The organism is Euryarchaeota archaeon, from assembly GCA_016207515.1.
Taxonomy (GTDB): Archaea; Thermoplasmatota; SW-10-69-26; order JACQPN01; family JACQPN01; genus JACQPN01.
Map to the genome: position 1 here is coordinate 1 of JACQPN010000016.1, position 46,190 is coordinate 46,190.

47 protein-coding genes and 3 tRNA genes are annotated in these 46,190 nt (G+C 62.1%); 32 read left to right on the forward strand and 18 right to left on the reverse strand.

From position 1 onward, the window contains the following. Positions 1-167: 167 nt before the first annotated feature. Positions 168-704, reverse strand: coding sequence for a nucleotidyl transferase AbiEii/AbiGii toxin family protein (locus tag HY556_07175; protein MBI4393561.1), 537 nt, complete (start codon positions 702-704; stop codon positions 168-170). After that, positions 704-1,537 (reverse strand): transcriptional regulator, encoded by an 834-nt coding sequence (locus tag HY556_07180; protein MBI4393562.1) that lies wholly within the window; start codon positions 1,535-1,537, stop codon positions 704-706. The genes HY556_07175 and HY556_07180 overlap by 1 nt, the downstream gene beginning before the upstream one ends. Before the next feature lie 394 nt (positions 1,538-1,931). On the opposite strand from HY556_07180, the gene HY556_07185 reads away from it, so the two are divergent. Beyond that, the gene (locus tag HY556_07185; protein MBI4393563.1) at positions 1,932-2,246 is read left to right on the forward strand and encodes a hypothetical protein; all 315 of its coding nucleotides are present in this window, start codon (positions 1,932-1,934) and stop codon (positions 2,244-2,246) included. After that, positions 2,243-2,722 (forward strand): hypothetical protein, encoded by a 480-nt coding sequence (locus HY556_07190; protein MBI4393564.1) that lies wholly within the window; start codon positions 2,243-2,245, stop codon positions 2,720-2,722. The genes HY556_07185 and HY556_07190 overlap by 4 nt, the downstream gene beginning before the upstream one ends. 433 nt (positions 2,723-3,155) lie before the next feature. On the opposite strand, the gene HY556_07195 is transcribed toward HY556_07190, so the two are convergent. Both HY556_07195 and HY556_07200 read right to left on the reverse strand, forming a co-directional pair. Further along, positions 3,156-3,683, reverse strand: a complete 528-nt coding sequence (locus HY556_07195) for a hypothetical protein (protein ID MBI4393565.1) — start codon at positions 3,681-3,683, stop codon at positions 3,156-3,158. 218 nt (positions 3,684-3,901) lie between these two features. Then, entirely contained in the window at positions 3,902-4,333 is a 432-nt protein-coding gene (locus HY556_07200; protein ID MBI4393566.1) for a hypothetical protein, read from the reverse strand. Positions 4,334-4,450: 117 nt separating this feature from the next. On the opposite strand from HY556_07200, the gene HY556_07205 reads away from it, so the two are divergent. Next, positions 4,451-5,803, forward strand: a complete 1,353-nt coding sequence (locus tag HY556_07205) for an amino acid permease (protein ID MBI4393567.1) — start codon at positions 4,451-4,453, stop codon at positions 5,801-5,803. On the opposite strand, the gene HY556_07210 is transcribed toward HY556_07205, so the two are convergent. The 7 genes from HY556_07210 to HY556_07240 form a co-directional block, all read right to left on the reverse strand. Continuing rightward, on the reverse strand, positions 5,781-6,410 hold the full coding sequence (locus HY556_07210; GenBank protein ID MBI4393568.1) for a DUF998 domain-containing protein: 630 nt from the start codon (positions 6,408-6,410) through the stop codon (positions 5,781-5,783). The genes HY556_07205 and HY556_07210 overlap by 23 nt on opposite strands. A gap of 57 nt (positions 6,411-6,467) precedes the next feature. Next, positions 6,468-7,037, reverse strand: coding sequence for a LemA family protein (locus HY556_07215; GenBank protein ID MBI4393569.1), 570 nt, complete (start codon positions 7,035-7,037; stop codon positions 6,468-6,470). Positions 7,038-7,041: 4 nt separating this feature from the next. Next, on the reverse strand, positions 7,042-7,863 hold the full coding sequence (locus tag HY556_07220) for a hypothetical protein (protein MBI4393570.1): 822 nt from the start codon (positions 7,861-7,863) through the stop codon (positions 7,042-7,044). Between the two features lie 169 nt (positions 7,864-8,032). Further along, on the reverse strand, positions 8,033-9,565 hold the full coding sequence (locus HY556_07225; protein MBI4393571.1) for an ABC transporter permease subunit: 1,533 nt from the start codon (positions 9,563-9,565) through the stop codon (positions 8,033-8,035). After that, entirely contained in the window at positions 9,566-10,480 is a 915-nt protein-coding gene (locus tag HY556_07230) for an ABC transporter ATP-binding protein (GenBank protein ID MBI4393572.1), read from the reverse strand. Further along, the gene (locus HY556_07235) at positions 10,480-11,307 is read right to left on the reverse strand and encodes an ABC transporter permease subunit (protein ID MBI4393573.1); all 828 of its coding nucleotides are present in this window, start codon (positions 11,305-11,307) and stop codon (positions 10,480-10,482) included. The genes HY556_07230 and HY556_07235 overlap by 1 nt, the downstream gene beginning before the upstream one ends. Then, complete coding sequence (locus HY556_07240; GenBank protein ID MBI4393574.1) at positions 11,300-12,229, reverse strand: ABC transporter ATP-binding protein; 930 nt, start codon at positions 12,227-12,229, stop codon at positions 11,300-11,302. Before HY556_07240 ends, HY556_07235 begins: the two co-directional genes overlap by 8 nt. 260 nt (positions 12,230-12,489) lie before the next feature. Here HY556_07240 and HY556_07245 point away from each other — a divergent pair, with 260 nt between their 5' ends. The 14 genes from HY556_07245 (at position 12,490) to HY556_07310 (ending at position 22,251) form a co-directional block, all read left to right on the forward strand. Continuing rightward, positions 12,490-13,848 (forward strand): (2Fe-2S)-binding protein, encoded by a 1,359-nt coding sequence (locus HY556_07245; protein MBI4393575.1) that lies wholly within the window; start codon positions 12,490-12,492, stop codon positions 13,846-13,848. A 22-nt stretch (positions 13,849-13,870) separates the two neighbouring features. Continuing rightward, positions 13,871-14,149, forward strand: coding sequence for a (2Fe-2S)-binding protein (locus tag HY556_07250; protein MBI4393576.1), 279 nt, complete (start codon positions 13,871-13,873; stop codon positions 14,147-14,149). A 96-nt stretch (positions 14,150-14,245) separates the two neighbouring features. Then, entirely contained in the window at positions 14,246-15,391 is a 1,146-nt protein-coding gene (locus HY556_07255; GenBank protein ID MBI4393577.1) for an FAD-binding oxidoreductase, read from the forward strand. Positions 15,392-15,611: 220 nt separating this feature from the next. Beyond that, positions 15,612-15,992 (forward strand): ArsR family transcriptional regulator, encoded by a 381-nt coding sequence (locus HY556_07260; GenBank protein MBI4393578.1) that lies wholly within the window; start codon positions 15,612-15,614, stop codon positions 15,990-15,992. A gap of 107 nt (positions 15,993-16,099) precedes the next feature. Then, complete coding sequence (locus HY556_07265; protein MBI4393579.1) at positions 16,100-16,387, forward strand: hypothetical protein; 288 nt, start codon at positions 16,100-16,102, stop codon at positions 16,385-16,387. A gap of 106 nt (positions 16,388-16,493) precedes the next feature. Further along, a complete protein-coding gene (locus HY556_07270; GenBank protein MBI4393580.1) occupies positions 16,494-16,694 on the forward strand; it encodes a 30S ribosomal protein S17e in 201 nt (66 codons plus the stop codon). A 117-nt stretch (positions 16,695-16,811) separates the two neighbouring features. Next, positions 16,812-17,549: a 3,4-dihydroxy-2-butanone-4-phosphate synthase gene (gene ribB / locus HY556_07275; protein ID MBI4393581.1), complete on the forward strand. Its 738-nt coding sequence runs from the start codon at positions 16,812-16,814 to the stop codon at positions 17,547-17,549. Next, a complete protein-coding gene (locus HY556_07280) occupies positions 17,546-18,097 on the forward strand; it encodes an FAD synthase (GenBank protein MBI4393582.1) in 552 nt (183 codons plus the stop codon). The genes ribB and HY556_07280 overlap by 4 nt, the downstream gene beginning before the upstream one ends. After that, a complete protein-coding gene (locus tag HY556_07285; protein ID MBI4393583.1) occupies positions 18,094-18,630 on the forward strand; it encodes a riboflavin synthase in 537 nt (178 codons plus the stop codon). The genes HY556_07280 and HY556_07285 overlap by 4 nt, the downstream gene beginning before the upstream one ends. A 52-nt stretch (positions 18,631-18,682) precedes the next feature. Further along, the gene (ribH, locus tag HY556_07290) at positions 18,683-19,090 is read left to right on the forward strand and encodes a 6,7-dimethyl-8-ribityllumazine synthase (protein MBI4393584.1); all 408 of its coding nucleotides are present in this window, start codon (positions 18,683-18,685) and stop codon (positions 19,088-19,090) included. A 109-nt stretch (positions 19,091-19,199) separates the two neighbouring features. Beyond that, positions 19,200-20,306, forward strand: coding sequence for a coiled-coil protein (locus tag HY556_07295; GenBank protein ID MBI4393585.1), 1,107 nt, complete (start codon positions 19,200-19,202; stop codon positions 20,304-20,306). Between the two features lie 188 nt (positions 20,307-20,494). Next, positions 20,495-20,758 carry a hypothetical protein gene (locus HY556_07300; GenBank protein MBI4393586.1) on the forward strand — a complete coding sequence of 88 codons (264 nt, stop codon included), beginning with the start codon at positions 20,495-20,497 and terminating at the stop codon, positions 20,756-20,758. A 64-nt stretch (positions 20,759-20,822) separates the two neighbouring features. After that, on the forward strand, positions 20,823-21,341 hold the full coding sequence (locus tag HY556_07305) for a PaaI family thioesterase (GenBank protein ID MBI4393587.1): 519 nt from the start codon (positions 20,823-20,825) through the stop codon (positions 21,339-21,341). A 151-nt stretch (positions 21,342-21,492) separates the two neighbouring features. Continuing rightward, positions 21,493-22,251 (forward strand): tRNA (adenine-N1)-methyltransferase, encoded by a 759-nt coding sequence (locus tag HY556_07310; GenBank protein MBI4393588.1) that lies wholly within the window; start codon positions 21,493-21,495, stop codon positions 22,249-22,251. A gap of 116 nt (positions 22,252-22,367) precedes the next feature. Here HY556_07310 and sepF read toward each other — a convergent pair whose 3' ends face one another. Both sepF and HY556_07320 read right to left on the reverse strand, forming a co-directional pair. After that, a complete protein-coding gene (gene sepF / locus HY556_07315) occupies positions 22,368-22,745 on the reverse strand; it encodes a cell division protein SepF (GenBank protein ID MBI4393589.1) in 378 nt (125 codons plus the stop codon). 106 nt (positions 22,746-22,851) lie between these two features. Continuing rightward, positions 22,852-23,481, reverse strand: a complete 630-nt coding sequence (locus HY556_07320) for an RNA-binding protein (GenBank protein MBI4393590.1) — start codon at positions 23,479-23,481, stop codon at positions 22,852-22,854. 68 nt (positions 23,482-23,549) lie between these two features. Here HY556_07320 and HY556_07325 point away from each other — a divergent pair, with 68 nt between their 5' ends. Continuing rightward, positions 23,550-24,476 (forward strand): hypothetical protein, encoded by a 927-nt coding sequence (locus HY556_07325; GenBank protein MBI4393591.1) that lies wholly within the window; start codon positions 23,550-23,552, stop codon positions 24,474-24,476. A 61-nt stretch (positions 24,477-24,537) separates the two neighbouring features. On the opposite strand, the gene icd is transcribed toward HY556_07325, so the two are convergent. Beyond that, positions 24,538-25,779 carry an isocitrate dehydrogenase (NADP(+)) gene (icd, locus tag HY556_07330; GenBank protein MBI4393592.1) on the reverse strand — a complete coding sequence of 414 codons (1,242 nt, stop codon included), beginning with the start codon at positions 25,777-25,779 and terminating at the stop codon, positions 24,538-24,540. A gap of 74 nt (positions 25,780-25,853) precedes the next feature. Here icd and HY556_07335 point away from each other — a divergent pair, with 74 nt between their 5' ends. From HY556_07335 to HY556_07345, 3 genes are all read left to right on the forward strand, one after another. Then, positions 25,854-26,660 (forward strand): VIT1/CCC1 transporter family protein, encoded by an 807-nt coding sequence (locus tag HY556_07335; protein ID MBI4393593.1) that lies wholly within the window; start codon positions 25,854-25,856, stop codon positions 26,658-26,660. A gap of 66 nt (positions 26,661-26,726) precedes the next feature. Continuing rightward, positions 26,727-27,191 (forward strand): HEAT repeat domain-containing protein, encoded by a 465-nt coding sequence (locus HY556_07340; protein MBI4393594.1) that lies wholly within the window; start codon positions 26,727-26,729, stop codon positions 27,189-27,191. Between the two features lie 81 nt (positions 27,192-27,272). Then, positions 27,273-27,346 (forward strand) — tRNA-Val (locus HY556_07345). A 170-nt stretch (positions 27,347-27,516) separates the two neighbouring features. Here the strand turns inward: HY556_07345 and HY556_07350 are convergent. Beyond that, positions 27,517-27,726, reverse strand: a complete 210-nt coding sequence (locus HY556_07350; GenBank protein MBI4393595.1) for a hypothetical protein — start codon at positions 27,724-27,726, stop codon at positions 27,517-27,519. A 222-nt stretch (positions 27,727-27,948) separates the two neighbouring features. On the opposite strand from HY556_07350, the gene HY556_07355 reads away from it, so the two are divergent. Then, entirely contained in the window at positions 27,949-29,655 is a 1,707-nt protein-coding gene (locus HY556_07355) for a hypothetical protein (GenBank protein MBI4393596.1), read from the forward strand. Here HY556_07355 and HY556_07360 read toward each other — a convergent pair. Both HY556_07360 and leuS read right to left on the reverse strand, forming a co-directional pair. Further along, the gene (locus HY556_07360; GenBank protein ID MBI4393597.1) at positions 29,636-29,965 is read right to left on the reverse strand and encodes a helix-turn-helix transcriptional regulator; all 330 of its coding nucleotides are present in this window, start codon (positions 29,963-29,965) and stop codon (positions 29,636-29,638) included. The genes HY556_07355 and HY556_07360 overlap by 20 nt on opposite strands. Positions 29,966-30,334: 369 nt before the next feature. Beyond that, positions 30,335-33,274 carry a leucine--tRNA ligase gene (leuS, locus tag HY556_07365; GenBank protein MBI4393598.1) on the reverse strand — a complete coding sequence of 980 codons (2,940 nt, stop codon included), beginning with the start codon at positions 33,272-33,274 and terminating at the stop codon, positions 30,335-30,337. Between the two features lie 404 nt (positions 33,275-33,678). Between leuS and HY556_07370 the strand changes: the two genes are divergently transcribed. The 9 genes from HY556_07370 to HY556_07410 all read left to right on the forward strand — a co-directional run bounded on the left by HY556_07370 (position 33,679) and on the right by HY556_07410 (position 43,496). Beyond that, positions 33,679-33,752: transfer RNA gene (locus HY556_07370), tRNA-Lys, on the forward strand. Between the two features lie 174 nt (positions 33,753-33,926). Further along, positions 33,927-34,169, forward strand: coding sequence for a DNA-directed RNA polymerase subunit H (locus HY556_07375; protein MBI4393599.1), 243 nt, complete (start codon positions 33,927-33,929; stop codon positions 34,167-34,169). Next, the gene (locus HY556_07380; GenBank protein MBI4393600.1) at positions 34,166-35,755 is read left to right on the forward strand and encodes a DNA-directed RNA polymerase subunit B''; all 1,590 of its coding nucleotides are present in this window, start codon (positions 34,166-34,168) and stop codon (positions 35,753-35,755) included. The genes HY556_07375 and HY556_07380 overlap by 4 nt, the downstream gene beginning before the upstream one ends. Positions 35,756-35,763: 8 nt before the next feature. Further along, positions 35,764-37,572, forward strand: coding sequence for a DNA-directed RNA polymerase subunit B (gene rpoB / locus HY556_07385; GenBank protein MBI4393601.1), 1,809 nt, complete (start codon positions 35,764-35,766; stop codon positions 37,570-37,572). 80 nt (positions 37,573-37,652) lie between these two features. Next, complete coding sequence (locus tag HY556_07390) at positions 37,653-40,481, forward strand: DNA-directed RNA polymerase subunit A' (GenBank protein ID MBI4393602.1); 2,829 nt, start codon at positions 37,653-37,655, stop codon at positions 40,479-40,481. A 1-nt stretch (position 40,482) separates the two neighbouring features. After that, positions 40,483-42,438, forward strand: coding sequence for a DNA-directed RNA polymerase subunit A'' (gene rpoA2, locus HY556_07395; protein ID MBI4393603.1), 1,956 nt, complete (start codon positions 40,483-40,485; stop codon positions 42,436-42,438). Next, positions 42,439-42,741, forward strand: coding sequence for a 50S ribosomal protein L30e (locus HY556_07400; GenBank protein MBI4393604.1), 303 nt, complete (start codon positions 42,439-42,441; stop codon positions 42,739-42,741). 94 nt (positions 42,742-42,835) lie between these two features. Continuing rightward, the gene (locus tag HY556_07405; protein MBI4393605.1) at positions 42,836-43,243 is read left to right on the forward strand and encodes a NusA-like transcription termination signal-binding factor; all 408 of its coding nucleotides are present in this window, start codon (positions 42,836-42,838) and stop codon (positions 43,241-43,243) included. A 179-nt stretch (positions 43,244-43,422) separates the two neighbouring features. Continuing rightward, positions 43,423-43,496, forward strand: a tRNA-Met gene (locus HY556_07410). Between the two features lie 215 nt (positions 43,497-43,711). Here the strand turns inward: HY556_07410 and HY556_07415 are convergent. Beyond that, the gene (locus HY556_07415) at positions 43,712-43,939 is read right to left on the reverse strand and encodes a hypothetical protein (GenBank protein ID MBI4393606.1); all 228 of its coding nucleotides are present in this window, start codon (positions 43,937-43,939) and stop codon (positions 43,712-43,714) included. 594 nt (positions 43,940-44,533) lie between these two features. On the opposite strand from HY556_07415, the gene HY556_07420 reads away from it, so the two are divergent. Further along, a complete protein-coding gene (locus HY556_07420) occupies positions 44,534-45,958 on the forward strand; it encodes an NAD-binding protein (protein ID MBI4393607.1) in 1,425 nt (474 codons plus the stop codon). The last annotated feature ends 232 nt before the right edge of the window (positions 45,959-46,190 follow it).

Genomic DNA, 46,190 nt, shown 5'->3' on the forward strand with positions numbered 1-46,190 from the left:
TACAAGGTGGGTCTTCGCTTGATCGGGCGGCGGGTCGAAGTCCTGCGCAAGGGTGCGGAAGTCCGAGTGTATCTTCCCGGGAATCGGGAGAAGGTTTTCAAGGTCCGGCGTCGATACGGTCGCCGCCGGCCAGGGGGGTCGGTTTTAGAGTTACAAGGCGGGTCGGATTAGCGAGTTACACGACACATGATGCTCCTCAACTTCTCGACCAGAATCTCGTTTGACGTGTAGACGAGGGCCGTGAAGCTTGGGACGTCGTCGTAAGCCGGTTTTACCGTGACGTTCGCAGGTGGTTCCACGAGCTTCTCCGTGAGGGAGATGTCGAGTTTGATCGTGTTCTTGTGGCGCAGCGGACCGAGGAACTGGATGCGCGCCTGAATGTAGTAGGGCTTGGAGTGGAATTGGACGAACTCGAGCTTCAGGCCGCTCTGGTCGCTGAGGCGGGCGAATATCTTTTCGAAGCCTTTGCGCACCGTAGTTGATTTGACACTCTTGACTATGGTAAAGTCGAGGTCTTCCGAGAGGCGCCATTCGGGGGCGTAGATTTTCCGGATGGCTGTGCCGCCCTTGAATATGAGGACGTCGGCCAGCGGAGGGCCCGCGTAGATGCCTTGGATGAGCCATGTGAGCGCGTAGTCCTTTTCGAGCGCAGAGACGTCGAAACCTGTCCGTCCCGCCAGCCTGCGCAGCGCGTCCGCGTCCATCAGGTTCCTCTCCAAGAGAGCAGTTCGGTTCGGGTGCGGTTCAGTATGAGTCCGTACTTTTTCGAGTAGGCCAGTCGCTTGGTCGGACCCTTGGGGTCGAGCCACATGTAGTCGTTGAACTTCGTGCTCGCGATTTTCTTGCGGACGGTCTTTGCGAGATCGAGGACTTCGAGAATGTAGCCGAGCCGACGTATCAGTGCGCTTACGCCGTTGCGCTTGGCGTAGTTCAGGAGTTTGGCGAAGTCCAGCTCGTCGCGTCCTTCCCAGAGCGCCTTGATTGTTTCGCTCATGCCGCCGGCGTAGTCGGGGAGGTCGAGGCAGTCGATGATCGTCTTCTCGCGGTCGGAGACCTTGAATGATCCGCCTGCCATCTGCGTCTCGGTCCATCCGAAGAACTTCTTCTTGGAGAGCGTGACGAACTTGAATGTGGTCGCGCCGTAAGTTACCTCTGTCTTGCGCTTTGTCGTGGCCACGAAGATGGTGCGGGGAACCTGTTCTGTCAGGCCCCAATAGTTGAGAGCCGTCCAGAACCCCACGTAGTAGGCATCGACGAGCGTGGGTACTAGCAGGTAGGGCACCTCTGACCAGGATCCTTCCACGCCGGCCCGAGCAGGAATGAGGACGTACTTGCCCTTCTCGAGTTCTTCGATTCGGCCCTTCTTCTTGAGACGCTTCAGGACGCTCTTGATCGAGTCGTTGGTTGAGCCGAGGATCCTGCGTGCGTCCGCGAACCGGAAATTCTCAATGCCCTCCTTTTCGAGTGTGAAGAGGAGCTTGAGCTCCCGTGGGCCAAGTGTTAATTTTCGTGTAGGCATAGTGTCGCCTGACGACACTTCAATGGCACGAGTATTAAAAGGTTTTCCGTCGGGTGTCGCCCACGACGGGATTCGTATTCGCGTCGTCCCTTGGACGCCCAGAATATGAGCTGGGTACGAGAACCGTGCCGCGAGGGTCGCCAGGCGTCACACCATGATCCCATTCATCTTGAGGAGTTCACGGCTCTTCGGGCATCCTCACCCATGGCGTTGGAGCGCGCCAGTATAAGCTTTGTACGAACGCCGTTCCGCGAGGACCAGTAGTACGCGTGGCAGCGTGCGGCGCAACTGATGCGCGCGTCGGCCACGGTCCAACCTTCCGGGACAAACGCCTTGCCGTAGTTCGTCCAATCGTCACTATTGGCATCTACGCACATTCTACGTAGAAATACCTAAATAGTGCTGATGACAGATGGGTACGCGTGTATTCCGAAACATGCGCGAGCTTCGCGCCAAGGTGCGTCGTGTTTGTGAGGCCGACCGCGTTGTCCTGTCGCTCCACGCCCGCCGCACGCATCCAGAACTGCTTCAACGCGACAAGATCGATGTGGTCCGGTATGGCGAGCGCGACAGACCGGCGGCAAACAGGCCTCCGGATTCAGGAGTCTACGTCTGTTGGACGCGCCTACGACGGCATGGTCTTTGCCGGGGCGTGTATGCGATTGTCCGGTCGGGGCACGAGGAGTTTGTCCTCGTCATCACGGCGTTTCCGGAGGGACACCGATGAACGATGAGATTCCCCCCGACGCCGGCGAAGTGCATGAAGTCACCCCGGAAGAAAGCGAGGATACGCGACGCAGGATCCTCGCCGCCAAGGGAAAACCCCTCCACCGCACGGGCACCGTGACGGAATGCCCCATGTGCGGCGGCCGCATGCTCACGACCAACAACCTGAGCCACACCATCCCCACGCCACGCGGCCTCCTCACACTCACGCGGCTTTCCGGCGCCGAGTGCCTCGACTGCGACGAGAAGGAATACGACATGGCAGCCATTGCAGTCATGACGGAACACGAGAACGATGAGATCGTCGCAGACTACGAGACGCGGGTCACGACGACCGGGGGAAAGACATTGGGGACCTATTTCAAGGAGGACCTCCGGAGGGTTCTCGGGCTCAAGGGGAAGGAGAAACTAAGCTGGAAAGTGATGGACGCGGATCACGCGTACGTCACCGTCGATCGCGCCGCACGGCGTAAGTGACGCAACTAAGGCCCGCGGGGACGGGAACGTCCGTTGCTGGCCTCCGAAACTCGCCGAAAACCTACTTCCCGCGCCCGTACTTGTAGATAGGGCGCCCAGGCGCCGCTGGCGTGTCTACCGGGTTTTTCGGAGGCGGCTTCAACGTCTCGGCCACGGCCTTCATTTGGGCCCCCACGCCATAAGTATTGCGGCGTCGTGGAGAGAAGGGCAACGACGACGGACGCTAGCGACGACTTGCAGAGAGGGCCACCACGGCGCCGGGAAACGCATGTAAGATTCGACTATTCTGCTGCCGCGCGGGCAAAAGAAGCACGCCCTCACCCGGCCCTCGGTCGCCCGCCCTTGACAATTGGTCGCCCAGGCGCGGCTGGCGCATCCCTGGGGTCCGGCGGTGGGGGTCTCACTTTATCGCTCACGAGTCTCATTTGGTTTCTCACCTTAAGAATATTACGACGCCGTACAGGAAAAGGCTCACGAATAGGGCGACGAGCCCCAGGCGACGCAGCGACCCTACGCGCACCAATTCCCCCTGATTCTCGGTCGCACGGTCCTTCAGCCCTTTGATCGTGGAGAACTGGATGTGGGCCATCGTCCACCGAGGCTCCAGGGCGACCTCCGCAAGCCATGCCGGGTCGGCGCCCGGTCCGATCTGTGGGGCGCGCGCGGGGAGAATCCCGACGTAGGCGTCAAGGAAAAGAGACGCTGAAATGAGATTGACCACCAAACTGAGAACCAGTAATGCGGCGGACGGCGTCAAAATCGGGTCGCCTCCCACCAGGGCAGTAGGTTGCGAGAGAAGAAGGGCCAAGCCGCCGCCAAAGGAAGCTACCGCCAGGGCAAGGAGCTGTTCGATCTTGTCGTCCAACTCCTCGGCGACCGTTATCTGATGATCCACGTAGCGCTCCATCTGGCGTATCACCTCTCCCAACCGTCGTTCGTCAAGCGACTCCACGCCAGCCATTCTCCGAGTGCCTCACGTTGTCAGACGCACGGCTTATCATTTTTCCCGGAATCGTCGAACACGCCAGACCGTCGGAGGCGCGCAAACTTCGAAAGCAAGACGTCTGCATCACCCGCACTTCGTAAACGGAAGCAACACCGTGAGGGGAGCGTCGGGTGGGTCGATTCTCAATGCGGAGTTGATGTAAGCGAAGAAACCACTTTGGCGGCTCGCGCGCCTCAGCAGGCCGCAACGATCATCCCAAGCAACACCACGTTCACCGCCTGCCCGAAGAAACAAAGCGCGCAGAACACCTTCAGACGATACCTCAACGACCACCACAGAAAAACGCTCACCCAGACCGTTACGATGGAGACGGCGGTCATTTCAAGGCAATAGGGCAATGCACCCGTGACCAGCCCAATGACTGCGGCCCCGCCCGCGAGCAAGTACCATCCCATCCCGTAGACCGAATTCGGCAACCCGAAGAGCCGCGCGTACCTGGAATCAACGACGCTCGCGCACGTCCTTCCGTCCATCCTGCAGAACTTCGGCACGATTCGCGAATCGGGGGCGATGCGGCGGTAGGTCACGAGCGTGAAGTAGAGCGCGTTGAGGAAGCCGAGGCTTGCGAGGACGATTAGCGCGTAAAAGGTCCCTTCGGGTGCCACAAGCGGGAAACACTATAGTGGTAGATGAGCGGAACGCAAATCGCCAGGCCTCCTTTTCCGACGGCCACGGCTCCGCAAACTCCCAAGTTTCTTTATCCCATCGGTGGCTTCAGAATCGTGTCGGGCCTCAGGCGCGAGCTTGGCCTCTTCGAGGCGACCACGATAACGGTGGGGAGCATGATCGGCTCCGGGATATTCTTCGTCCCCAATCTCGTTGCCCGCGAATTCCCGGACACGAACAGCATCCTCGCGATATGGATACTCGGCGGTCTGTTCTCACTCACCGGCGCCTTGACCGTCGCGGAGCTTTCCGCGATGTATCCGCGCTCCGGCGGTCCGTACCGTTTCGTCAAGGAGGCGTTCGGCGAAGGCCCCGCGTTCTTCGTGGGTTGGGGGTACTTTCTCCTTGCCAAGGCCGGCATCGGGGCGGCGGTCGCCTACGTCTTCGCCGTGTATCTCTCCTACTTCATTCCGTTGAGCGGCCTGGGGATCACCCTGATGGCCGCGTGGTCGCTCGCGGCGCTCACGTTCGTTAATTGGCTCGGTGTAAAACAATCCGGCGGCCTACAGAACGGTCTCACGGTCTTGAAGGCCGCATCGCTCGTAGCGCTGGTCGGGGCCGCGATCGTGATCGTCCCGACAGGCGCTCCTTCAACCGCGCAACTCGTTGCCGGCGGGAGTCTTTCCGCCGCCTTCATCGCCGTCCTCTTCTCCTACAACGCGTGGATCAACGCTACGTTCGTCGCTGAGGAGGTGAAGGACCCCGAGCGCACGCTGCCGAAAGCGTTAGCATTGGGCGTGGGCATCGTCACGGTCCTCTATGTGGCCGCGAACCTCGCGTACTTGAAAATCCTGGGCGCCGCGGGTGTGGCTTCGTCCCAACTCGTCGGGACAGACGCGGCAAGCAAGCTTCTTCCCCTCGGTGGCGCGTTCATCGCGGCCGCGGTCCTCGTCTCCACCTTCGGAAACCTCAACGGCGGCCTTCTCACCGGCGCCCGGTTGCCGATGGCTATGAGCCAGGACGGCTTGCTCCCACGCCGGTTGTCCTCCTTGTCACGCTCGGGAACGCCGGCGGCGGCACTCGGTCTCCAGATGCTAGCGTCCATCGCGCTGGTCCTCACCGGATCGTTCCAGGGGATCATCACGTTCTCGATCTTCGTCATCTGGGGAAGCCTCCTGCTCATCGCTCTTGCCATCTTCAAACTCCGGCGCGACAAGCCAGATGCGCCGCGACCGTACCGCGTCGTCGGCTATCCAGTGACGCCGGCGATCTTCGTGGCCGCCGCAGGATTCGTCATGGTCCAGACATTGATCGACCAACCGCTTTCGGCGGCGTATGGGATCGGGATAGTCCTGACAGGAGTGCCGGTCTACGTCTGGATGCGAAGGAAAAGGACGCGGGGAAACGGCCCAATGCCTGACGGCGAACCTGGGAGGCGCATCGTCCTCAGGCCGATCGACGAGGATTGAGGCGAAGAAGCCACCAGCCCGAAGCGAAAACGGCGATGGCGATGGCGGTCGCGGGAAACATCTCGGAGACGGCCTTGCCGACGTAGGCACCCCGGAGCACGTAGAAGGGAAGACCAAGGAAGGCGACGAACGCAAGCGCGAATGCACCTCTTGATAGCCATCGCGGCGATCGACCGCGAAAGGCAAGGCCCGAAGCGAAGAGGGCAATGGTCACGGAGAAGAAGAAGACGCGGGAAACGAGGCCATGTGCGTCGCCTAGCGTCTCGGGGAGAAGCCCGATCAGGGAAAGACTGGCCGCAGACATGTAGGCGAACGCGGCCGCGAGGCGCCCCGCGTCGCCTCCTTCCCGCAGGTGCGGCGCCATGCCGTGGGCCCAGAGAAGTGCTACGAGGCCGGCAAGAAGAAGACCCGCGTTGAAAAGGATCGAGGTGATGCCCCGCGATGCCCAGATGTCCCCCGAACCGGGAACGCCCCCTAGGTCGGAAAGGAAATTGTCCGTCCACGAGAACCACGGAGCCGTCGCAACGGCTGCGAAGATGCCTCCGAAGGCAAGAAGCGGAGCGAGTAGGCCGGCGTAACCCGCGAGGCGGTCATCGACGATGGGCACCGGGCCTCCCCACGGGCAGGCCATCGAAGCGCATTGCGGTGGCCATTTCGATCCCTCTCAAAACTGCACGGTGACGTCCGCCCTGTCGGTCTCGGCCACTTTGAAGAGGTCCTGCTTCGTGTAATGCAGCATGCTCGCGACGAACATGTCGGGGACGGATTGGATGCGGATATTGTACGTGTTCACGGAGTCGTTGTAGAACTCGCGTCTGTCGGCGATCTGGTCCTCCACCTCGCTTACCCGGTGCTGGAAATTGACGAACGATGTGTCGGCCTTCAACTGCGGATAGTTCTCGGCCACGGCAAAGAGGGTCTTCAAAGTCGACGTCATGATGTTGTCCGCGGCCGCTTTTTCCGGCACACTCTTCGCATTCATGAACGCGGTGCGCGCCTCGGTCACCTTGACCAGCACCTCTTTCTCGTAGTCCCGGTATCCCTTGACGGTCGCCAAGAGCTTCGTCAACTCGTCGTGGCGCTGTTTGAGGAGGACGTCGATGTTCGACCACGCCTTGTCGATGTTGTTCCGCAGCCGAACTAGGCTATTGTAGATCGAGAAGAAGAGCCCTACGAAGAGGACCACCATCAAGAGCAGTACGAGGCCGATGACCAGTTCCAATTCGCCCGCCATTTTCTCAACCCAGGGAAACCACGTTCACCGATATCAGCGCACCGATGACGACGATGATGGCGCCCCCCGCAAACCAGCCCAACGTCTCCCACTTCAGGCCCCTGACGAGGTCGGTCTCGCTTCGATCGGAGATCATGAAGGTCCGTTCGTTGTCGCCCTTCTTCACGGAGACACCTCCGGGTGCCTTCGGGTCGATCGAGGCCGTGCCGAGGACGAAGACGTTCTCGCCTGGTTCGATGAGGTATTCGAAGTACTTCCGGTCCCCCACGCTTGCGCCCCACGTCCGGTGGGCGCCCGGCTTCAATGGCGTGAGGGACCAACCGGACACGTCCATTTCGCGTTCCCGGCCCGAGTGCCACGCGTCGAGGAGTCCAAGGATCCTGGGAAACGCGGCCCCGACCCCCGAGCGTTGGAGGTAGACGCCCGACAGGGGCGTGTGCACCTCGGCTCCAGCCGGGTCGACGTACGCGCGGCCCGTGTCGTCCTTGGCGTAAAACGGCGTCGCGCGGTCGCCGGCGGCGATCGTGTCCCAACTGTAACTGGTCCTCACCTGGCCCTTGGGCCCGCGCGAGACGTGCTTGCGGTACTCTTGCACGTCGTACTTGTAGTAGACGCAGGGTTTACGCGAAAAGGGGGACGTGAGGAAGGACTCGGCCTCGGCCGAGCCTTGGATCTCCACGAGTCCCATCGCCATCGAGCGCACCTTCGAGCGCGGCGTGTCCTCGATGAGGCGCCACTTGCGCCACTTGTTGAATCCGAAGTAGAAGACCAAGGCGCCACCGGCTCCCATTACGAGGCCGATCACCATCTGCTCCATGGCGGCCATGGCGGGTCAGAGCCTCACGGCAATGAAGAACCTTGTGAAAGTCCCCTTTTCCATTTCAAGGAGGGCCGCCCGGAGGCCGCGTGTCGGGAGCGCCCACTGAACGGTGGAACGGCCCCCAGCGTCCCGTCCCGGCGGAGGAAACATGGAATCGCCCCGGCCTGGCGCGTCCTCAGAGGTCGAACTCTCGCCGCCGCATCGTCCACGCCGAGAGGGCGAGGAAGGCGACGCCGGCGAGTACGACGATCCGTAAGGCACCCATCGAAGGCTCGTCCGACGGGAGCCACTGCAACCCCTCATCCAGTTTCCAGCTCTTCGCCGCTTCCTGGATGTAATTGCCTATGGTGAGGGTCTTCACCCACGGGACGAAGAGCCCGGCGATCGTCTCCCAACCGAGGACGAAAGCGACGCCGAGCAAGTACGGTCGGTCGACGACGATGCCGAGGAGCGTGAAGAAGCCACCATATACGAAGAGCGTCACGAGGCTTGCAAACAACGGCGTCGTGAGGAAGCCGACGTTGCCCTCCGGTGTCCCGAAGAGGATGAGGAACGTAACGACTATCCCGACGCTCACGGCAGCGGCGGCGACGACGAAACCGGCGAGGAACTTCGCGATCGGTATGGCGGAGCGCGACAACGGCCTCGTGAGCAGGTACGGAAGCGTGCCCGCTTCCTTCTCGTCCGCGATCACACCGCCCGCGTAGAACAGGGCTATGAACGGGATCAATATCCGCAGGTGGAGAAGGCCGAGGATGCTCGCGTAGAAATCCTTTATAGTGAGCCGGTCGGGAGGCGTTGGCGGCTTGTCGCTAGTGGGCCTTGGATCGACGACGAGGGAGGCGACCTCCATGTTGTTCGTCCCATCGGGATCGCTCGCCGAATCGCCCGGGTCGACGTACGCTTGCGCCCAATACGGGCCTTCCGTGGCGTCGCGCCAGAGAAGTTGTATCTCCTTCGATTCGCCGGCGGCGAGATCAACTTGCGTGATGTTCTCACTGAACGCGGCGAGGGGCCCGCCAAACCCGCGCCCGACCCGGAGCGCTACGGTGACGTTCGTCACGGCCACGGCCCCCGTGTTGGTCACGGTGGAAACGAAGGTGAGGTTGTCGCCGCGCACGTGGCTACCGGGCGGTAGGCGAAGGCCGGTCATCGTGAGGTCGGCCGTGACGGGCGCCGAGTCGTTTCCTGTGAGATTGTTCGGTGGCGTCGGGGCGGTGAGCGCTGACGGAGGCCGATACCCGACGACCACGGGGACGAGTTTCTGGTTGTTGAACTCCTCCTTCTCGCCGACCGTGTCGGCCGAATCGGTGTCGGCGAGGATCCACCAACTGCCGGCCTTCGCGGTCCAATCGACGGTGACGAGCGCACTCGCTCCCGGCGCGAGGCCGCTCACGATATCCTCCTTCGTCGCGTCGGGGATCAATTGATTGCCCGACACGCGCCCGATCGAGAGCGATGCGTTGAAATTGCCTGCATTCGAGGTCCCGATGTTGCGCACCGCGACCGTGAGGACGACGGGGTCCCCCTCCTTGATGGAGGTGAGGGAAAGAGTGGGCTCGTCGGGCGAGATGTCCGCCTGGTGCGTCACCACCCACGCGCCGACGAGCACGACGGGAAGAAGCCCGGCCAAAGCGACGATCAGGAATCCCTTTGCGGAGGCCCAGCTTCGTAGGTGCGTCTTGAATAGGGTCATCGTCGCGCCCATCTAGCTCACCAGGTACTGGAAGATCGCTTCCACGTTGTCGTCAAGGGAGGTCACCGAGGTGAATGGAAGCCTCTTGGCCATGAGCAGGTTCTGGAGTTCCGCGTGGAATTCCTTCGGCCGCTTCGTCTTCACGACCACGGCCCCCTCTTCTCGTTGGAGGGAAAGCACTGTGTCCCAGCCCCAAAGGAGCGCGCCAAGCTCTACGGCGTTGGTCGTCGCGATGCGGACGGTCCGTGGATAGCGGTCGAGAAGGTCGCGCACTTCGTCGATACGACCGTGCGCCATCAACCGGCCGTGGTTCATGAGCATGATCCGATCCGTCATCGCCTCGACGTCGGGAAGCACGTGGGTCGAGACGATGACGCTTTTTCCGGATGAGGCCAGGCCTCTGATGAGTTGTATGAGGTCACGTCGAGCGAGGGGGTCGCTTCCAAGCAGCGGCTCGTCGAGGATCAGGAGTTCGGGTTCATTGAGTAGCGCCAACGCGAGTTTCAACTTCTGGCGCATCCCGCGGCTGTACGTCTCGACGCGCCTGTCGGCCACACCCGAGAGGCCTACTTGGCGCAAGGCCCTCTCCGCCGCCTCGCTTGCGGCGGCGCGCGACAGCCCTCCAAGCTCGCCCGAAAGGACCGCGACTTCCGTCCCCGTGCGTTCGCGCCACGGGGCGTCGCCCTCGGGGACGAAGCCTACGCGGGAAAGGAGCTTCGGGTTCGACCAGGGTCTCTCGCCGAGGACGAGCAGTTCGCCCTGCGACGGTTCGACAAGCCCCATCGCCATCTTCATGAGCGTTGATTTCCCGGCACCGTTCGGGCCAAGAAGCCCCGTGACACCGGGCAAGACGTCGAGCGTCACGTCGTTCACGGCGATGACGTCGCCGTACCATTTTGACACGGCCCTGGCCTCAAGCACCGCCACTACGTCTCACCTGCCAGGCGCGGGTGCTTCCATGCGACGAAGCCCCAACCGATGAGCACCAGCACCGAGAGTTCGATGAGCCCCCACCACGCAGGGACGGCGCCGGTGGGGGGGAGGGCGAATATCCATTCGACCTGGGCTGCCGCGGCGGAGAACGGGGACAGGAGCTGCATGTTCGGGTCCCGGGTGATGCCCTGAAGGAGGTTCGCGACGATCACGTCGGCCACGGCGAAGCCGCCGAAGAGGATCAACGTGGCGGCCCGGCTTGATTTCGCGACACACGATAGGCCGAGCCCCAAGCCGGAGACCACCAGGCCCCACATGAGGCCATAAACGAGGGCGCGTAACGGCATGAGGTTCCAATCCTGCGGCTGTACCGTGAAGAAGACGAATGACATTGCGAAGTAGAGAAGGGCGGGGATGAAGACGGCGAGTGTCGTGACCCCGACGATCGCGAGCACTTTTCCGGCAAGGTAATCGAGGCGCGTCACCGCCCTCGAAAGGTAGAGTTCCAAGGCCCCGCGGCGCGAATCCTCAAGAAGCGCCGGCCCCGCCATCGCCGCGCCGACGGCGAGTACACCCCATCTAAGGTTGTTCAGGAAGAAGAGGAAATTCTCCATCGTGTGGACGCCGTCGCCGCGCCCCCGGGAAAGCGTGTACATACTCCCAAGGTACACGATGGTGTAAGCAAGCACCAGTGTGAGCGCCGTGCGGGACCACGTGTTGTTGATCGCCTTCCTTATCTCCTCGGCCGCGACGACACCGACCGCTGGCCGGTTGTTGAGCACACCACCCCATCGCGGGTAACCCGTGACACCCTCAGGCACTCGTGGTCACCCCCACGGAGGTCGGGGCCACCGCTTGTTGGAACGCCTCTTCGAGCGTCAGTTCAAGGGGAGCGATGTGGCGTACCACTAGACCGCATTCGGAGGCGGCACGGAGTATCTGGTGCGGGTCGTCGGTGTTCACGCGGAGGTTCGGAAGCATCGGTTCGAACGTTATGCCTGCGGCGCCCAAGCGCTCCATCAAAGGCTCCATGGACCCCGTGGTGCGCACGAGGAACGCCTTCGTCGGTAACGACTTCAACTCCGAAAGGGGCCCTTGTGCGGCGGCCCGCCCCTCGTTGAGGACGACCGCGTACTCGGTGAGCTGTTCGACATCGTGGAGAAGATGCGAGGAGATGAGCGTCTTCAACCCGTGCTCTTTCTCGAGTTCGCGGATGAGCCCGAGGATGTGCGCGCGTCCCTCCGGGTCGACGCCTTCCGTGGGCTCGTCAAGTATCAGGAGTTCGGGGTCGTGCACGAGGGCCTGCGCGAGTTTGAGGCGCTGCCTCATTCCCGTGCTGTACTTCTCGACAAGACGGTACCGTTCTTCGCCCAGTTCGACGTAGTCAAGGACTTGATGCGCCCGTTGTAGGGCGTCGGCGCTTCCCATCCCGACGAGGCGCCCTGCGAGGCCGACGGCCTCGACACCGGTCAACGCTGGAAAATGCGCGTCACCTTCCGGCGCGTACCCGATGCGTCGGCGTAGGCTCGTGTTCTTCCGCGAAACGTCTTCCCCGAGCACCCGGACCGTGCCCGATGTCGGTGGGACCATCCCAAGTAGGAGACGGATAAGGGTGCTCTTGCCGGCGCCGTTCGGTCCCAAGAGGCCGACCGAGGTCGACGGAACGGTGAGCGTGAGGGGTCCGAGCGCCTGTTGCGCGCCGTAGAACTTGGAGACGTTTTCGAGTTCGACCAGGTTCGCCATTACACGCCTCGCGCCTTGAAGCGGACCACCCCTCTAAAGTCTTGCGGGATTCACATCATGCAAGGCCCCGAGGCGTACAGGGCTCTTCGCGGCGCGGCGGACGGATCGCTCGGGTGCCTTGCTCACGGGGCGGTCAGACCGTCGCCCTATGGCTAGACGCGACCTGGTCCGCACGCTGACCGCCCCATGAATCACACCAAAGCCACCCCATAACCCTAAAATAACGACCTATCGTTCATTGCGCTGGGAGAACAGGCTCGTTGAAGGATTCGAGTGGCGCAGGTTCAAAGCCCCCCGTGGGCGGACTGAGCTTCACGTACAACGGCCGCACCATCGAAGCCTCCGCCAAGGACACCATCGCCTCCGCACTGTACCGGCGCGGGATCCGGATCTTCTCACGTAGCGTCAAGTACCACCGCCCGCGCGGGTTGACTTGTGTCGCAGGCCATTGCACGGCGTGCATGGTCGAGGTGGACGGCGTCCCGGATGTTCGGGCTTGCACGGCCTTGGCAAGGCCTTGCAAAGTGCGTTCACAGAACGTTTTCCCGAGTGTCAAGTGGGACCTGTTCTCGATCACCGATTATGCGTTCCCGAAGAACTTCGAGTATCAGAGGCGTTTCTTGCGGCCAAAGTCGGTGAACCGTGCGTTCTACTGGCTGGTGCGGCGGATGGCCGGTGTCGGTCGGTTCAAGGGTGACGAGCGGCCGTCGACGGCGGCGGCCCTTGAAACCATGGAAACGGAAGTGTTGGTGATCGGCGGTGGTGTTGCGGGCATGGCCGCGGCAAAAGCATCCGCGGAAAAGGGCGCCCGCACTATGCTTGTCGCAAGCGGTCTTGAGCTCGGGGGCGCAGCTCTCCATGCGACGATGCGTGTCCGATCGGCGAAGGGCGTCATCGCGACACTGCCTTCTTCGGTCCTCGCTTGGACCGGTTCGACGGCGTTGGGCTACTACGACGGCATGGTCCTCGTCGAGCGGGGCGGCCGGCTGGTGGAGGTCCGACCCCGAAGCGTCGTCGTCGCGGTGGGCGGCCACGAGGCCACGCCCCTTTTCCCGAACTGCGACCTTCCGGGCGTCATCTCCGCTCGCGTGGTGCGCTACCTTTGGGGGCGCTTCGGCGTCCCACCTGGTAAACGGGCCATCGTCGACCTCGGTCCCAACGGCGACGAGGGCGTCGTCTCGGATATCGCAGCCGCCGGAACGCAGGTCGTCAAGGTGATCCGCACCGACGCGGAGACGACGCAGGGGGAACGGTCGATCGTGCGTGCTCACGGATTCACGACCCTCAAGGCGGTCACGGTCGACCAAGACGGAAGGCCCGAACGGATAAAGTGCGACCTCTACGTCTACGCGCACGGAGCAAGACCAGCACCCGAACTATTCCAACAGGCGGGCTGCAGGATGCGATACTCAGAGAACTTGGGCGCGTATGTCCCCGAAACGGACGCTGTCGGGACGACGTCGAACGAGCGCGTCTTCGCCGCCGGACTTTCCGCCGGCTACACGGACGTCGACGAGTGTCTTCGGTCGGGCGGACTCGCCGGCGCCAAGGCAGCGGACATGGCGAACATGGACGGGAGGATCGGCGCGGGGAAGGGTGCCGAGGTGCCGGCGAGATGACGCGGGCGAAGGTGCTTGAGTCATGACGACGCCGAAATGCGTCGTCTGCCCGTGCGAGGACATCACGACCACCGAGATCGAGGACGCGATCGAGGTGGGACTTTCCGACGTCGAGTCGATCAAGCGCTACACGGGGGTCGCAACGGGTGCTTGCCAGGGGAAGATCTGCCTACCTGCATTGCGGACGATCATCGTGAGCGTAACGGGAAAGACCGTCGATGAGGTAGGGACGATGGTCCACAGGCCGCCATTGAGACCCGTCCCGATAGGAGAGCTGGCAGGAGAGGCGCCCCGTGGATGAGAGGCAGGTCGGGGCTTGCGGCCCCGACAGGCGCATGGCCTGCGGTCCAGAGCTGACTCTAGCGGGTGTGACGGCGTTGGCGGGTGTTCTTGTCATTTGACCGACCCGCGTAAGATCGTGGTCGTCGGCGCCGGTGTCTTGGGACTGGGCCTTGCATACCAATTGTCGAAACGAGGTGTGCGCGACATCACCGTGGTCGACAAGGGGTACATCCTCTCCGGCGCCTCGGGGCGTAACGGAGGCGGAGTCCGCGCACAGTGGACGACGCGCGATAACATAATCATGGCGCGCGAATCCATCTCGATGTTCAAAGGTCTCAGCGAGGAGCTTGGGATAAACAACTGGTTCCGACAGGGCGGTTACCTGTTCCTCGCCTACGACGACGAGAAGCGACGTGCCCTTGAAAAAAGCGCGGCGTTCCAGCGGCAACACGGGGTGCCGACGCGGATGGTCGACGCCCGGGAGGCGCGGAAGATCGTTCCAGGCCTTGCCGTGGAAAAGGTCGTCGGGGCCTCATACAATCCAACGGACGGCATCATCTTCCCATGGCCGGTCGTCTGGGGTTATTGGCAGCGCTGCCGTGAGCGTGGCGTCAAGGTCATGACCGGGACGACGGTCACGGGCTTTGGAAAATCGTCTTCGTGGCTCTACTCGGTGAAGACCGACAAGGGCGAACTCGAGGCCGACCTCGTGGTCAACGCCGCCGGGGGTTGGGCCAAGGGGATCGCAGCGCTCGCCGACGTGAAACTGCCGAACACAGCGATGCGCCACGAAATACTCGTCACCGAGCCACTCAAGGCGTTCCTTGGACCGATGGTGGTCGACACGCGAAACGGCCTCTATTTCAACCAGGTGATGCGAGGCGAGATCGTCGCCGGCATCAGCAATCCGACCGAAAAGCCGGGCATCAATTCGGCGTCGAGCCTGGAATTCATGAAATCCATCTCCAAAGCGATGCTCGACGTTCTGCCGGGCCTTCGGAGCGTCAGCGTCGTCCGCCAGTGGGCGGGGCTTTACGACCTCACGCCGGACGGCCACCCGATCATCGGTTCGACGCCCGATCTCATGAACATGTACCAACTGAACGGGTTCAGCGGACACGGGTTCATGCTCTCACCGTTCGTCACGAACCTCGCCGCCGACGCGATCACGGGCAAAAGGACCGCGCTAGACATGAGCCGTTTCTCCTTGGAACGCTTCGCGAAAGGCGATGTCGAGAAGGAGACGATGGTGATCGGTTGATGAAAGCGATCGACGGCATCGAGAATCGCATGACTCTCGATCAATTGGCGCGCGGACAGATCTCCTGCGCCGAAACGGCCGACGTTTTCCTGCCGCGGCTGCGACGAAACACCCACGCGGCCACAAAATCTCGACACGAAACCACGCTTCACCTGTGTCCATTGGAGCTCTCGCAAATCTTTAATTATGGCTACCCCGCTATAGAAAAAAGGGTGGACTGTTGAAACGGAGAGATGCACCGACACTTGATGAAGCGGACCTTGAAGTCGTCACGCTTCTCACGAACCTGGGGATGGACCACAAACTCGCAAAGGTCATCACCTTCCTGTCGCAAGTGCCCGAGGGCAAGTCCACCGACATAGAGCGCGGGTGCAAGCTGCGCCAACCAGAAGTCTCCGTCGCCACGAAACTGCTTCGCGACCGAGGCTGGATCGTCACCGAAGAGCGAAAGAAAGGCGGAAAAGGACGGCCCGTCCACTACTACCGGCTCGAAACGCCGCTGCCGAAGATCGTAGACACGATCGAGCAGTCGAAGCGGCAGGAGATCGAGGGCGAACTCGAAAAGATCGGTCGCCTAAAGGGCATGGTAAACGGCAGCTGAAGTGCACAGGTGGACGTTGACCAATGTCCTGATCCGACTACGGATTCACGTGAAATCTTAATATCCGCCAGGATCGAGTCTCCCCTTGGAAAACGGGAGACCCCTTGATGTCCGCAGACCCTCCCAAACACAACGCTTCCCGCCGCCGACTCGTCTTCCTGCTCCTTATTGTCGCTGGCGCACTCGTTGCTTCAGGCGGCGCCGCAGCCCATACCGTCCACGGCGGCTGCGGTAAGTCGATTGCGCTCATGTACGACTACTTTGTCTACCTCATCGACGATCCGACGAACCCGGACCGTATCACGAGCGGTGTCGTCTATGTGGGAGGGCCGACATGCAGCGATTATTGGAGATGCGACGGCGACGGCTGTGCGCTCTTGCCGATCGGGGGTTGAGGAAACCACACACCATCTTGGCCTTGGAGCCACGCCTTCCCGGCCAAGAGCGAGGGGCCCCAATCTTCTTATAGGCCTTCCGCATTAGCGTGAATCCCGGTGCCAGATGGGAAACATCCGACCGACCTACATCAAGCGCGTCGCCGACGAACTGTTGGCCAAGTACCCGACCAGTTTCACCAGCGACTTCCAACTGAACAAGATGAAGGTCGGCGAGCTCACCGACGTGCAGGCCAAGGGCATGCGTAACCGCATCGCCGGCCTTGTCACGCGCCGTGTGCGAAGGCGCGACTCGACACCGCTTTGATCCACGCTCTACGGGGGACCGGGCGTCTCCAGAGCCTCTCTTGTTGCCCCAACGCACCGTTACCCCGATTAGAGTAGTTACCAATATTTTAAGGGCCGCCTGTCTCCATCCGCCATTGTGAAAAAGACGCCGTCCCCGACCGTCCTCGAAACCGCGTTCGATGCATTGCGCCGAGGAAAGCCGATTCTCGTCTACGACGGGGACGGACGCGAGGCGGAGACCGACATATTCTACGCGGCGCAATTCACCGACGCCGGACGCGTCGAGACGCTGCGCACCGTCGGCGGCGGACTGGTCTTTCTTGCGGTCGGCAACGAGATCGCACGGCGCATGGAGTTGCCGTTCCTCCAAGACCTCTACGCCGAGGACGCCAAACGCCACCCGGTACTTGCAAAACTCGCGGCAAACGACATACGCTACGACGCCCGCTCCAGCTTCAGCCTCACGTTGAACCACCGGAAGACATTCACCGGGATCACCGACGAAGACCGGGCTCTCACGATCCGGCGCTTCGCGACACTCGCAGAGGAGATCGTCCTGGACCCGCGGCTCGACGGGGCGAGCTCTCTCGGCGCGGAGTTCAGAAGCCCCGGCCACGTGCACCTTTGCATCGCTTCGGCAAGACCCTTCATCGAGAGGAAGGGCCACACCGAACTCGGGGTCGCGCTCCTCGAAATGAGCGGTCTTACGCCCGTGATGGCGGGTTGCGAGATGCTCGGCAAGGGACGGGCGCTCGCGAAGGCGGAGGCTGCCCTTTACGCGAGAAAAACCGGCGCGCCGTTCCTCGAAGGAGCGACGATCGCCGCCGCCTATGAGAAGTATAAGAAAGGGAACGGAGATTCCGCGCCGAAATGACGCCACGTCCCGAACCGGGAACGACCGGCCCCTCCACGAAAACGCCCCTGAAACGTGGGTCGAAAAAGAAACGGGTGCGTGTCATGGCCGTCGGCGTCTTCGACATCATCCACCTCGGCCACATCCACTACCTCGAAGCGGCCCGGGGCCTCGGCGACGAACTTGTCGTCGTCGTCTCCACCGACAAGATGGTGATGAAGAGGAAACACGTCCCCATAACGCCCCAGGAGATGCGGGTCCGTCTCGTCGGCGCCTTGAAACCCGTGGACAATGCGGTCTTGGGCCACACCGACGACCAACTGAAATCGGTCGAGGACGTCCGCCCCGACATCATCGCGCTCGGCTACGACGACTACCACAACGTCGATGAGTTGAAACGCAAGCTTGCCGAACGGGGGCTCCACCCGGAGATCGTCCGCGTGAACGCGTTCAGGCATGACCTCGACGGAACGAGGAAGATCATCCGCAAGATCTTCGACAGTGGCCTCTTCGAATCACCGGTCATAAGGGATCTGAAGCCCCAGAAGGAGGGGACCGAGGGCCAGTGACGCGGATCGGTGTGGCGGACACGACGTTCGCGCGAGTCGACATGGCCGCCGAGGCCATCGAGGTGCTCTTGGCGAAGGCGACCGGCATCGAGCTTGTGCGCTACACGGTCCCGGGCATCAAGGACCTCCCGGTCGCCTGCAAACGGTTGTTCGAGGTGAGCGGTTGCGAGCTCGTCATGGCGTTTGGGATGCCGGGCCCCGAGAGAATCGACAAGCAGTGCGCGCACGAGGCGTCGATGGGCCTTCAACAGGTCCAACTACTCACGAACAAGCATATCCTCGAGGTCTTCGTCCACATGGACGAGGTCGGATGCGACGCAGACCTCTACGAGTTGGCGCGTAATCGCGCCCGGGAACACGCCTTGAACGCCATCGCGCTCATCGAGGGGCCGACGGCGCTGACGCCGCTTGCCGGGACGGGGCAACGTCAGGGATTCGGGGACGCGGGGCCCGTGAAGGCGACCGCGAAGCGTTCGACGGGACAACGTCCACAGAAGAAGAGGCACACGTCGCGGCGGGCGCGGGGGAATTGACGTGAGCGGTGGAACCGCGACGCCCTCCGACCGGCCCCACGCGGAGGGTCGGGTGCGCGTAGCCTTCGTGGTCGCCGAGTTCAACTACGACATCACTTCCCGGATGCTGCAACTCGCGAGGGCCCACCTCAAGGAAAAAGGCGGCGATGAAGGGCCGGTGGCCCACGTGCCTGGTGCCTTCGACATCCCGGGCGTCGCCAAACATTTCCTCTCGCGGCCCGACATCGACGGCGTCGTCGCCATCGCTGCAGTCATCAAGGGCGAGACGGACCACGATGTCCTGGTCGCCAATTCGGCGGCGCAAGCACTCATGGATCTCGTTTTGCAGACCGGAAAACCGGTGGGTCTCGCGATCCTAGGTCCTCGCGTCACCAAGGCGCAGGCCGAGGCCCGGATCGACAACGCGAAGCGCGCCGTCGACGCTGTCTTACTGACCCACCGATGGAAACACACCCCATGATGCGACGCGCGTTGTCCATATCTTGGGCGGTGGCGAAGGTATTTTAAGGAGTTCCATGATGTTTAGCCCGCGCCCGGTTACGCGCCCCGAATCTAGGGAGTTCTAGTTCATGCCTGATGAAGAACAAGCCTCCGGCGAAGAGGCATCCGCTTCGGATGCCGACGCCGGTAAGGTCGAGGAAAAGCGTGTCGAAAGCCCGCAGACGAACGACGCCGCCACGTCCGACGACGCGCCGAAGGACGGCGGTTCCGGCGAGGCCAGCGGCGAAGGGGGCGGACGGGACGCCGAAAACGCGCCGGCGCCCGAGAGCGAACCCGAGCCCGTGTATTTTGACCCTAACCGGCCGATCGACGAGCAGGTCAACGAGATACTCGACAAGAAGGAGACCCTTAACCATCAGGCCGCGGCCCACCGGCAACTACGCGACAACCTGAACGACGAGACGCGCGGGTGGGCGGGAAAGCGTGACGAGTTGAACGCCAAAGTGCGCGAACTCATCCGCCAGGCGAACGACCACAAGGCGCGACGCGACCAATTGAACAAACAGGTCACGGACGCGAAGAAACTCCGAGACGAACTGAACAAGGCCGCCAACGAGAAGGCGGATGTCTTGAACGAACTCAAGAAGACGCGCCTTCCGAAAGACGGTGAGAGCCTCGGACGTCTCAAGATGAAGATGCGGCAGCTCGAGTACGAGCAGATGACGAAGGTCCTCACTCCGAAGAAGGAGAAGGAACTCATCGACATGCTTTCGGCGCTCCAGAAGGAGCTCAAAGCGAAGGAGAAGGCGTTCGACCAGGACAAGGAGGTCAAAGAAGCCTATCTTGGCATGAAGGAGGCCAAGAACAAGGCCGAGGACCAACACCGTGGCGTCACTGAACTCGCCGAACGGGCGCAGGAAGCGCACGATTCGATGGTCCGCCTTTTCGAAGAGGCCGACAAGTTCCGAAAAGAGGCCGACGAGTCACAGGAGAAGTTCATAGCCGCGAAGATGGAGGCGGACAAGGTACACCACGAGTACATCATGATGGTGAACCAGATCCGCGATTACGAAAAAGCCATCATCGGCATGAAGGGAAAGCAGCGAAAGGACCGCGCAGACAGGGGCGAGGCCCACGCGAAGGACCAGGCCGAACTCATCATGGAGAAGTTCAAGAAGGGCGAGAAGCTCTCCGTGGACGACCTGATGACGCTGCAAAAAGCGGGCCTGATGTAGAAGGTCCTTTCGCAGGCTCCGGTGTCGGGCGAGGAATACCACGGGGAGGCCCCTGTGCGTTTATCCTTGGCGACAGGCCTCACTTGTTTTCGTCACTTCTCCGAAGTACGCCTCCCATTGTGCACCTGGGGACAGATTGCCCGTTGATGGCCCCTTAATATCGCGCAGACCAACTGCCGTATGATAGCATGTTGAACCTCGCCTACAGCCCGATGGTCCCGACGTTCATGATCGATGCCATGGAATGGCATGGAAGAAGGCTCGGTGTGCCGCTCTCCGTCCTGGAAACGCTCGGCCAGGACGAGAACACGGTGAAGGGGTTCCTCGACGCTTGCGAAGTGGGGCGCGGGTACGACTACATCAATGCGACCATCCTCAACGACCTTACCAAGGCCGGGATCCTTTTCCCGAAGCGAAGCGAGAGGGCCGACGATGCCGCGAAGGCTCACTGAAGAACGGCGCCGCAACCGGCCTTTGTAGGTCAACGTTTTAACGCTACGCGCCCTTCGCAACACGTTGGCAAGAAGGAGACGATCGACGACAAGACGTCGAGCCGCGACGAAAAGTGCGACGGCCACGAAGCGCCGGACCGCGCCACGACGTAAGAAGACCCGCAGCCGGGCCCAAAGACTGCCGCACCATCACCCGACGTCCCGCGCCGAGCGCATCGCGGCGAAGGTGCCGTCTTGGAACCTGCTCGGCCTTGAGATCGAACGTGCGGGGCGCACGGGCGCGGCGGTCCGGCTGAAGTACAAGCGCGGATTCTCGAACTCGTTCACGATCCACGGCGGGGTGATCGCCGGCATGATGGACAGCGCCGGCGCGATCGCGGTCGCCGCGCAGCACGTCCCGTTCGACCACTTCACGACCGTGGAGATGAAGGTGAACTACCTTCGCCCGGGACTTGAGCGTGATCTTCGGTGCACGGCGCGGGTACTGAAGATGGGCAGGACCCTCATCATAGTGGAAGCCGACGTCTTCGGCGAGGGGCAGCACCTATCGCGTGGCCTCATCACGTACATGAAGATCGATTGAGGCGCGGCTGGGGAGAGCGCGGCCGGGCACCTTGCGCATCTTGGGCCGTCAGCGGGCCCCGGCGCGCCGACGCTTCACGCGAAGTGTAGCCCGCGGGGACCGCCAGCACCTCGTAACGCGCCTTTTTATCGGAAGCGCCCATTGACGGTCGATGAGACGGATTGCGGCAGGCGAGCGCGTGGCCCTTGTCGCCGGGACCGACAGGTTCATCGCCGTCGTCGAACCCGGGGCGAAACGTTTCTCGCCCCTCGGCGTCGTCGATTTCACGCCGCTCATCGGCGCCGAATACGGGACCGTCTTCGAGCACGCGGGGAAGCGTTTCGCGGTCGTCGAACCCTCGATCCTCGACCTGCTCTCGGGGCTCGAACGAAAGCCCCAGATAATCCTTCCAAAGGACGCCGCCCAGATCCTTTTCAACTGCGACATCCGCTCGGGGCGCCGCGTGGTCGAAGCGGGCCTCGGTTCAGGGGCGTTTACCACGGCGCTCGCCTGGGCGGTTGCGCCGGACGGGAAAGTGCACTCGTACGAGAAGCGCGAGGACTTCTACGAGGTCGGCAAACGAAACCTACAAAGAAACGGGCTTCTCGATCTTGTTGACGCGAAACTCGGGGACGTGACGCAGGGAATCGCCGAACGCGACGTCGATGCCGTCATCCTCGACATGCCAGACCCAGAAAACGCGGTCGCGAACGCCTCCCACGCGCTACGCTCAGGCGGATACTTCGCGGCCTACACGCCGCTCATCCAACAAGCCGAGAACGTGGTGGTCGCGCTTAGAAAGAGCGGCTTTTCGGACGTGCGCACGATGGAGACGCTTCAACGCGAGATGGAGATCGGCGAGCGCGGGTCAAGACCGAGTTTCGAGATGCTCGGGCACACGGCTTACCTCACGTTCGCAAGGCGGTTGTAGGGCCCGCAGGCGCGAGCCTTGAGACCTCCATGTGGGAAGCCTGGCATTCGTGGACGAGAAGACATCAAGCAGGCGGCCCTGGCGCTGTGATCCGCACCGACAGACCGACAGGCGCGTTATTTCGCTTCGACCTTCGCCTTCGTCCGGTCGATGCGCACGCCCGCCGGCGTGATGATGAAGTACGACTTGCCCATCCCTGCGATGTCTCCGCCAACGTCGGCGACGACCTTCTTGAGTTCGCTCGTGAGCCGCTTGAGGACGATGTCCTCCTTGGCGACCGATGAGAAGTCGAGGATCAGCATATTGCCCTGGTAGACGTAGTTCTGGAAGGTCTTCAGGTCCTCGAAACTATGGAGCTCCGCGACCTTGACTAGCATCTTCGCGGTCGAGGCCTCGCCACCGGTCTCCTGGACAGCGGCACCAAGGTCCCAATAGCTTTCCTCTGCGTCCTTTGACGTCTCAGGCGTGCCGAAGAGCATCTTGGCGAATCCCATCTGTCATCCCTCGTCTTTGTTCAAGGCCTCGTTCGATATAAACATTATTAAATCAATCTGGAAGCGTACGCGACGCCACCGGCGCGGGTGGCCGCGCGGGGACGAATCAACCTTCGTACGTCCAAAGGTCGTCGCCGACGAAGTGGAGCGAGCGGATGGCCTTCCCGGGTCGCTTCACCATCTGCGACGCGGCCACCAACGCCTCGCCGATGGCCAAGGGTTGGCCATTCTTCTGGTCGCGGATCCAAACGAGGTCCCCGGGGACAAGCGTTTCGTCGGCCTCCACTATCCCCGGGCCCATCACGTCCGCCCCGTTGGTAACGAACTTCACGGCGCCCATGTCGACCGTCACGTGGCGCTTCGGGGGGCGGTTCTTGAGGATTACCTTGAGGCTTGGGGCGGGGCGCTCCCGGTCCCCCTTGACGATGATGGCGACTATCATGGTCCCGACGAGCGCCACGTCGAAGTCGCCGGCTTCGGCGCGGTCGAGGTGCTCCCCGGGTTTCAAGACGCTGATTCCAAAATCGGTCTCCATGCGCTGAGCGAATTCACTTGCCTCTTTCTCTCGTAATCGGACGCGGTTACGTAGCTTCAACGCCACGGGCACGAATCGGCGGCGGCATGAATACGTTTTCCCTCGACGAGGGATGGCCGCCGTCGAAGGGACACCCCATCGCGCGCCGACGCTTCGACCTGGGCCCCCGCACTGGCCAGACCGGGAGCCACGTCCCGCCATTGAGACGCTTGAAATGGTTCAAGGAGGCGTCCACAACCTTTATTCGACTTCATAGGGGTGAGGGGGATGTGTTGGCAAAGGCGGGACCTCTTGGCATCGTGGCGGCGCTTCTACTTGCCGGATGCGTCACGCCGCCCCCCGAATCGGCCCTCGAGACATCTTCCCTCGCACCGTTGGAGGAGACGATCGCCGATCTCGGCGGTTTCCGCCTTGAAGCCACGGATTGCGTGGAAGGCGGCGGGCATTCGGTCCACCCGAAGCTCAAGGACTACCTCCCCGCCCCTTGGGAACAGGAGGACATCCTCGAAGACGTGGGCAAGCACATGATCTACTCGGAAGCGCCCTACGACCCCGAATTTCCCGTCCCGACGACGGGCCACACGATGGGCAATTATCACGCGAACGTCGCTTGCAGATCGTGGACCTTGAACGGGGAGACGAAGGAGATGATGTTCGGCTTCGTCTCGATGCGGGTGAAGCCGCCGCCGTTTGACGACGGGAAAGCGAACCGCCACTACCTCACGACGGTGATCGCGACGAGCGACCATTGGCTCCACGAGTTCCTCCACAAGTGGGGCTTCCACGCGACGACCACGAAAGGCGGCATCGAGTGGCAGGGCGAGGTCTTCCACCACATCCTCGACACGACCGACCATGGAATCTACGAATCCGTCTACATGACCAAGGACGTGGGAGCAAAACGCGACGGCATCACGCGCCTCTGGTTCCAGATGGAGAACTCCGACGGTACTTTCAGCCCCGTGGCCATCGACATGATCGATTCGGGCGGCGGGAAACACTTGATCGCCGAGCCCGAAGGCTACTTCTCGCACCTGCGGACCGAAGACCACTACCAGGACCTCGGATTTGCAAAAGTGCCCATTCCGGGAGCGGCCGGACACATCGCGGGACTCACGTGGACCGGGTTCGACAGGACTTTCACGCTGGGGCCTCGCCCGGACGTGAGATTGAAAGCCGCGTACCTTCACGCGTAGGACGGCCCCACAGCGGCGCCTACGTTTTCGGTCGCGCGCGGGAGAATCGAAACGACCGCGCCTACAGGTTACCCGTCACCGCTTTCCCGAACTCGCTGCACTTGATCGGTGTGACGTCCTTCATGTCGCGGGCGAGGTCGTAAGTGACCCTTTTCTGCGCGACCGTCTTGTTGACCGCATCCTTCACCAACTTCGCGGCCTCGCGCCAACCCATGAACTCGAGCATCATGACGCCTGAAAGTATGACGGAGCCGGGGTTGACCTTGTCCTGGCCCGCGTACTTCGGCGCCGAACCGTGCGTTGCCTCGAAGATTCCTATCCCATCGCCGATGTTCGAGCCGGGCGCCATGCCGAGCCCTCCTACCTGGCCCGCGGCAGCGTCCGAGAGATAATCGCCATTCAGGTTCGGGGCCGCGATGACGCTGTACTCCGAGGGGCGGATAAGCAGTTGTTGCAGCATGTTGTCGGCGATGCGGTCGTTCACGAGCACCTTGCCCGCGGGCATCTTCCCGTGGTGTTCGTCGGTGAGTTCCTTCTCCGTGACGATGTGCTCCCGGAACTCGGTCGTTGCGACCTCGTAGCCCCAATCGCGAAACGCGCCCTCCGTGTACTTCATGACGTTCCCCTTGTGGACGATCGTGACGACGGGTCTCTTCTCGTCGATCGCGTACCGTATTGCGCGGCGGACGAGGCGCTTCGTGCCGAAAGCGCTCATCGGCTTGACACCCACACCGGAATCCGCGCGGATGGTGACGCCGAATTCGCGCCTCATGAGCCCGATGAACCGGTCGGCTTCCGGGGAGCCGGCTTTCCATTCGATCCCCGCGTAGACGTCCTCGATGTTCTCGCGGAAGATCACTATGTCCAGTTTTTCGGGGCTTCTCACGGGGGCCGTTATCCCTTTGATCCAGTAAACGGGCCGGATGCAGGCGTAGAGGTCGAGTTGTTGGCGTAACGCCACATTGACACTCCGGAACCCGCCGCCGATGGGGGTCGTCAACGGCCCCTTGATGGCCACACGGCAGTCCCGTATCGCCGCGAGCGTCGCCTTCGGCAGCAGTTCGCCGTACTCTTCGCCCGCCGCGGCCCCGGCCGGCACGTAGAACCAAACGAGTTCGCGCTTGCCGCCGTAGGCCTTCTTGACGGCGGCCTGTAGCACGGGAAGAGCGGCGCGGCAGATGTCGGGCCCGGTCCCGTCGCCTTCGATCACGGGGATGATCGGTCGATCCGGCACGACGAGCGCACCCTGCGCATAGGTGATCTTCTCGCCGGACGGATAGGAGAGCTTCAGTTCCTTGGTCATTCTCGGATCGCCCACGCGATTACTGAACCACCATAAAAGAGTGATGGGGGACGTCGTCCTCCGGAGGTATAATGGTGCCTCGAAGCATTCGCGGCCGCGTGGGACAGGAGGCCAAGGAAGAGAAGACGCTCAAGGACCTCCAGGGCGAGCACAAGCCGCCGCCGACCGCGCGGCGCCAATCCCTTGTCGAGGAGGCCGGGGAGAAATCCGCGTTCAGGAACTACGTGCGAGACCTCATCCTCGGATTCAACGACGGCATCGTCTCGGTCTATGCTGTCGTGGCGGGGCTCACGGGCGCCGGGTTTCTCGCTCGCGAGATCGCCGTCGCGGGGGTTGCGGCCTCGATCGCAGGCGCCATGTCGATGGGGCTAGGCGAGTACGTATCGACGAAGGGCCAAGCCGAGTACTATCGCGCGGAGGCCGAGCGCGAACGAAGGCACATCCGCACGCACCCGCAGTTGGAACGAGAGGAGATCCGCGAGATCCTCGAGAAGAAGGGGTTCCCGACGGCGACGATCGAGGACACGGTAGAATGGATCGCTTCCGACGAGGATCGGTTCGTGGATTTCATGATGCGCGAGGAGTTCGGGGTCGGCGACGAAAGCGGCCGGAGCCCGTTGAAAGCGATGGGGCTGGTGGTGGTCGCGTTCCTCGTCGGCGCTGGCCTATCCGTGCTCCCGTTCATCCTCATTGGCACCGCGACCTCGGCAGCGGCGGTCGCGACGACTTTGAGCCTCTCCGGCCTTTTCTTCGCGGGAGCGGTCCGCGGTCGGTCGAGCGGGCTCAACTGGGTCAAGACGGGCGGTGAAATGTTGATCCTGGGCGCGGCGGCCGCCATCGTGACCTTCGCCGTCGGGTCGTACTTCGGGGTGCGGGCGTAGGCGCCGCCTCTCGGGCCCCCACGTGCCCGAACAATCTTGATATAACGGGACCAAGAATGCCGTCCCATGACCGATTCCAAGGGGGCGTTTGCGTCCGTCGACCCGGCGCCGCCGGCGCCTGAGGAGGACGTTCCTGGCCTGCGGACACGCCTTCTCGACCGATCGCTCCCGATGTTCCAAAGGATGCGCGCCGTGTTCTCACTCAGGTCGCTTTCGACGGGCCCCGCCATCGAGGCCATTTGCGAGGCGATGCTCGTCGACGACTCGGCGCTGCTTCGTCACGAGTGCGCGTTCGTACTCGGGCAACTCCAGGACCGTCGTGCGATCCCGGCGCTCAAGGAATCGATAAGGAAGGATGCGAACCCCATGGTGCGTCATGAGGCGTGTGAGGCCCTCGGAAACATGGGCACGGAGGAGATCGTCCCGCTCTTGGAGCATTACAAGTTGCACGACCCCTCGTTCGAAGTCCGTCAATCGTGCGAGGTGGCGCTCGATAACATCGCGTACCTCAAGGACCCGACCGATTTCTGACGTGTAGGTACATGTACGTATCTCGTGGTTTTTTGGATGCGCGCTATGCTTAAAGCGGTAAACGGATTCGCGCCCACGTCGGGGCCTGTGGTCTAGTCGGTTATGACGTCGCTTTTACAAGGCGAAGGTCACCGGTTCGAATCCGGTCGGGCCCATCCGAAGGTCGAGCGCAAGCGAGACCGAGGATGGGACCGGACGGATTGAGATGGATGACCGAAGGGAGTCCAACGAGAATCAGGTCGGGCCCCCCTGGAAAACAGAGAGTACGCGGCCCCACGGGACTTCCGGCGAGTACCTCAACGAAAACCGATGGATCGCGCAGAATCTAGTTCCGAAGTCGGATGAGGAGGTCCTTGATCATGCCGACAGAGATGTCGGGAATCAACGCCTTCGCGCTTTGCGTGCTTGATGTGGAGCCTGAACTGTTGGAGCAACTCGGATTCAAGGTCGCGCCGCTCCCGGATCCTGCCTCGACACAAGCCGCCTGCGCTTGCGAGGCGAAGGCTGTGACAAGTATGAGCCCTGTGAGGGCCAATGTGCATGCTCGCCGCGTGTGGGCCAGGGGCAATGTGCTTCTGATTCTCCCGACGAAGCAGTGGGTTACCAGGCTAAAAAGGTTTTCGGGAGGCCCTATTGGCGGGCACCGGTCCCTGGAATGACCGAAAATGGCGGTCGACAAAACCATTATGACTGTACAGGTCAATCGGTCTTGCGGGGAAGGTGAGGATAAAGCCCTCATCGTGACGAAGGTTTCGAGATGAGACGGCTGGCAGTCTTGGTCGTATTGGCCATCATCGTCGCACCGGGTGGTCTCGCCGCGGAGGACGGTTCTGGAGCGTTCCTTGCTTTCCTACCGGCGGAGATACGCGGGCCCTCTTATTCCGAAGCGTCGTCCCCGACACTCTACCTCCATGGCGACCGAGACGCGGGCGTCTCGCCCGAGGGCGCTTTCTCCGCGGCGAAGGCCACCGTGACCCTGTTCACCGTCAAGTCGCGCGTGATCGTGTCGCCTGACGGCGTGGAGCAGACTGCCATCCACGAGAACGGGGGTGTCCCCACAGTGGAGACCACCACCTTCGGTTCCGCGATCCTTCGTTTCTCGTCGCTTCTCCCGTCGCCCCAGTACCGCGACGTCCCGGCGATCCAGGTATTGTTCTACCCCTCAGGTACTTCTTCCGAGGTGACTTTCGAGCCGTCCCAAGTCGGGTATATTTCCAGCGCGAAGGACTTCACGGTCCGCGACCCGATGCGGGCGCCGGACGCTGTATCCTCCCAATCAAACGCATGGGATTTCGAGCACCGTATCCCCGGTGAAGTGCTCGCAGCGACCGGGAACGGACGCGTCACGATAGAGGGGGCGACCGACCTCTTCGTTTTCGGGGCGTCCTTCACGGTGGGGACGGGCACGAAGACCGCCTCTTACTCGACGGGGAAGACCTTCACGGACGAAGGCCCCGTGCGCGAGATGACGAGGTCGTGGGCGACCCTAAGGCTTGAGGGCGTGAGCGGCACGTTGGAGACGAAGGGTCTTGATGCGTCGCTTCTTTCGAATCGCGTTCTCACCAGCGTCGACGGCGAGGTGAGACTGGGCATGGCAGAGGGCTCGCTTGAGACCCCGACGCTGCTTTTCAGGACCGAGTCGGCGCGACCCGTGACGATTATGGGCGTTTTCCAGATGGAATCCGGCATCGGCGAGGATGGGCGTGGCGACTTCCGCATCAGCGGATCGATCGCGAGCGTCTCTTGGGACGCGACGATGAAACCGGCCGCGGCGACCACGGTGCTTCCGTCGGCGGCCCTGCCGATCGGCGTTTTGGCCGTGGGCGTCGTCGGCATTGCAGCTTACATGGGGGCAAGACGGGGGAGTCTTGCGGGCGCGGGGCTTTGGACTTTCAGCCTCCGCAAAAAGCAACAGCCTCGCGCCCGAGACCCCTCGCCTGAGGATGCGTTGAACAGCCAAGACTTCGTCTTCGCCAACGAGGTGCGCGCCTTGGCCTACGAGCTTGTGGAGAAGCGCGCGGGCCTTACGAAGAGGGAGATAGTTTCGATAATCGGCAAGGCGGAGGCGGCCGCGGAGGTCGAGGGGCTGGTCGCAAAGGGCCTCATCCTTCGCCGGGCGGCGCCAGGCGGTGAGCGGTACTTCTTCCCGATGAGGCAAGTGGAGGAGAATTTCGAGCGCATCGCGTATCTACGTAGCGACAAGGCGAGCCGTGTCGCCGAGATCGTGTTGCTCTACGGGATAATCCCGGCCGAGGATGTGGAGGCGGCCGGGGGCACGGCGCAGCCGAGGATTTCGGCCCGCGAGGTGAGGAGGATCCTCGGAAGGTTGGAATCGCTCGGACTTGTGAGGCTGCTTGATGAGGGTGCGAAGCGCATGGTGGAGCCGACGCTCGCGCTTCAAGAATGCCTCGAACTCATGGGAACGGCCATTCCCGAGGCGCGCATCAGGGATTATTCGTCGTGATCTGGGGCTCTTCGGCCTTTGGTGCGTCGTCGTCCGTGAGAAGGCGGAGGTTCTTCTTGAGAAGCCACACGTAGAACTGGCCGTCCTTCTTTCCCAAGCGTACCACACCGGAGCGTTCCATGAGCTCGATGTGGTACCTTACCTGCACGTATGTCAGCCGGCCGGGCAGGCTCTTGATCGCAAGGGTGAACAGGTCCGTGAGCGTCATGTCGCCGTTTTCCTGGAGGATACGGTAGAACTGTACCCGTTTCTCATGGGAAAGGGCGGCACATAGGCCCGCCATCTCCTCGGCGCCCGTCACTTCTCGCATCAGCTATGGAGTGTCGAGCAAAGTCTATATACTTTGCTGACTATTGTATTCCAGTTAAGGAACCTGAAACATGGTTTCTTAAGAGGCTGCAGATGAGGCACGCGGGATTGAAGTCCTAAGTGCTGCGGAGGGACGCGCAAGCTTCCTCACCTCCCCCAAGCCCCCCCGGAAGTCGGGTCCTGAAAGAGCCCGATGGCGGTGCTTCATGCACCGCGGCTTGCCGCCCCCTCCCATCTACACCCATAATAGCCTTCGTTATGGGGCTAGGAAGCCCCAAAACCTCCTTCGCAAGATTTTCCGGCTTTGCTCCGATCTTCGGTAGCCGAAGCGCCGGAATCGACATGCCGTTGCCATGACTCCGCGCGGACCTTATTCCAGATAGATCGCGGGCCTTCCGGGAATAGCGGATTTCGCCTTCTGTGCGGCCGCCGGTGACGCCTCTTCGGCCTCGACTATCCCGACCACGGCTCGTAGCTCTGTTTCCAAGAATTGCCGCGCATCGCCAAGCACGGCGGCCTCGTCGACGGGTTTGAGCCTTGATTCGATCTCGGCCTTGCCCATCGTGGAGAACTCTTTTCCCATCTGGCCCGCGACCTTGGGGAGCTCGGCCGCGTGCGGTTTCAATGCAGGGATCGCAAGGCTCTCTTTGATTATTGCGCCAACGTCAGGTCGACCGGTCGAAAGGACGCTTTTGGCCGCCGTCTTTGCGAGCAGGCGTTTCCATCCTGGAGCGATCATCAATTCGACGCGCCTCGGACTCTTGCCAGTGACCTTCAAGATCTCGCGAACATCCTCTAACACGGAACGCACGAGCGCTTCGGCTCGTTCGGCGTCGCCGTCGATAAGCGACCCATCGGGCGTCGGATAAGGCGCGTCGATGACGAGCCCGATCCCGCCGAGCTCGTGCCACGCCTCCTCGGCAACGTGCGGGACGAGGGGAGCGAGGAGACGCGTCTGCACGTCCTTGAGGCCGGCTAGAAGGCCTGAATCGGGCTTTCCGCCGCATCTGCGGAGGTACCAAGCGTATTCGCGCGACAGGTCGAAAAGCGACAGTTTCAGGGCCGTCCTGAAGCTCGCGTCCTCCATCGCCCTCCCCGCGTCGCGCACGATCCGGTTCATCGCGGATTCGAACCATTTCTCCGCAAAACCGCGGGCTTGCGTCGTCGGCGGGCGCTCCCTTATGAAATCGAGCCACGAGAGGAGACGCCCGGCGCTTTGTCTTGCGAACTCCATCTCGAAGTTCGCATCATCAAGCCCCTCGCCGGCGTTCACCAAGGCGAGGCGCGTGGCGGATGATCCGAACTTGTCGAGCGCGTCGCGTAGCGTCACGAAGTTCCCGCGCGACTTCGACATCTTCTCCCCGTCCACGTTCACCCAACCGTTCACGCTGATCGAGCGCGGCCAGCGGTCGGGTTGGTCGGGCCATATCGCGACGTGGTTGAACACCATGAACGTGAGATGGTTCTGTACGAGGTCCTTGCCGGAGTTACGGTAATCCAACGGGTACCAATACAGGAAATCCCTTCGGCAATCGGTCACGAGTTCCGCCGTGACGGAGCCTTTGGCCGCGTCCTTGGCGGTGCCTTTTCCAAGGAGGACGTGGTCGAAGAAGGCATCGGTCAAGTCCTTGGGGTCGACACCCCTTCGGTCGCCGGCGGTGACGCTTCCCCGCTCCAACCGATGCGCGATCGTGTAATAGGCCATGTAGATGGTCGAATCGGAGAGCGATTCGATGACCCACTTGTCGTCCCATGGGAGGCGTGTACCCAACCCGCCCTCGCGGGCACACGCCCACGAACGAAGCCAACCGACCACGTGGTCGAACTGTTTTCGGGCCTCCGGCGGATAGAGGCGCATCCCTTCGAAGGCCTCGCGCGTCTTCGCCTTCCATGCGGCGTCGCCGTACTTCGCGAACCACTGGTTCTCGACGATCTTCACCACACTCGGCGTGAGGCACCGGCAGACGACGGGCCCGGAGGGCCAATATCCGACCACGGCCTCGCCGCGGCCCGTGAGCCAATCGATGAGGCCGTCTTTCGCTTCTGCCGCTCTTTTTCCGGCGAACGGGCCCGCGTTCTCCAGCATCACGCCCTCGTAGAACCCCGCCTGGTACGCCTTCTCGGTGGCGAGCGCGATCTTCGCAGCATCCCTGTGGTCGCGCGCTGCGACCTCCGCGACGGCCTTTGCGGCGCTCTCGGTCCCGTAGCGTTCGGTGCGGATGACGGGGATGGGCTTGATCGCTCTCGCCAATTCGCGCACATCCGGCGACACCTTCACCTGCCCGTCGACGACGGCTTTGAGCGAAAGGAGGTCTTGCGGAGAATCCGAAGGGACGCTGGTCACTATGCCGGTCCCCTTCGCGTCCGTGATGAACGCCGCGGGGAGGATCGGAACGAGCGTGTTCGTCGCCGCGGTCGTGACGCGCAGCCCCACCAGGGCACTGCCATTGATCATCTTGGATTCCGTGTGGGACGAGGCCAAGTCGGGGATCTGGAAACCGAGTTCTATTGCGGCTATCGGGCTCAATATCCACGTCTCGGCGCCGACGTTCAGCGCCGCATAGTCGTAGCCGGGATCCACCCAAACGTTTGTCTGGCCGAAGACGGTGTCGGGCCGCAGCGTCGCCGCGATGACGTAGACGTCGCCGGAAAGTCCGATTGCCTCCGGCCTTTCGAGATTCATCTTGTAAAGGACCCACTGTTGCGGCGTCTCGCCCTCGCCCGAATAGCGGTCGTGGTCGGCGACCGCCGCTTGATCCTTCGGGCACCAGATCACGGGGTGCTTGCCCTTGTCCACGTAACCGGCGGCCTTGAGCTTCCTGAACTGCCAACCGATGAAGGCGTCGTAATGGGGATTGAGGTCCGTCGTGTAGAACTCGCGGCGCCAATCGATCGCGAGGCCAAGCCGGTCGACGTCCTTTCGCCACTCCTTCGGAAAGACCTTGATCCAATGGCTCGGCTCGGCGAACTTCGGGATATCCGATTCGGAGAACCCCTGCATCCGGAGGATCTCGACCTGCTTCTCCTCCCCCTCGCGCACCCTATTGGCCGCCGCCCAGATGGGCGTCCCCGTGAGGTGGAAACCGAATGGGAACAGGGTGTTGAACCCCTTCATCCTCTTGTAGCGCACCATGACGTCGACGCGCATCATGGTGTACGCGTGGCCCACGTGCGCGTAACTGTTCATGTAAGAGTACGGGTAGGTCGCAAAGAACTTGGGCCGGGACGGGTCGACGGAGGGTTCGTGGGCGTGGCCGTCGGCCCACACCTTCGACCATTTGGCCTCGAGAGTCCCAAGGGCATCTTTCATAAGACGGGCGGGAAAGCGGGGGCGGGCTCATGTGCTTTTCTGGACTTGTGAGCGAGGCGGCACCACTTCGTGGCAAGGACACCCGACCCCAGTAACGTTTAAATAGGGTAGTCGTATTACCGGCGCTACCGCCAGCCGTGCCGCGTCGCCTCGTCGTGCCTTGGAGAAAGTCTCGAACTTCACTAGGTCCGCTCCATCAATCGCGCTCGCTGTCGGTCAAGGGTGCTGCCGTGGACGAGAAAAAAGCGTTTGGTTCCAGTTTTTCCGCCGCACCTCTCATCATCGTTCCCTCTCCGTTCTCATTTCGCCTGCCGAAGGCGGTTTTCGGCAAAGTCGGTAAAGGCTGCTAACGAGGCTCGGGCTCTGCTTCGCCTCCCGGCGATGCCGGGCCGGGCGAGAAAACAGGGCTCATAGCTCAGTTAGGTAGAGCATCCGGCTTTTAACCGGGTGGTCGAGGGTTCGAATCCCTCTGAGCCCGTCGACGGAGGGCGCACAGCCCGACGGCGACGGGCACGGATGACGACCGAAGGGAGTCATCCAGTGCCCGAGCGCCCCCGTGGGGGCGCGAGTAGCGAATAAGGAGAGCCCGATGGGCGAGAACGGCCGGAGAACCGTTTCTCGTCATCGATCGAAGTCACAGGAGTGTCACCCCATGCCCCAAAAATTCGACGTGATGAAACACGCGCTTGTCCCCCGCCACGAGATCGTGTCGCAGAAGGAGTTCAACGAGCTCATGACGCGGTACAAGATCGTAGCCGACCAGCTCCCGAAGATCTTGACGACCGATCCCGTGGTGAAGGCCATCAAGGCGAAGCCCGGGCAACTTGTGAGGATCAAGCGGGATAGCCAGACGGCGGGGCAAGCGATCGCCTACCGGCTAGTCGTGGAGGGATGAACTTGAGGGAACTTGTCGACGCATTCTACGGGGAGCGAAGCCTCGCCAACCATCACATCATGAGCTACAACGACTTCGTCGATCACTGGCTCCAGGGCATCATCGACAACACGCGAGTCGGCGAGGACGAGGCGGAGCGCGGCGTCATCCGGACCGATATCGAGGGCTACGAGGTCAAGCTTGGAAAGATCCGGGTCGGCAATCCCGTTGTCAAGGAAGCCGACGGGTCGACGCGCCTTCTCACACCGATGGAGGCGCGATTGAGGAATCTCACGTACGAGGCCCCCATCTATCTCGAATTCATACCCATCATCGAGGGGGTCGAGCACGAGCCCGAAGAGGTGCGCATCGGCGACATGCCCATCATGGCGAAGTCGTCGAAGTGCAACATCACGAAGTCCAACCTCGAGCGCCAGCTCGGCCACCAGCTCTCCGCGGGCGAATACCAACGGAAGCTCATGGAACTCCAGGAGGACCCGATGGACCCCGGCGGCTACTTCGTCATCAACGGGACCGAGCGCGTCCTGATCAGTCTTGAGGATCTCGCCCCGAACCGTGTGCTCGTGGAGTTCAACAAGCGCTACGGCCGCGAGGTCGAGGTCGCGAAGGTGTTCTCGCAGCGCGAAGGTTACAGGGCACTCGTGATCGTCGAGAAGAAGAAGGATGGTACGCTCATGGTCTCCGTTCCCGCGGCGTCGGGGCAGATCCCGTTCGTCGTTCTCCTGAGAGCTCTCGGGATGGAGTCGGACGAGGACATCACGAACTCCGTCGTCACGGAGCCGGAGATGCTGTTGTACGTCCTTTCCAACCTCGAGGACGCCCAGAACGAACATCAAGTCACGAACCAGGAGGAAGCGATAAACTTCCTAGGAAAGAAACTGGCCGGCGGCCAGGCGAAGGAGTACCGCATCAAGCGCGTCGAGTCGTTGATGGACCGATCGCTCTTGCCGCACCTCGGAAACGACCCGGACGACCGCATGAAGAAAGCGATCTTCCTGTGCAGGATGAGCCGGGCCGTCCTTGAGCTCGCCCTCGGCAAGGTCAAAGAGGACGACAAGGACCACTACGCGAACAAGCGGTTGAAACTCGCAGGCGACCTCATGGAGGACCTCTTCCGCGTCGCGTTCACGGGGCTTGTGAAGGACCTCAAGTACCAACTAGAGCGGGCCCACAGCAGGAACCGCGAGCTCAAGGTCTCGACCGCCGTGCGCTCCGACGTCCTTTCACAGCGCCTTCTCCACGCGCTTGCGACCGGCAACTGGGTGGGCGGAAGGGCGGGCGTTTCACAGCTTCTTGACCGGACTTGCAACCTCGCGACGCTCTCGCACTTGAGGCGCGTCATCTCGCCCCTCACGCGATCACAGCCTCACTTCGAGGCGCGTGACCTTCACCCGACGCAATGGGGGCGGCTTTGCCCCAACGAGACGCCGGAAGGACCTAACTGCGGTCTTGTGAAGAACATGGCACTGATGACCGAGATCTCCGAAGGCTACGATGTGCACGAAGTGATGCAGGTCGTGAAGGACTTCGGGACGCGCGAGATCCACAGTAAACCGTTCAACCCACAGGCGGTGGAGCCACAATGACCGAAGGCATCGGAGGCGCAAAGGTCTACGTGAACGGAGACCTCGCCGGTGTTGTGGACAACCCACGTGAACTCGTCGAGAAGATCCGCTCGAGGCGTCGCCAAGGGCTTCTCTCGACCGAGGTCAACGTGCGCCTCGACGAGGCGACGAACGACGTCTTCATCAACTGCGACCCCGGAAGGGCGCGCCGTCCGCTCATCGTCGTCAAGGACGGAAAACCCGCCGTCACGGACGAGCACTTGAGAGATCTTCGCGAGAACAAGCTCACGTGGAGCGACCTCATCCGCGAGGGTGTGGTCGAGTACGTCGACGCCGAGGAAGAGGAGAACATCTACGTCGCGATAAACGAAGGTGCCGTCACCCCGGACCACTCACACATGGAAGTGGACCCGATGGTCATCCTTGGGATAGCCACGTCGATCGTGCCGTACCCGGAGCATAACTCCGCGCCGCGTAACACGATGGGCGCTGGAATGGGTAAGCAGAGCCTGGGTTTTGCGCAGAGCAATTTCCGCCTACGGCCCGAGACCCGAGGCCATTTCCTCCATTACCCTCAGGCGCCGATGTGCCGCACGAAGGGGATGGACTACATCAATTTCGACCGCCGGCCCTCGGGCCAGAACTTCGTGGTCGCCGTCCTGTCCTTCCACGGCTACAACATGGAAGACGCCTTGATCATGAACAAGGCCTCCATCGAGCGGGGCCTTGGACGGTCGAGCTTCTTCCGAACGTACGCCGCCGAAGAGCGGCGCTACCCGGGCGGTCAGGAAGACCACTTCGAGATCCCCTCCCCGGAGGTCAAGGGCGCTCGAGCGCCGGAGATGTACTCTAAGATCGCCGAGGACGGCCTCATCAATCCCGAGACCGACGTCGGGCCCGGGGACGTCTTGATCGGCAAGACCAGTCCGCCTCGTTTCCTTGAGGAGCCGAGCGATTTCCTTACACCACAGAAGCGCCGCGAAACGTCCGTCACCGTCCGCCACGGCGAGGCGGGGACCGTCGATACCGTGATGGTCACGGAGTCTTCGAACGGCTCACGGCTCGTCAAGGTGAAGGTGCGCGACAACCGCATCCCGGAGCTTGGCGACAAGTTCGCTTCGCGCCACGGCCAAAAAGGCGTCATCGGGCTCATTGTCCCCGCGGAGTCTATGCCTTTCGGGGAAGGCGGCCTCACGCCGGACCTCGTCATCAACCCGCACGCCATCCCGTCGCGCATGACCGTCGCACACGTCTTGGAGATGCTCGGCGGCAAGGTCGGCTGCATGGAGGGCCGCTCCATCGACGGAACGCCTTTCTCCGGCGAGAACGAGGAGAACCTCCGCGAAGCGCTCATGAAGAACGGCTTCGTCCACACTGCGAAGGAAGTACTATACGATGGGCAGACCGGGGAACGGATCCCCGCCGACATCTTCGTCGGCGTGATCTATTACCAGAAGCTCCACCACATGGTGTCCGGCAAGATGCACGCCCGCAGCCGCGGCCCCGTCCAGATCCTCACGCGTCAGCCGACGGAAGGCCGAGCGCGTGACGGAGGACTCAGGTTCGGTGAGATGGAAAGGGACTGCCTCATCGGGCACGGAGCGGCCATGGTCATCAAGGACCGGCTTCTCGACGAGTCCGACCGTGTCACCGAGCTCGTCTGCAAGAACTGCGGCCACGTTGCGATGCAGGACCGACGCGGCTTCATGCGCTGCGCCAAGTGCGGAGACGAGTCCGACATCTACCCGGTCGAGATGAGCTACGCTTTCAAGCTCCTCCTCGACGAGTTGAAGTCCTTGACTGTGGCACCACGGATCCAACTGGAGGACCTGATATGACGTGGAACTCGCTCGCACGGCTCGCTCGTCCCACTACATCTACGCGTTCACTCGCGAAGATGTCGGAGGTGACCGCGTAGATGATCACGAACGCCCCCAAGAAGATCGGGAGCATCGCCTTCGCGCTGCTCTCGCCCACCGAGATCCGCGCGCTTTCGGCGACGAAGATCATCACGGCCGACACCTACGACGATGACGGGTTCCCCATCGACATGGGGCTCATGGACCCGCGCCTAGGGGTCATCGAGCCGGGACTTCGCTGCAAGACCTGCGGTCGCACGGTCGGCGACTGTCCCGGACACTTCGGCCACATCGATCTCGCGATGCCGGTGATCCATGTCGGGTACACGAAGATCATCAAAGGTCTTCTCAAATCCGCTTGCAGAGCATGCGGCAAGATCCTCCTTCCGAAGGAGACCGCGGAGAAGCACTACGCGGAGTTCAAGCGGATCAAGGAAGCGAACGAGGACACGGGTTACCTGCTCTCGGTCGTCGCCAAGGAGGTCGCAAAGCCCGCGGGCGCTGCGTGCCCCCGCTGCGGCGAGTCGATAAAGAAGATCGACTTCGAAAAACCGACGACCTTCCGCGAAGAGGGCCATAAACTGACCCCCGTCGACATCCGGGAGTGGCTGGAGAAGGTCAGTAACGAAGACCTGGAGCTTCTCAACATCAACACGAAAGTCGCTCGACCCGAGTGGATGATCCTCACCGTGCTTCCGGTGCCGCCGGTGACGATGCGTCCGTCGATCACCCTCGAATCAGGTGAGAGGAGCGAGGACGACCTCACTCACAAGCTGGTGGACGTTCTGCGCATCAACCAGCGTCTTCAAGAGAACCGCGACGCCGGGGCCCCGCAACTCATCGTCGAGGACCTTTGGGAGTTGCTCCAGTACCACATCACGACCTATATGGACAACCAGACGTCCGGGATACCGCCCGCAAGGCACCGTTCGGGCCGGCCCTTGAAGACCTTGAGCCAGCGGCTCAAGGGCAAGGAAGGCCGGTTCAGGTCCAACCTCTCGGGAAAGCGGGTGAATTTCAGCGCGAGGACGGTCGTCTCGCCCGACCCGAACATCAGCATCAACGAGGTCGGCGTGCCATTGGAAGCCGCGATGGAACTCACGGTGCCGATGAAGATCACCGTGTACAACATCGAGAAAGCGAAGGAACTGGTGGCCAACGGGCCGGACAAGCACCCGGGCGTGAACTACGTCGTGCGATCCGATGGACGGCGAATCAAGACGACCGCGCAAAACGCGGAGGAAGTCGCGAAGAGGCTCGAACCCGGTTTCATCGTCGAGCGCCACTTGATGGACGGGGACATCGTCCTCTTCAACCGGCAACCGTCGCTACACCGGATGTCCATGATGGCGCACGAAGTGCGCATCATGCCGCACAAGACGTTCCGCGTCAACCTCTCCGTGTGTCCGCCGTACAACGCTGATTTCGACGGCGACGAGATGAACCTCCACGTGCTCCAAGGCGAAGAGGCACGGGCGGAGGCCAGGATACTGATGCGCGTTCAGGAGCACATCCTCAGTCCGCGCTTCGGCGGTCCCATCATCGGTGCGATCCACGACGAGATCACCGGCGCGTTCCTCCTGACGTTCCGCGACCAGTTCTTCACGCGCGGGCAAACGCTCGCTATCCTTGCGAAGATCAACCAGAGGAACGTCAAGTACCCGCCAGCCTTCAAGGCAGGCGACAAGCTCCCAGACGGGACGAAAGCCATCGAGGATCTCTGGACGGGAAAACAGGTGTTCAGCCATGTCCTTCCGGAGGGCCTCTCGATGAGGTTCCACCCGGAGATACGCGAAGGCGAATCGTGCGCGGAGGACAATCTCCCCATCTCGACGGGCGCCAAGGCCGGAAAACCCGGCGTCGACTACTGCCAATACGGCGGTTACACGGTCATCGAGGACGGCCTGCTCATCCACGGCCCCATCGACGAGAAGGCGATCGGCGCTTTCAAGGGCGAGATCCTGAACAAGGTGATCAGGAAGCACGGGGCCGACGGGGCAAGGGCCTTCATCGACAACGTGACGAAGCTCTGCATCGGAGCGATCATGGTCCAGGGTTTCACGACCGGCATCGACGACGAGGACATCCCCGTGGAGGCGCGCCGCCAGATCGACGGGCTTCTTACGGAACAGATGGACAAGGTCGAGAAGCTCGTCGCGGCGTACCACGCGGGCCAGCTCGACCAGATGCCGGGCCGCTCTCTGGAGGAGACGCTTGAGATCAACATCATGCGTGAACTCGGCAAGGCCCGTGACGGAGCCGGAAAGATCGCCGGTGGTCACTTGGGGCTTGACAACTCGGCCGTCATCATGGCCAAATCGGGCGCCCGTGGTTCGATGCTCAACCTGTCGCAGATGGCGGGTTGCGTCGGGCAACAGGCCGTCCGTGGCGAACGCATCAGCAGGGGCTACCAGAACAGGACGCTCCCGCACTTCAAGCGCGGCGATCTGGGCGCCTCCGCTAAGGGCTTCGTGAAATCGAGCTACAAGACCGGGCTCTCGCCAGTCGAGTACTTCTTCCACTCGATGGGTGGTCGTGAAGGTCTCGTCGACACGGCCGTTCGGACATCGCGCTCAGGCTACATGCAAAGACGCCTCATCAACGCTCTCGAAGACCTGAAAGTCGAATACGACGGCACGGTAAGGAACACCGTCGGCACCATCATCCAATTCGACTACGGAGAGGACGGCGTCGACCCCACGCGGTCGCTACGCGGCAAGTCCGTGAACCTCAACGAGGCGATACGCGAGGTCCTCGGCATCGACGTTGGTCCGGAGAAGACGACGCGTGGGCGCTCGACTTACGACCGTGAGGACGTGGAACTCACCCGATCGATGCTCGACGAGCTTTCTGAAAACGACGAAGACACCGACTACGGAGGCGAGTAAAGTGGCAAAGAAAGAGGACAAGAAGGAAAAGAAGGCCTCCGCGAAACCAGAGAAGGTCGAAAAGAAAGCGAAGCCCGCAACGAAGGACGAACTGCGCGGCGCCAAGAAAATCGAAAAGAAGGACGACAAGAAGGCCGCCAAAGAGGACGCTATCTCGAAGGCGGGCAAGAAGGGAAAGAAGGGAAAGGCCGAAGAAGGACCTCACGTCGAGCGCGACATCGCCGAACTCCAATCCATCAAGGGGATGGAAGACGACGTCGCCGCCGGGCTCTACGATGCGGGCTTCCGCACAAAGGCGGACATCAAGAGGGCCTCGATGGAGGAACTCCTCGAAGTGGAGCTCCTAAACGAAGAGACCATCCAACAGCTCAAGGACCAGGTCATCGACGTCGAGCAGACGATCGAGGAGTTCACCGAGATCCCCGGCATCTCCAAGACCAAGGCCGACGCGTTGATCGAAGCGGGCTACAAGACCATCTTCGACCTCCAACGCGCGACGATCGAGGAACTCGCGGAAGTGAACGGCATCGGCGAATCGCTCGCCGAACTCCTCAAAGAGCACGTGGGCGAGTACAAGCCGTTCAAGGCACCGGTCTCCGCCGCGGAAGAGCTTGAATTCATCGCCTCGACCGGGCCGGAACCGGCCCGCAAGATGAGTGCTCTCGAGAAGAGGGTGCGCGAGATCGCCAAGAAGGCGAAGATCAAGTTGCCGGAGAACGTCGTCCTCGAACTCTGTACGACCATCGGGGATCGGCGACTCTCTGACGAACGCATCAAGCAACTCCTCGAGGCGTTGAACCGCCAATACTCGCACAACCGCATCGACCCGACCGAGGCCGCAGGGATCATCGGCGCCCAATCGATCGGCGAACCCGGCACCCAGATGACCATGCGTACTTTCCACTACGCCGGCGTCGCTGAGATCAACGTCACCTTAGGGCTTCCCCGCCTAATAGAGGTCGTTGACGCCCGACGCGTGCCGTCGACGCCGATGATGGAAGTACACCTCGACCTGGAGCACCGGGCGAGCCAGGAGAAGGCCCAACAGGTGGCGGCCGAGATGGAGGCGACGCACCTCATCGACATCGCCTCCGTCGACACGGACCTCGGTACTCGCGAGGTCGTCATCGTCCCGGACGAGAAGAAGACGAAGCTCAAGAACATCACGGTCGACGGGATCGCGGAGAAACTCAAGAAGCTCAAGAACTCCGTCGTCGAGGTACGCGGCGACAGGGTCGTCGTGAAGCCCGTCGTCGAGTCCTACAAGGCCCTGATGACGCTCGCAAGCGAGGCGAAACGCAGCCAGATCAAGGGGATAGCCGACATCACGCGCGTCGTGATGAGGCGCGAGGAGGACGGCTACGTCATCTATACGGAAGGCTCGAACCTCGCGAAGGTCATCCAGATCCCGGGCGTCGACACGACATCGACGCACACGAACAACTTCCGCGAGATCTACGAGGTCTTGGGGATAGAGGCCGCGCGCCGCGCCATCATGAACGAGGCCCACAAGACGCTGTCAGAGCAAGGTCTCACCGTCGACATCAGGCACTTGATGCTTGTCGCGGACGTGATGACCGTCGATGGAAACATCCGCGCGATCGGCAGGCACGGTATCTCGGGAGAGAAATCGTCGGTCCTTGCCCGCGCCGCGTTCGAGATCACCGTGAACCACCTCTTGGAGGCCGCCCTCATAGGCGAGGTCGACCCGCTGGAGGGAGTCGCCGAGAACATCATCGTGGGCCAACCCGTCTCCCTAGGTACCGGGGCCGTGAGCCTTGCGATGAAACCCGGCAGTTTCACGAAGATGGCCGCGAGGAAGAAGGAGTGGATACCGCCGCCACCGCCGGTAATCGAGGCGCCGCCCGCAGAGGCGGCGCCTGCGCCTGAAGCCACGGACGCCGACTCCACGGAGGAAGCGCCTGACGCGACCGAGGAAGAGAAGGAGGCACAATAGATGGACGTCAACAGATCTTTGAAAGTGGCCGCAACGACCGGGAAAGTCCTCATCGGGACGAAGGAGACCGCCGAAGCCATTAGGGCCAAGAAAGCGAAGCTCATCGTCCTCGCCGCGAACACGCCTGCCGACTGGAAGACGAAGATCGAGACGGAAGCGAAGAGCCACCATATCCCCGTCTACAACTTCACGGGGACAAGCGTCGAACTCGGCACCGTCTGCGGAAAGCCCTTCAGTGTGGCGGCGCTTTCCATCCTTGAGGCCGGGGAAAGCGACGTGCTGCAGCTCGCCCGGGCGCGTTAGCGACGTGTTGAGACGGATGGCCGTAGGAGTCGACCCGGCGAAAACGCACGGAAGTCCATAGGCGGTATCAAGACTGACCGAAGTCAAGCTCACGATGGAATCGATGCGTCTCATCGCGGCGTTCCAGTCGATGACCCAATCGAGCGTTAGGGACTGTGTCGACGAGCCCGACCGCTTGGTCTTCGTGGTCGACGAGACCGACATCGGCCGCGCGATCGGGAAGGGCGGAGCCCACCTCGAACGCGTCAAGAACTATTTCAAGCGCGATGTGGAGATAATCGCGTACAACCCCGACCCCGCGACGTTCGTCGGGAACATCTTCAGGCGCCACGACGTGCAGAAAGTAGAGATATACGACCGAGGCGGAGGCGTCAAGCGAGCGACCGTCACCGTCGACCCAAGGTCGAAGGGAAAGGCCATCGGCAAGGGTGGGCGGAACATCAAGCTCGCGAGGCTTCTCGCCGAGCGCCACCATGGCATTCTAGAAGTCGCGGTGGAGTAGGGCACGCGAAGACCCCAGATTACATTACCCGGATTCCACTTCCCCGCACACCCGTCGGGGTGGCTTTAGACTGGTAGCGCTGGCGGGTTCGCCATGCTCACCCGCCGCGGCTCGCCCATCCTTCGGATGGTCATCGCAGCGACGGACTCATTAACCCCTTCTGTATTCGAAACGCACCCGTCGGGGTGGCTCAGACTGGTAGAGCGACGGACTCATAATCCGTAAGTCAGGGGTTCAAATCCCCTCCCCGACACTTCTGGATTTGAACCGCTGCAAGCGGACGGAGCAAAGCGAAGTCCGCGCAGAAGGGGTTCAAATCCCCTCCCCGACACCGCCGATCAATCTAGGTGAAGGCACAACCGACAGACGCTGTGTGTTTTTTGAGAGGATGCATGCACTCCCAGCATCTCGCCGCCGCCAAGAATCCGACCCGCGGCCACGCTCCCCGACAGGCGCATCGCCTTGGCATCAGGCGTCGGGCCCCGAGAATGACGCGGGGTCGCCGTCCGGCACCTCTTCGAATGGCGCTTGTTCCGGGAACGGGCCATCGACGTAGATGCAGCCCGGCCGGCATTCGTCCTCGGCGGCGTGGCCGTGGCGGTGCTGGATGCGTGCTTCAAGGTCCTTGTGCGCTTGCGACTCGAATCTGGAGACGCAGGCGCTTGCGAACCCACCGTAGTGTATGAGTGGTTTCATGGATCATCCCCCCGAGTATTCAGTTAAGGCTTCGGGTCCCGTCGCCGCCGAATTTCCGGACTGTCAGGTTGCTTGCTCGGTTGTCGAAGCGGCGGTCCATCTGGACCTTCAGGTCGAACTTCATTGTGTGCATCCATCCTATGCGCCGTCGGCATTTGACCGTCCCCCGGGGGCGTGGCCGAAAGTTTTCTCTCGTGCCGAAGGGCAAAAAGATAACACGGGCCGCGCAGTATTATAAGTTTACGAAAATAGTTCGCGGCCCATCAACCCGCTCTCCGCCCGGCTCACAGCTCGCCTTTCGCCTTCTTGATCTCCGCCCAATCGTAGTACTTCCCGCAGCTCTTGCATCGCCACTTATTGGCGAGCATGAAGACCACGGTGCGTTCGCCGCAGGCGGTGCAGGTCTCGGGCATTCTCCCGTTTTTTGAACGAGGGCGAGGCGTATATAAGGTTTGTAATGGCCTCGCCTTACATTTCGTGGTTTCTTGAAAGACTGCACCGCGGGGTCGCCTCCACATGGAGGCCCCGGACGGACCCGCCGGAAATGCGCCCGGGTCACGCTCTGCGAAGGGACTTTTAAGAGCACGCCCGCGCTTGACCGGGACCGTGTACGTCATCCTGGGCTGCGGCTCCGTGGGCTTCAACGTGGCCAAGATGCTCAAAGAGCGGGGCCACGAACTCCTCATCATCGACAACAACAAGAAACGCGTCGAGAACCTCCGGGATTTCGAGCTCGAATCGGTCGTCGGGGACCTCCATAACCTCGCTGCGCACCTTGCGGCGCTACGCCGGGCCGATGCCATCCTTCTTCTTGGAAGCAACATGGAAGCGAACCTCAGCGCCCTGAAATTCATTAACCGCGAGCTTCCGCAGAAGTTCTCAATCGCCCGTGCTTTGGACCCGGTCTCGGCGGAGGCGTTCGAGAAGGTCGGCGGCAATTCCGTCCTACAGCCGAGCGAGGTCATCGCCCGATCGGTCGTTCGTGAGGTGGAGGCCTTCGAAGTGCAACGCACCGGCTCCGCCCTCACGGAGATAATCAAGGGGGCGAGGTCCGTTGCGATCGTGCTCCACAGCAACCCCGACCCGGATGCCTTGGCCTCGGGCCTAGCCCTCAAGGCGATCTGCACCCTTTTCAACGCGGACGCGACGATCTACTACGGCGGCAACATCGGACACCAGGAGAACCGGGCGTTCGTGAACCTACTCGAACTGGACCTCGTGCGAGTGGCGCCCAAGGACGACGTCGCGGAGGCGCTTGCAAAGCACGACCGCGTGGCGCTCGTCGAGGCGAACGAACCGGGCCGCTACAACGTCCTCCCGAAGGGCACCAAGCCTCACATGGTGTTCGACCACCACCCGCCACTCGATGGCGGCGTCCACGCTGATTTCGCGGACGTCCGCCCCGCCGTGGGAGCGACGTCCACCATCATGACGCGCTACCTCCAACAACTGAACGTCCCGGTGGACGCGCGCCTCGCGACGGCGCTCCTCCACGGGATCCGGACGGACACCGCCGTGTTCACGCGCGGAGCGACGTCCGAGGACATGACCGCGGCGACGTTCCTTTCCGCCTTCGCCGACATGGATCTCCTCGCGAGGATCGAGGAGCCGCCGCTTGCGTCCGAGACCGTCGACGTCCTTGGAAAGGCCATCCGGAACCGCGAGGTGCATGGGTCGCATCTTCTCACCTGTGTCGAGTTCATCCGGGACCGTGACACCCTCCCGCAGGCCGCAGACTTCCTACTGAAACTCGAAGGCATCACGACCGTCATCGTCTTCGGCATCCAAGACGACACGCTTCACATCAGCGGCCGCAGCCAGGACGTGCGCGTGAACCTCGGCGACGCCTTGGCGAAGGCCTTCGGTAAGCAGAACGCCGGGGGCCATGCGCAAAGTGCCGGCGCGAGCATCAAACTCGGCATATTCGGGGACGTGGAAGACCAAGAGGCATTGGTCCGCCTAGCGAAGGACGCCGTCCGCAAGCAGTACTTGGCCGTCCTCGGCGTGGAAGAGCAGTGACCGGGCCGGCCGTAGGTCATGGGGGACGCGCCACGGGAGGCCAGGCGCCTCGCCGCGAACTCTTAGCGTTTGGTGTCATCCATGATATGCCCCGAGACTGTCAAGTTAACCCCATCTTCATGTTGTGAAATCCCCCGAACGCTTCGCCCCACCGGAGCAGACTCGCCACAGTCGAGCGGTGGGGGAAGTATTCCAGGAATACGCGGTACCGGCGATCCATCGGGCTGAAGTA

Coding starts and splice junctions, on each gene's coding strand:
- HY556_07175 (MBI4393561.1), bottom strand. CDS start 704: ATGGACGCGGACGCGCTGCGCAGGCTGGCGGGACGGACAGGTTTCGAC.
- HY556_07185 (MBI4393563.1), top strand. CDS start 1,932: ATGGGTACGCGTGTATTCCGAAACATGCGCGAGCTTCGCGCCAAGGTG.
- HY556_07190 (MBI4393564.1), top strand. CDS start 2,243: ATGAACGATGAGATTCCCCCCGACGCCGGCGAAGTGCATGAAGTCACC.
- HY556_07195 (MBI4393565.1), bottom strand. CDS start 3,683: ATGGCTGGCGTGGAGTCGCTTGACGAACGACGGTTGGGAGAGGTGATA.
- HY556_07215 (MBI4393569.1), bottom strand. CDS start 7,037: ATGGCGGGCGAATTGGAACTGGTCATCGGCCTCGTACTGCTCTTGATG.
- HY556_07220 (MBI4393570.1), bottom strand. CDS start 7,863: ATGGCCGCCATGGAGCAGATGGTGATCGGCCTCGTAATGGGAGCCGGT.
- HY556_07225 (MBI4393571.1), bottom strand. CDS start 9,565: ATGGGCGCGACGATGACCCTATTCAAGACGCACCTACGAAGCTGGGCC.
- HY556_07240 (MBI4393574.1), bottom strand. CDS start 12,229: ATGGCGAACCTGGTCGAACTCGAAAACGTCTCCAAGTTCTACGGCGCG.
- HY556_07250 (MBI4393576.1), top strand. CDS start 13,871: ATGACGACGCCGAAATGCGTCGTCTGCCCGTGCGAGGACATCACGACC.
- HY556_07265 (MBI4393579.1), top strand. CDS start 16,100: ATGTCCGCAGACCCTCCCAAACACAACGCTTCCCGCCGCCGACTCGTC.
- HY556_07270 (MBI4393580.1), top strand. CDS start 16,494: ATGGGAAACATCCGACCGACCTACATCAAGCGCGTCGCCGACGAACTG.
- HY556_07280 (MBI4393582.1), top strand. CDS start 17,546: ATGACGCCACGTCCCGAACCGGGAACGACCGGCCCCTCCACGAAAACG.
- HY556_07295 (MBI4393585.1), top strand. CDS start 19,200: ATGCCTGATGAAGAACAAGCCTCCGGCGAAGAGGCATCCGCTTCGGAT.
- HY556_07300 (MBI4393586.1), top strand. CDS start 20,495: ATGTTGAACCTCGCCTACAGCCCGATGGTCCCGACGTTCATGATCGAT.
- HY556_07310 (MBI4393588.1), top strand. CDS start 21,493: ATGAGACGGATTGCGGCAGGCGAGCGCGTGGCCCTTGTCGCCGGGACC.
- sepF (MBI4393589.1), bottom strand. CDS start 22,745: ATGGGATTCGCCAAGATGCTCTTCGGCACGCCTGAGACGTCAAAGGAC.
- HY556_07320 (MBI4393590.1), bottom strand. CDS start 23,481: ATGGCGGGACGTGGCTCCCGGTCTGGCCAGTGCGGGGGCCCAGGTCGA.
- icd (MBI4393592.1), bottom strand. CDS start 25,779: ATGACCAAGGAACTGAAGCTCTCCTATCCGTCCGGCGAGAAGATCACC.
- HY556_07340 (MBI4393594.1), top strand. CDS start 26,727: ATGACCGATTCCAAGGGGGCGTTTGCGTCCGTCGACCCGGCGCCGCCG.
- HY556_07355 (MBI4393596.1), top strand. CDS start 27,949: ATGAGACGGCTGGCAGTCTTGGTCGTATTGGCCATCATCGTCGCACCG.
- HY556_07360 (MBI4393597.1), bottom strand. CDS start 29,965: ATGCGAGAAGTGACGGGCGCCGAGGAGATGGCGGGCCTATGTGCCGCC.
- leuS (MBI4393598.1), bottom strand. CDS start 33,274: ATGAAAGATGCCCTTGGGACTCTCGAGGCCAAATGGTCGAAGGTGTGG.
- HY556_07375 (MBI4393599.1), top strand. CDS start 33,927: ATGCCCCAAAAATTCGACGTGATGAAACACGCGCTTGTCCCCCGCCAC.
- HY556_07380 (MBI4393600.1), top strand. CDS start 34,166: ATGAACTTGAGGGAACTTGTCGACGCATTCTACGGGGAGCGAAGCCTC.
- HY556_07390 (MBI4393602.1), top strand. CDS start 37,653: ATGATCACGAACGCCCCCAAGAAGATCGGGAGCATCGCCTTCGCGCTG.
- HY556_07400 (MBI4393604.1), top strand. CDS start 42,439: ATGGACGTCAACAGATCTTTGAAAGTGGCCGCAACGACCGGGAAAGTC.
- HY556_07405 (MBI4393605.1), top strand. CDS start 42,836: ATGGAATCGATGCGTCTCATCGCGGCGTTCCAGTCGATGACCCAATCG.
- HY556_07415 (MBI4393606.1), bottom strand. CDS start 43,939: ATGAAACCACTCATACACTACGGTGGGTTCGCAAGCGCCTGCGTCTCC.